A 55124-nucleotide genomic window follows, 5' to 3' on the forward strand; every position below is an offset into this window, starting at 1 on the left:
GCCACGGCGGGGTGAGCGCCGTGGCGCGGACCGGCCTCAGGCTGCGGCGCCGAACCACCTCGGCAGGTGGTCGAGCAGGTCCTGCTGGTCCTCTCCGGCCCAGGCCACGTGGCCGTCGGGCCGCAGGAGCACGGCCGGTGCGTTCAGCTCCTCGCTGACGTCGACGACGTGGTCGACGCGGTCCGCCCAGCCGGCCACCGAGAGCCGGCCGGTCTGGTCGAGCAGCAGCCCCCGACCACCGTGCATCAGCTCGTAGAGGCGGCCCCGCTTCAGTTCCACGTCCCGCAGCCGCCCGCCGAGCAGCTCGTGTCCCTCGCCGAAGTCGTAGCGAACGCCGATCGCGGTGATCTTCTCGATCAGGTGCCGGTTCACCTCCTCGAAGTCCATCAGCTCCGCCACCAGTCTGCGCACGGCCTGTGGGCCGGGCGCGGTGGACATCAGCTCCATCTGCGCGCGGGTGTTGTCGAGGACGTCCTCGGCCACCGGGTGCCGTTCGGCGTGGTAACTGTCGAGCAGCCCTTCCGGCGCCCAGCCTGCCACCGCTGCGGCCAGCTTCCAGCCGAGGTTGAACGCGTCCTGGAGGCCGAGGTTGAGGCCCTGCCCGCCGACCGGTGGATGGATGTGCGCGGCGTCGCCCGCCAGGAACGCCCGGCCGGTCCGGTAGCGCTCGGCCTGCCGCGTGGCGTCGCCGAAGCGGGACAGCCAGCGCGGCGAGTGCACGCCGAAGTCGGTGCCGGCGATCGCCCTCAGCTGGTGCCTCACCTCGTCGAGTGTCGGCGGGACCGAGCGGTCCTCGGCCACCCCCTCGGCGGGCACGACGACGCGGTACGCCCCGTTCCCGAGCGGTCCGACACCGAACCGCTTCTGGGTCCTGCGGACCTCGGCCACCACTTCCGCCACCGTCTCCGGCGGCACGCCCACCTCCAGCTCACCCAGCAGCGTCTCGACCCTGGCCGGCTCACCGGGAAAGCCGACCCCGAGCAGCTTCCGCACCGTGCTGCGGCCTCCGTCGCAGCCGACGAGGTAACGCGAGCGCAGCCGCGTGCCGTCCGCCAGCTCCGCGGTCACCCCTTCGTCGTCCTGGCTCAGCCCGGTCAGCTCGCAACCGCGCCGGATCTCGGCACCGACCTCGGTTGCGTACTCCTCCAGCAGGCGATCGGTGACCGTTTGCGGGAGGCCGAGCACGTAGCCGTGCGCGGTGTCCAGCCGTTCGGGCGAGGGCTTGTCGATGCCGGCGAAGAACCCTCCGACCGGGTACCGCGTGCCGCGGGCGAGGAACCGTTCCAGCAGCCCTCGCTGGGCCAGCACCTCGATGCTGCGCACGTGCAGGCCGAGTGCGCGGACCACGGGGGTCGGTTCCGTCTCCTTGTCGAGCACGAGCACGTGCACGCCCCGCAGCCGCAGCTCACCGGCCAGCATCAGGCCGGTCGGCCCGCCTCCGGCGATGATCACGTCGTACATGTGGCCCCCTGATTGTCCCTGCGATCGCCTGTCGGCCGGAGATTCTGCGCCACGGACCGGGTCTTGCCGCAAGACCCTGGGTGCGCTATATGTTGAGAGTGGCAGGGAGTCGACGAGACCCCTGCCTTTTTCGTCCGGTGTGGACGACGGGAACACTCCGGCGTCACGCGAACGCACGACTCGCGGGCGGTGCTACGCGCGTGTCGCGGCGGCGTGCTGGCGGGCGCCTCGCGTCCACGGCCACGTCATGAGCGCCCACACCCCGAGCACGAGTACGACGATCGAGAGCACGTACCACGGCCACGGGCCGAGCACGTCCACGAGCGACACCGACTCGGGTGCGCGGTTCAGGTAGCCGTAGTTGGTACCCGCGAACGCGTTGAACACCATGGCGACCGCGGCCCATCCCGCCGTGACGGTGACGGAGAACCAGTAGCCGCGCCAGTCCGGAACCCGGCCCACGCCCCAGGTGAGGTAGACCGCGGCCCAGATGACGAGCAGATGCACTCCCCAGAACGCCACGAACGTGCGTGACGGGAAGTCCGGCCCGGTCAGCACGGGGAAGAACAGGGCCTGCGTGCTCAAGGTCAGGCACCAGAAGTACGTCAGCGCGCACGGCCATGGCCTGCGGGTCCACAGCGCGTAGGCGGCGACCGGGCCCGCGAGGTCGGACAGGTGCAGCGGGATCCAGTTCACCACCTCGCGGACGGTGATCACCGAGTAGGTCTGCACCACCAGCACCGCGGCCACCACGGCGACGGCGAAGGCACGGCTCAGGCGGCGTTCCGCCGGGGTGCCGCGCTGCCTGCGGCCGGCGAGGACCAACGCCGCGGCCCCCGCCGCGAACACGGCGAGGACCAGCCAGTGCGACAGGCCGTACGCGGAGAACTCGCCGTCAGCCACCGGTTCCTCCAGCCGGGTCGTTCACTGTCGATGGTGCCACGGCGGCGATGTGACTGGAACTCTCGCGCGGACCGTCAGGCGTGGTCCCGATGGGTGAAGAGGCGGTCCACGTGGTAGCGCAGCACCGCCTCCGCTGAGGCCGCCGTTCGCTGGCCGACGAGCACGCTGGTGCCCAGCCCGTGGGTCAGCGCCAGCAGGCGCGCGGCCTCCGCCGCGGGATCCGTGTCCTCGGCCAGCTCTCCGGCCGCCTCGCGCAGTGTCGCCGTCAGCTGTTGTTCGAGCCGCCTCGGCCCGGCGACGAACGGCTGCGCGGCCAGGTCCGGCTCGGTCATCGCGAGCACCGCGTACGACGTCCAGACCAGGTGGAACGCGCGGCTGCGCTCGTCGGTCGGCAGCGCCTCGGCGAGCAGGGCCTCGACGAACCGCCGCGCGGGCACGGGGCCGGATAGGCCGGCGAGGCGTTCCCGCCACCGTGCGTGGCTCGCCTCCTCCAGGTGCAGCAGCGTCGCGTGCAGCAGGGCGGCCTTGGTCTCGAAGTAGTACTGCACGAGCCGCAGCGACACCCCTGCCTCGGCCGCCACCGCCCGCATCGTCACGGCGTGCAGGCCCTCGCGCGCCGCGAGCCGGACCAGCGCCTCGGCGATCGTGGCACGCCGCTGAGCGTGGTCGACGGTCCTCGGCATACTCGCCTCCTTTGTGATACCGATGTATCATAACGGGACCGGCGAGACCGAGGTGCGGACATGACGGAACGCAAGCCGCCCGGCGTCAGCTTCGAGTCGTGGGTAGAGAAGCAGATCCGGGAAGCGCAGGAACGGGGCGAGTTCGACGACCTGCCGGGAGCGGGCAAACCGCTGCCCGGACGCGACCGGCCCGTCGAGGAGCAGTGGTGGCTGCGGGACTACCTGCGGCGCGAGGGCCTGCCCTCGGACGCGTTGCTGCCCACCCCGCTGCAACTGCGCAAGGAGGCCGAGCGGCTGCCGGAGACGGTCGCGTCCCTGCGCTCGGAGGAGGCCGTGCGCGAGGCGGTCAGCGCGCTGAACCGGCGCATCGTGGACTGGCTGCGCGCGGGCACGGGTCCGCGCGTGCACGTCGCGCCCGTGGACGCCGACGAGATCGTCGCAGGCTGGCAGGCCGCGCGGACTCCGCCTCCGGCCGCGCCCTCGGCGCCGGAGGCGGAGGAGCGGTCACGGCGCGAACGGTGGTGGCGCCGACGGCGCTGAGCATTACGCCGTCGGCGAAAGTCCCAGGAAGCCGTTTCGCCGCAAGCGAATCCGGTGTCCATGCACTGTGGACGATCGGCTCACTGCTCTAGCGTCCGCGGCATGACACAGGCACACCAATCTCCGGCGACGCTCTCCGACGCGGTCTACGACCGGCTCCTGCGACAGCGGATCATCGTGCTCGGGCAGGAGGTGGACGACGACGTGGCCAACCGCGTCACGGCGCAGCTGCTGCTGCTCGCCGCCGACGACCCGGAGGCCGACATCTCCCTCTACATCAACTCGCCCGGCGGTTCGGTGCCGGCCGGGATGGCCATCTTCGACACCATGGAGCTCGTCCGCTGCGACGTGGCGACGTTCGGGCTCGGCCTCGCCGCCTCGATGGGTCAGTTCCTCCTCTCGGCGGGCACCCCCGGCAAACGGCACGCCCTTCCGCACTGCCAGATCCTCATGCACCAGCCCTCCGCCGGGGTCGGTGGGACCGAGTCCGACATCCGCATCCAGGCGGAGATGCTGCGCGCGAGCAAGCGCGAGCTGGCCGGGCTCATCGCCACCCACACCGGGCAGCCCGTCGAGCGGATCGTCGCCGACTCCGACCGCGACCGGTGGTTCACCGCGAGCGAGGCACGGGGATACGGCTTCATCGACCGGGTGGTCGCGACCCGCGCGGCCGTCGAATCGTAGGCAGAAGGCGCTCACGCCTCGAAGCGGTCTTGAGCTCGACCCGTCGGGTCACAGCGGGACAGCCGGAACTTCGCCGGCCAGGGGTATCACCATCCGGGCTCCGACGCGCGCACTATGGAGGCGACGGCAACGACGCTGATGGGCTGACGGCGATGACGACGACGCTCGACGACACCGGGGCCGGGACGCCGCGCCGGGACGCGGCCGACCCGTTCCCGGCCCCGACCGCGCAGGGCGGCGAGTACCCCGAGGCCGCCTTTCTCGCGGGCAACCCGCTGGGCCTGCGGCCCGCCGCGACCAGGGCCGAGCTGCTGGGGGACCTCGACAGCCACGCCGTGCGCAGACAGGCCCGCTCCCACGGCCTCGACCCGGACGCCATCGTCGCGCGCCTGGGCCATTGCGGGGAGGTGCTCGACCCGCTCGCCCGCGAGGGCCACCCGGTGGCCACCGCGGAGGCGTGGCGGGTTTCCGGCCCGCCGATCCTCGCGACGGGTCCGGTGCGGACGTCGCTCTCGACCTTCGAGCAGATCGGCATGCCAGCGCTCCGGGCGCGCGGCTTGCGGCCGACCGGGTACCTGGCCGGGCTGCTCGACGCCGTCACCGCGACCCGCCCGCTCGCCCCGCGGGAGCCGCTCCGGCTCGGCGCCCGGCCATCGCCGCGCGCCGAGCGGGTGGGCGCTGACGAGCCGTCCCGGCGGACGCGCCTGGAGTGCGGCGTGGTCACCGGCGCGCGCGCCCGGCTCGTCGCGGAGGAACCATGACGGCGAGCGGAGACGTCGCGATCGTCGGCGCGGGGCTGACGGGCTGCCTGCTCGCCGGGTACCTCGCGCGCCGGGGCGAGCGTGTGGTGCTCTACGAGCGTCGCCCCGACCCTCGGCTGACCGGGGCCGAACGCGGGCGATCCATCAACCTCGCGCTGTCCGAACGGGGCATCGACGCCCTGCGCCGGGTCGGGCTCGACGGGAAGGTGCTCGCCGACGCACTCCCCATGCGCGGCCGGATGGTCCACTCCGCTGACGGCGTACTGGACTTCCAGCCCTACAGCGCCGAGGGCCGGCGGGCGATCAACTCGATCAGCCGCGGCGCGCTCAACAACGTCCTGCTCGACGCCGCGCAGGCGCTGCCGGAGGTGGAGGTGCGATTCGAGCACTGGCTGACCGGGCTCGACCCCGCCACGGGCGCATTGACGTTCGATACGCCCGACGGGCCGCTACGCGCCGGTGCCGCCGTGGTGCTCGGCGCCGACGGGGCCGGCTCGGCCGTGCGTGGCGAGCTGCTGCGCCACGCCGCGACCGCCGAGACGCTCGACTTCCTCGACTACGGCTACAAGGAGCTCACCATCCCGGCCGTGGGCGGCGAGTTCGCGCTCGATCCGGGCGCCCTGCACATCTGGCCGAGGGGCCGCTCGATGATGATCGCGCTGCCCAACCCGGACCGCTCGTTCACGTGCACGCTGTTCTGGCCCACCAGCGGCACCGAGTCGTTCGCCTCGCTGAGCAGCCCTGCCGCCGTTGAGCGGTACTTCACCGCGCACTACCCCGATGTCGTGCCGCTGCTGCCGCACCTGGTCACCGAGTACCGCGAGAATCCCGTCGGACTGCTCGGCACCGTGCGCTGCGCGCCGTGGCACGCGAGTGGCCGGGTGTGCCTGATCGGCGACGCCGCGCACGCCATCGTGCCGTTCTACGGGCAGGGTGCCAACTGCGCGTTCGAGGATGTCGTGGTGCTCGAACGGTGCCTCGACGACACCGGCGGCGACTGGAGCGCGGCGCTGCCGCTCTTCGACCGGGAACGCCGCGCCGACACCGAGGCGATCGCGGAGATGGCATTGGCCAACTTCGTCGAGATGCGCGACAAGGTCGCCTCGCCGCTGTTCAAACTCGGCAAGCGCGTCGAGCACGCTCTGGAGCGGGCACTGCCGGGACGCTACGCTTCCCGCTACGAGCTCGTGTCGTTCTCGACCGTCCCGTACTCGGCGGTGTGCCGCCGGGTACGCACCCAACACCGTCTGCTCGGCGCAGCGGTGGCCGGCGCGCTCGGCCTCGCGGGCGCCGTGACCGCACTCCGGAGGCGATCGTGACTGACACGCTGCGGCACTTCATCGACGGGGAGTTCACCGGCTCCGCCAAGGACTTCCCCAAACTCAGCCCCGTCACCGGCGAGATGCTGTGCCGGGTCGCCGAGGCCGGTGAGTCCGATGTGGACGATGCGGTCGCGGCGGCGAGGCAGGCGCTGCGCGGGCCGTGGGCGCGCACCACGGAGCTGGAGCGTGCGGCGGTGCTGCGCCGCGTCGCCGACGAGGCCGAGCGCCGCTTCGACGACCTCGTGGCGGCGGAGGTGGCCGACACCGGCAAGCCCGTGGATCAGGCCCGCACGCTCGACGTCCCGCGCGCGGCGGCGAACTTCCGCGCGTTCGCCGACATCGTCAGCGCGGCGGCGGGGGAGTCGTTCCTCACCGGCACCGCGGGCGGCGGCCGGGCCCTCAACTACGCCGTGCGCAAACCGGTCGGTGTGGTCGCCGTGATCGTGCCGTGGAATCTGCCGCTGCTGCTGCTCACGTGGAAGGTCGCTCCCGCGCTCGCGTGTGGCGACACCGTGGTGGTGAAACCCTCCGAGGAGACGCCGTCCTCCGCGGCGGTGCTCGCGGAGATCGTGCGCGACGCCGGGTTGCCGCCGGGCGTGTTCAACCTCGTGCACGGATTCGGGCCGGATTCGGCGGGGGAGTACCTCGTGCGGCACCCCGGTGTCGACGCGATCACGTTCACCGGCGAGTCCGCCACGGGCTCCACGATCGGCCGCTCGGCCGCCGACGGCGTCAAGGCCGTGTCGTTCGAGCTGGGCGGCAAGAACGCGGGCATCGTGTTCGCCGACGCCGACCTCGACGCCGCCGTGGCCGGCACCGTCCGCTCGGCGTTCACCAACGGCGGCCAGGTGTGCCTGTGCACCGAGCGGCTCTACGTGCAGCGCCCCGTGTTCGAGGAGTTCACCGAGCGGCTCGCCGCCCGCGCGAGGGAAGCCGTGTTCGGCTGGCCCACGGACCCCGGGCTCACCACGATGCCGCTGATCTCCAGGGACCACCGGGAGAAGGTGCTCGGCTACTACCGGCTCGCCCGCGACGAGGGCGCCGAGGTGCACGCGGGCGGCGACCACCCGGTGTTCGGTGACGCCCGCGACGGCGGCGCGTACGTGCGCCCGACCGTGCTCACCGGGCTCGGCGAGCACACCAGGACCAACCGCGAGGAGATCTTCGGCCCGGTGTGCCACGTGGCGCCCTTCGACGACGAGGACGAGGCCTATGCGCTGGCCAACGACAGCGACTACGGCCTCGCCGCGGCGGTGTGGACCCGCGACGTCGGCAGGGCCCACCGCGCCGGGTCCGCGCTCGACGTCGGGCTGGTGTGGGTCAACACGTGGTTCCTGCGTGACCTGCGCAGCCCTTTCGGCGGCACCAAGGCCTCCGGCATCGGGCGCGAGGGCGGGCTGCGCTCGCTGGACTTCTACACCGAGACCACCAACGTCTGCGTCGACCTCGGCTGAAAGGGGACCCATGGACGGCAACGGCGGCACCCGCGCCGCGCGCACGGTCGCGGGCAAGGCAAGGCCCCGCGGCCGGTACCCGCACGTGAAGGTCGCGAACGGGTTCGCGTTCCTCTCCGGCACCAGCAGCCGCAGGGCCGACAACACCATCGCGGGCGCCGACGTGGACGAGCTGGGCACCACCGCGCTCGACATCCGCGAGCAGACCCGCGCCGTCATCGGCAACCTCCGCGATGTGCTCGCCGAGGTCGGCGCCGGGCTGGAGGACCTGGTGTCGGTCACGACCTATCTGGTCTCGATGAACGACTTCGGCGGCTACAACGCCGTCTACGGCGAGTTCTTCGACGAGAACGGGCCCGCCAGGACCACCGTCGCGGTGCACCAGCTGCCGCATCCGCACCTGCTGATCGAGATGTCCGCCGTGGCCGTGCTGCCGCGGTCCACAATGGAGTAGGAGGACGACATGACCGAGACGACCGGCATCACCGCTCCCGTCCACTTTCCCGGCTGGCTCGAGCAGAACCAGGCGCTGCTGAAACCGCCGGTCGGCAACAAGCAGCTGTTCCCGGGGTCGCAGGACTTCATCGTGATGGTGGTTGGCGGGCCCAACGCGCGCACCGACTTCCACGTCGACCCGTACGAGGAGTTCTTCTACCAGATCAAGGGGAACATCCACGTCGACATCGTCACCGAGAACGGCGTGGAGCCCGTGCACATCCGCGAGGGCGAGATGTGGGTGCTGCCCCCGAACGTGCCCCATTCGCCGCAGCGGCCCGAGGCCGGCTCCATCGGTATCGTCATCGAGCGCATCCGCAAGGAGGGCACGCTGGAGAAGTTCCAGTGGTACTGCCCGAACTGCTCTGCGCTCGTGTACGAGGTCGAGCTGCAGGTGCGCGACATCGTGGCCGACCTGCCGCCGGTGTTCGAGGCGTTCTACGCCGACGAGCAGGCGCGCGTGTGCCGTGCGTGCGGCACCAAGCACCCGGGCAAGGGCTGATGCCGTCGCGAGTCCCCGCTCCAGCCCGCGAGTCCCCCGCTCAGGACGGCGAGTTGCGCGCTCAGGACGGCGAGTCCTGCACTCAGGACGGCGAGTTGTGCGTTCCGGCCGGATCAGTCCGCAGCCGACGCATCGAGATCGGTGTGCTCCGCGACCGTGCGGAAGATCTCGCCGCAGTACTCGACGATCTCCTCCTGGCTCGCCGAGAGCGTGCCGTCCAGCCACGACGTAAGGGTCTGGGCGAGGCCGCCGACCAGCAGCTCGGCGGTGATCTCGATCTGCGTGCTGGTGTGCACGCCGTAGAACTCGCGCGCCTGCAGGCCGAGCAGCCGCACGAACAGGCGGGTCGACTCGACGCGGCGCTCGCCGAGGACGGTGCCGCTCAGCGCGGGGGAGAACAGCAGCCGCCCGCGCCGCGGGTCCTCGGCGACTGTCCGCACGAGCGTGCCCAGCCCGGCCCGGATCTTCGCGCGCGCGTCCCGCGGAGCCGCGTTGACCGCCTCCAGGGTGGTCGCCGCGATGTTCTCCACCACGTGGTCGTAGACCGCGACCGCGAACGCGTCGCGATCGGGGAAGCTCTCGTAGAAGTACCTCGCCGCGAGTCCGGCCTGCCTGCAGACCCCGCGCACGCTGAGGTTCTGCTCGCCGTCGCGCGCGCCGAGCAGCTCCAGACCCGCTTCGATGAGCTGGGCCCTGCGCTCGGCTTGCCGGTCACTGCCCGTGACACCGCCATAGGTCCGCAGAGGTGTGGAGTCCATGCCGACCATCTTGACACCTCCGGGGAGAACGCGGTTGCATATCTGCTAACGGCCGTGAGCAGATGAAGGGGTCGCCGATGGACACCACCGCGAACAAGCCGGAGACGATGCTGGAAGTCCGTGACGACATGGTCATCGGTGCGGGGCTGATGGCCGGTGCGGCGAACATCATCATGCAGCTGGCGCGACCCGGGGTCGGGTACGGCGTGGTGGAGAGCAGAGTCGACGACGGCAACGTCTTCAAGCACCCGGTCAAGCGGACGCGGACCACGCTGACCTACCTCGCCGTGGCCACGCTGGGCACCGAGGAGGAGCGGCTGGCCTACCGGCGTGCGGTCGACAAGCAGCACATGCAGGTGCGCTCGACCAAGGACAGCCCGGTGAAGTACAGCGCGATGGACCCTCGCCTGCAGCTCTGGGTGGCCGCCTGCCTTTACAAGGGTTTCGAGGACGTCTACCACGTCTTCGCGGGCAGGCTGGAGCCCGGCGAGCTGGAGGCGGTCTACCGCGCCGCCGCGCCGCTGGGCACCACGCTGCAGGTTCGCGAGGACATGTGGCCCGCCGACCGGGCCGCGTTCGAGGAGTACTGGAACTCCTCGCTCGAGCAGGTCCACATCGACGACACCGTGCGCGAGTACCTCTACGGCATCGCGACCCTGCGCTTCATGCCGCGCATCGTGAGCCTGCTGCTCGGGCCGTTCAACCGGTTCGTCACCACGGGCTTCCTGCCGCAGCGGTTCCGCGACGAGATGCGGCTGACCTGGACGCCGCGCCAGCAACGCCGCTGGGACCGGCTCATGCGGACCATCGCGCGGGTCATCAGGCCCCTGCCCAGGCCCCTGCGCGAGTTCCCCTACAACGCCTACCTCTGGGACCTGCGGCGCAGGCTGCGCACCGGCCGCCCCCTCGTCTGAGCCCGGCCTCCGCCGTCCGCCGCCGCTCGCGGGGAAGATCCCGGGTGGCTAGCGTGTTGCAGGGACAGGCGACGCGGGAAGGATGAGGCACATGACCGAGCAGGTGACCCAGCCGCGGGTGGTCCGCAACGACGAGCGCAGCCGCTACGAGGTGTGGTCGGGCGAGCGGCTCGCCGGCTTCTCCGAGTACCGCGAACAGCGCGAGCGCACGGTGTACCTGCACACCGAGGTGGACGACGCCTTCGCGGGGCAGGGGCTCGGGAAGGTGCTCGCCGCCGGTGCGCTCGACGACGCCGTGGCGCGGGGCCGGGTGATCGTGCCGGTGTGCCCGTTCATCGCGAGCTACGTGCGCAAGAACTCCGACCGGTACGAGGAGCACGTCCACTGGCGCGGCAACGGCAAGGCCGATGAGTAACCTCGAAGCCAGCCCGGAGGTGACGCCGTGCCGCACGGCGGAACACGGCGCGGTGACCGAGCTGCTGCGGGCGAGGACGGTGCCGCTCGGTGGTGTGCGGGGGATGCAGGTCGACCGGGTCCTGCCGCAGCGGGCACTGCCGACCGTCGGCACCTGGTGCTTCCTCGACCAGTTCGGTCCCGCACGTTCCGACATGCGCGTGCTGCCGCATCCGCACATCGGGCTGCAGACGGTCACCTGGCCGATCGCGGGCGAGATACGGCACCGCGACAGCATTGGCAGCGACGTGGTGGTGCGGCCAGGTCAGCTCAACCTCATGACCGGCGGGCGAGGGGTGGCGCACTCGGAGTTCTCGCTCGGCTCCGAGCCGATGCTGCACGGCCTGCAGCTGTGGGTCGCGCTGCCGAGGGAGAGCACCGGCGTCGCGCCCGCGTTCGAGCAGCACGTGTCGCTGCCGTCGTACGAGAACGGCGGGCTGCGGGCGACGGTGCTGGTCGGCTCGCTGGGGGAGGCGGTTTCGCCGGCGACGGTGTACACGCCGATCGTCGGCGCCGAGCTCACGGTGGAGCCGGGCGCCGGGGCGGAGGTGCCGCTGCGCCCGGACTTCGAATACGCGGTGCTCCTGGTGCAGGGGGAGGCGGTGGTCGCGGACACCCCGCTCGCGGTGGGTCCGTTGCTGTACCTCGGTACCGGGCGCACGTCGCTGCCGGTGTCCTCGGCGCGTGGCGCCCGGGCGGTGCTGCTCGGCGGCGAGCCCTTTCCCGACGAGCTCGTGATGTGGTGGAACTTCGTCGGCCGCGGCCACGACGAGATCGCCGAGGCCCGCGCCGGCTGGGAGGCCGGCGACACGTCCCGGTTCGGCCGTGTGGCCGGCCACGGTGACGCGCGCATTCCCGCGCCCGGGCTCCCGGGCGTCCGGCTGACGCCGCGCCGCCGCCGCTGACGCGCCGCGCGAGTCCTGCGCTCCGGCTCGCGAGTTCCGCGTTCCCGACCGCGAGTTCTGCATTCCCGACGGTGAGTTCCGCGTTCGCGACCGCGGGTTCCCTGTTCCCGTAGCCCCGCCGCTCCCGGCGCGCCGCCGCGAACGCGCAACTCGCGGTCCTGAGTGCGCAACTCGCGGTCCTGAGTGCGCAACTCGCGGTCCTGAGTGCGCGACTCGCGCATCGGTTACGAGCAGATCAACTGCGCGGGAACTCTTGTGCGGGGAACCGCGAGCACATAGTGTCATGTAAAAGCGAACGCTGTCAAGATATTCATGACACACATCGAAGCGAAGGTTGGGTGGATGCGTACTGCCGGCAGACCCGCCCCCGCGGCCACGGCGGAGGGGCTCGCGTTCCGCGATCCCGCCGAGCTGATGGATCCGCGGCGACTGGCGGCCATGCAGCCGACCCGGCTCAGTGCGAGCCGGTCACTGATCGAGAAGATGACCCGGGAACGCTGGAACATCGAACTGTCCACGATGGACGTGTCCGACGCCGGCGACGGCGTCGCGGTGTACCGGGTGGACACCGGAAGCGACGTGTTCTCCTTCGCCGCCTTCAGTTCCGAGCCGAGGATGGTCGACCGCACCCCGCGCATCATCGGCCAGAGCTGGGACATGGTCGGCGCCCTGTGGGAGGGCGAGGCCGACGAGGCGCGCATCGAGCAGACCCGCCGTGAGCTGCCGAAGCTCTACGCCGGCCGCGCCGCGCCGGGCACGCTCGTCTGGTGCCGCTCCAACCGGAGCCTGAGGGCGTTCGAGCACAGCGTCCGCGCGCTGGCCGACGGCCGGCAGCCCGACCCGGACGTGCTGCGGGGGATCGGTTACCTCATGCGCAACACCGGTCTCGACGCGAACGGCACGTTCGGCACCCGCACCTTCATCTCCTACGGCGACCGTCACCCGTTGCGCGTGCCCTACCACGCGCAGATGCTCACGGCCTACCTCATGCGAGAGTTCAGCGCCGACCTGTGCGAACGCCTCGCGCGGGGCGTGTCGTCGCGTGCGGTGCCCCTCGCGACCGAGTACCGTCGCTACCTGGGGCTCGGCAACGGCTCCGCGCTCGGGCTCGTGCTCTTCGTCGCCAACCACCCCCGGCTCGTCGACCGTTGGCTCACCCTGCGCGAACGCGCGCTGCTCGCGGCGCGCAGACTCGATCCGTCCGAAGCCGACGGACGCTGGGACACGCTGCTCGGGCTGCTGGACCGCGCGATCACCTACCGGCGCCAGGATCCCATGAGCTACAACGTCTTTCCGGCCAGCGAGCACGTCGCCGCGGAGCTGGAGAAGGTCCGAGGCCTCGTCACCCGGCTGAAGGCCGGGGAACGGTTCGCGGGTCCCGAGGTGCCCGCTTTCGAGCAGCTGCGCGGGGAGATCGCCGGGACGGTCACCGCGGAGACCGAGGAGACGCTCGACGCGCTGCTGATCGAGTTCGTGCCGCAGGAGTGCACGCGGCTCACCGAGGAGCTGCTCGTGGACGAGCAGCTGGTGCGCGAGCCCGGGATGACCATCGGCGAGCTGCGCCGCCTGCTCGAAGAGGAGTACCGCTGGGCGCTGGAGCTGCCCATCGCGGGCGAGCACGACCGCAGGCGCATCTGGTACAAGTCGCGGTCGTCGGAGGAGCCCAGGTCAGGCCCCCGCGAGGAGGTGCCCGGCGGGTTCGACCTCTCCGTGGACGTGCCGGGGCTCGCGCGGGCGCTGCGCGCGCAGCTGGACACGTATGATCCGCGGGTCCGGGTAGGACGGTTCCTCTTCGACAACCCCGAGCAGCTCGCCGCTATCGAGCGCTTCCAGGCGTTGCGCGGCAACCCCTACGCACAGCCCTATGTGGACGCACTGGACGTGGAGTTCGTGCCAGCGAGGCTGATCCGGCTCATGAACGGCGCACTGTACGGTTTGGACCGGACAAAGGACTATCTCAACCGGACACTGCGCGGCCTGATCTTCCAGGGCGCTCCCACGCGCGAGGACATCGCGCGCGGCGACGAGAGCGTGTGGTGGTGGCCGGCCGAGCCCGGTGCCGGGCGGAACGGAGGAGACCGCGCGTGAGCGAGGAGAGCAAGCCACGCACCCAGCCGTTGTCCACCACGCTGAAGAGCCTCGGCGTGCTCGAGACGGTCGCGCAGGCGGAGCGCTCGGTGCGCGTTTCCGAGCTGGCCAGGGAGCTGGGCTGGTCTCGGGCCGCCGTGCACCAGCAGCTGGTGACCCTGACCGCCGCGGGGTGGATGGAGCAGACCGACGAGGGTGCCTACCGGCTGACCCTGCGCGCCGCGTGGGTCGGGCAGTCGGCGCTGCGGCAGGCCGGACTCGCCGACCGCGTGCTGCCCGCGATGGAACGGCTCGTCGAGGAGATCCGCGAGGCCGTCTCGCTAGCGATTCTCGAACGCGACACCGCCACGATCATCCAGCGGCTCGAGCCCGGCCGCACGCTGCAGGTCGACCTGCGCGCCGAGGCGCAGATGCCGCTGGGCCGCAGCGCTTCCGGGAAGGTGCTCATGGCGTGGGCCACCGAGCGTCAGCTCGACGACCTGCGCAACCGCGGTGTCGAGGTGCCCGCCGCCGAGGACCTCGCGGCGATCCGCGAGGCGGGCTACGCGACCTCCAGTGGTCGCTGGCTCGACGGCGTCACCGGCATCGCCGCGCCCGTCTTCGACGTGCACGGCGGCTGCGTCGGCGCGCTCAGCCTGGCGGGCCCGGCGAGCAGGCTCGACGTCGAGAAGGCCACGACCGCACTGCTGCGGCGGGCCGAGGAGGTCAACGAGGTGCTCTCCGGAAAGGGCGGTGCTCGATGAGCGCGGAGACGCTGCGGGTGAGCCTGCGCGAGACCCGCCTGGTCACCGAACGGATCGTGATGCTGCTCGGCGTCCCCAAGGGCGCGTGGGCCGCGGTGAGGGAGGCCGTCGTCGCCGACGAGTCGCTCGGGCTGGAAGGTCTCGCCTTCCTCGACGGGCGCGCCCCCGGCGGCTGGGCGACCCCGGAGATCACCGGGGAGGACGGGCCCCGGATCAGCGTGGCAGCACGGGGAATCCCGGCGCCGTTCGCCGTGCCCGCCCTGCTCGACCTGGCCGTCGCGACGGTGAGCGAGCACGATGCCGCGACGGTGACCGTGACGGATCTGGCCGATGCCGAGCTCCTGCGAGCCGCCGAGCCACTCGGCGCGCGGCTCGGCGCCAGGGTGCGCGTGAGCGGTACGGGCGGCGTCCGGGTGCTGGCGGCTACGAAAGCCACCGCCGCGGTCCCGGCAGGCTCGCGTGCGGCCATGGCGGGCGGCGAGCACCTGCTCGATGCCGCACTGCACGGGCTCACCGTCCCGGCCGCGCTGTGGTGGCGCCTCTACCACCGGTCCAACGAGGCGCTGACCGTCGACACGCCGTTGTCCCGCAACCACGCCGGGGCCGCCCTCCTCACCGGCGGCGAGGGGCTCACCGAGACCGATCCCGACTACGTGGCCGAGGCCGCGTCCTGAAGCGACAGGAGAACCAAGTGCATTACGTTGACGGACTCGAATGCAGCGAGTTCGACCGCGAGGTGTTCACCGAACTGCGTGAGGGCGGGCTCGCCTGCGTGACGGTGACGTGCGGATACTGGGGCGACGCGCTGGAATCGATGGACTCCCTGGCCGCATGGCGTCAGCTGGAGCGGGAGAACGCCGACCTGATCGCCATCGCGCGCACCGCCGCCGACGTGGAGCGGATCGCGGCCGGGGGCAGGACGGCGATCCTGCTCGGGTTCCAGAACAGCGCGTTCCTCGCGGGCCGGATCCGGTTCGTGGAGCTGTTCGCCGACCTCGGCGTGCGCGTCGCGCAGCTGACCTACAACATCCAGAACGACATCGGCGCCAGCTGCTACGACGACCCCGACAGCGGCCTCACCCGCTTCGGCCGGGAGGTCGTGGCCGAGATGAACCGCGTGGGCATGGCCATCGACCTCTCGCACGTGGGGGACCGCACCAGCATCGAGGCCATCGAGCACTCGGCCAAGCCCGTGGCCGTCACCCACGCCAACGCGGCGTCGCTCGTGCCTCACCGCCGCAACAAGTCCGACGAAGTCCTCAAAGGACTGGCCGCGCGTGGTGGCGTGCTCGGAGTCTCCGGTTACCGCAACATCTCCGGCCCTTATGCCGAGAGCATCGACAAGTGGGCCGAGATGGTCGCCCGGACCGTGGACCTCATCGGCATCGAGCACGTCGGCATCGGCACCGACCTCGGCCGCAAGGTGACCTTCGAGCACCTGCAGTGGATGCGGCAGGGACGCTGGAGCATGCAGCCGCAGTACGGCGCCGGCTCCGCGAGCAACCCGGGCAAGCAGCCGCCGCTGCCGTGGTTCCCCGACACCCGCGCGTTCCCCGCCAAGGAGGAGGCACTGCGCCGCCACGGGTTCGACGAGTCGTCGGTCGCCGCCGTGATGGGCGGCAACTGGTTGCGCTTCTACGCCGAGGTGCTGCCCGGTGGCGGCACAGACCAGCCCAGCCGAGAGGAGTGATCCGATGGCCACCCGCACACTGGCGGACGGGCCCGCGCGCGCCACCGCCGCGCCGTCCGCCATCACGGCTCGCGCCGTGACCAAGACGTTCGAGGGCAAGGGCAAGCTCGTCCATGCGTTGTCCGATGTGGACCTGGAGATCGAGGCGGGCCAGTTCGTCTCGCTGATCGGCCCGAGCGGCTGTGGCAAGTCGACGCTGCTCAAGATGATCGCCGGGCTGCTGACACCGTCCACCGGCACGGTCTCCATCGACGGGGCCACGGTCACCGAGCCGTTGCCGCAGATCGGGGTCGCTTTCCAGAAGCCCACGCTGCTGCGCTGGCGCAATGTGCTCGACAACATCTGCCTGCCGCTGGACATCGACGGCACGCGGAACGCCGAGGGCGAGGCGAGGGCGGTGGACCTGCTGGGCCTGATGGGGCTCGCCGGGTTCGAGAAGCACCACCCCAAGGAGCTCTCCGGCGGCATGGAGCAGCGGGTCGCGATCGCGCGCTCGCTGATCACCCAGCCGTCGCTGCTGCTCATGGACGAGCCGTTCGGCGCGCTCGACGAGTTCACCCGCGAGGACCTCAACGACGAGCTGCTGCGGGTGTGGCAGCACGAGCCCAAGACGGTCGTGTTCGTCACCCACAGCATCTCGGAGGCGGTGTTCCTTTCCGACCGCGTCGTGGTGATGAGCGCGCGGCCCGGCCGCGTCCACGCCAACATCCCGGTGGAGCTGCCGCGCCCGCGCGAGCGCGCGTTGCGCAACACCCCCGAGTTCTACGAGGCGATCCGGCACGTGCGCGCGGTGCTCGACGACGCGCGCCTCGGGGAGCGGAAGGGAGAACACTGATGGCCACCCAGCTCGCCTCCAGCGTCGCGGACGAGACGGCCAAACCACCCCGCCCGCGCGGCGGCGCCGGTCCGAAGTCGGCGGCGCTCGCCGTGCTGATCTTCGTCGCCATCGTCACCACGTGGCACGTGCTCGCCACGTCCGGCGCGGTATCGCCGCTGCTGCTCGCCCCGCCCGGCGACGTGCTGGCGGCGCTCGGGCAGATGATCGCCGACGGCAGCCTGTGGCCTCATCTGTCGGCCACGGTGCAGGAGACCCTGTTCGGCTTCGTGCTCGCCGTGGTCGCCGCTCTCGTGGTGGGGTCCGCGTTCGCGTTCTCGCCGATCGTGCGCAACGCCGTCTACCCGTACATCCTCATCTCGCAGACCTTTCCGAAGGTCGCCATCGCCCCGCTGATCGTCGCGATCTTCGGTTACGACCTCGCGCCGAAGGTGGTGCTGGCCGCGCTGCTGGCGTTCTTCCCGGTGCTCACCAACACGATCGCGGGCCTCACCGAGGTCAGTGACGACGAGGTGAACCTCTTCCGGTCGCTGCGGGCGAGCAAGTGGCAGGAACTGCGCTACCTGCGCATTCCCAACGCGCTCGCGTTCATCTTCCCGGCGCTCAACAGCGCGGCCGTGCTCGCGCTGATCGGCGCCATCGTCGGTGAGTTCGTGGCGTCCCGCACCGGCATCGGCTACGCCATCCAGCAGTTCACCACCACCGGTGAGGTGGCCGCGACCTACGCCACGCTCATCGTGTTGTCCGTCTTCGGCCTGGCGCTCTACGGCGCCCTCACGATCCTCGAGCGCCTCGTGCGCCGCAACCGCTGACCCTCCCCGTCCCCATACCCCGAGGAGATCCGATGACCAGCAACATCCCGCGCAGGCGGTTACTCGGCCTCGCCACCGCCGCGCTGACCGCCGTCACGCTCGCCGGCTGCGGCACCACCGGCGCGCAGGGCGGCGACAGCCTGATCTTCGCCGTCGCCGACAAGTCCCTCACCGCCACCACCGCGTCGTACACGTCGGTGCCGCTGCGGGCGGGCTACTTCGAGGACGAGAAGCTCGACGTCACCATCCAGCCCGTCGACACGGCCCTGTCGGCCGTGCAGTCGGTCGCCACCGGGCAGTCGTTCATGACGTACGCGTCGATGAACGCGGTGGCGTCGGCCGCGGGCAAGGACGACGGGCTCGCGGTGGTGGGCTTCACCAACGGCAACATCTTCCGCGTGGCCGTGCCTGAGGACAGTCCGATCAGGACGGTGGGTGACCTGAAGGGCAAGACGATCGGGTCGAGCACGCTCACCTCGATCAGCAACCTCTACGCCAAGGGCGTGCTCGCGCAGGCAGGTATGGACCCCGAGGCAGATGTGGAGTACCTGCCCGTCGGCTATGGGGCGCAGGCCGCGGAGGCGTTGCGCGGCGGCGAGGTCCAGGCCTACGCGGGCTACGACGGGCCCAACGTCGTGATCGGCGACCTGCTGGGCACGCCGCTGCGCGAGCTGGAGACCCCGCTCAACGACCTCACCGGCACCTCGGCGCTCGTGGTGCGCAAGCAGAGCATCGAGAACGAGCCGGAGCGCGTGGTCGGCATGGTGCGCGCGTTCTTCAAGGCGATGGTGTTCGCACAGGAGAACCCCGAGGCGGCGATCGCGATGCACTGGGCGGAGTTCCCGCAGTCCAAACCGGCCGCGACCGACGAGAAGGTGGCGCGTGAGCAGGCGGTGCGCATCCTCGGCATGCGGCTCGACGTCACGGGCGGCCCCGGGCCGTCGGGCGAGTACGGCGTGCAGGACGCGGCCGCGATGCAGCACACGGTCGACGAGCTCGCCCGCTACGGCATGGTCGACAAGGCCGTGGACCTGGAGGCGAGCGGCCTCGTCGACTACAGCCTCGCCGACCGCTACAACGACTTCGACGTGGACGCCGTGAAGCAGGAAGCGCTGAGCTGGAAGGGCTGACGCGCGAGGACCGGGCCGGCCCGGCCGGCCCGGTCCTGCCCACCGCGGTCAGGCGAGCGCGGCCTTCAGGGTCGCGACCGCCTGGCCGATCGCTGCCCCGGCGGCGTGTGTCTCGCGCAGGGCGTTGAGCATCACGAAGTCGTGGATCACGCCCTGGTACCGCGTGGCCACGACCGGGACGCCCGCCCTGCGCAGCTTCGCGGCGTAGGCCTCGCCCTCGTCGCGGAGCACGTCGGCCTCGGCGGTGATCACGAGCGCGGGCGGCAGCCCGGCGAGCTCGTCGAGGCTCGCCCGCAGCGGCGAGGCGGTGATCTCGGCGCGCTGCGCGGCGTCGGTCGTGTACTGGTCCCAGAACCACCTCATGCCCTCGCGCGAGAGGAAGTAGCCCGTGGCGAACTGCTCGTAGGAGCCGGTGTCGAAGTTCGCGTCGGTCACCGGGTAGAAGAGCACCTGCTGCCGGAACTCGACGTCGCCGCGCCGCTTCGCGAGCAGGGTGACGGCGGCGGTCATGTTGCCGCCCACGGAGTCACCCGCGATCGCGATGCGTGCCGGGTCGAGGCCGCGCTCGGCGCCGTGCCGGGCGACCCACACCGCGGTGGCGTAGTTCTGCTCGACAGCCACGGGGTAGCGCGCCTCGGGGGAACGGTCGTACTCCGGAAAGACCACGGCGGCACCGGTTCCGGCGGCCAGCTCGCGGATGAGCCGGTCGTGGGTGTGCGCGTTGCCGAAGACCCAGCCCGCGCCATGCAGGTAGACGATCACGGGGAGCGGGCCGGAGACGCCCCGAGGGCGGACGATCCTGACGCGCACCTCGCCGGTCGGCCCGCCGGGGATGGTGAGGTCCTCCAGTTCGGTGCCGGGCTTGGCGATGTCTCCCGCCTGGACCTCGTCGACCGTCTTGCGGCCCTCCTCGGGGGCGAGCTCGTACAGGTACGGCGGGTTGTCGGTGGCCTCGGCGAAGGCCTGGGTGGCGGGTTCGAGAGCGAGGTCGTGCGGGTTGGCGGTCATCGCTGGCTCCTGTGCTGTCCGGCCGGGGAGGCTCCCCAGGCTCATCGGGCATAACTGAGTTGTGCGCAACTTAATTTCGCTAAATGGGATCTGTCACAGCCGGGTTGCGTGCCAGGTGCTGCCGGGGAAGGATCGGGGGGCTGCCCGGAGGGAGGGTGTGTCATGGCGGAACAGCCGGCCGGACCGGTGCTCGACGACCAGGTCTGCTTCGCGCTCTACGCGGCCTCGCGCGCCGTGACCGCGCTGTACCGGCCGCTGCTCGACGACCTCGGCCTCACCTACCCGCAGTACCTCGTGCTGCTCGCGCTCTGGGAGCGCGACGAGCTGACCGTGAAGGACCTCGGGCGTGCCCTGCAACTCGATTCGGGCACGCTGTCCCCACTGCTCAAGCGGCTGGAGAAGCTGGAGCTGGTGCGCAGGGAGCGGCGAAGCGACGACGAGCGCTCGGTGCTGGTCACGCTCACCGCGAAGGGCGACGACCTGCGCGCGAAGGCCGTGCCGCTGCCCGGCCTGGTCGGCGACGCGATGGGCCTGGACGGAGCCGGGCTGGACGAGCTGCGCACCACGCTGCGCGAACTCACCGACTCGGTGAACGCCTACCGCGCCGCGCTACCGCAGTAGGTCGCCGAGCCTGCGGGCGGCGTCGACCACCAGCCCGCCCAGCCGCTCCTCGTCGGGTGCCTCGAACAGGGACAGTCCGAGCCCGGCCTGCGTGGTGCCGTGGTGGGGCACCACCGCCGTGATGCCGATGACCGACGAGGCGATCTCGCCGTAGGACACGGCGTACCCGCGCTTGCGCGCGAGTGCGATCTCCTCCCGCTCGCCCGCCACCGGCGGCTCGGCCGCGAGCAGCGCGAGCCCGGCCGAGCCGCGGTCTATCGGATCGACCTGGCCCACGCGGAACGACACGTGCATCCGCGCCTGCCTCGGCTCCACGATCATCAGCATCCGCACGCGATCCCGGCCCTCGCGGACGACGAGGTGCGACGTCGCCTGTGTGGCGTCGGTCAGCTCCTCGAGCAGCGGCCTCGCCAGCGTGCGCAGGTCCTGCTCCACCGGCTCGGCCAGCCGGACCAGCCCCGCGGCGAGCGAGATCCGCTTGAACCGGTCACGCCGGCACAGCTGGTGGGCCTCCAGCGTGCGGACGAGCCGGTGGGCCACCGTGCGGTGCACGCCGATGCCCTCGGCGATGTCGGTGAGCGAGAGACCCTGCGGGTGCTGGACGAGCAGCTCCAGGATCTGCAGCCCGTTGTGCAGCGTCTTCGACATTCCCGAGTCGAGCGGCACGGACTCAGCGGACACGAGGCTTCCCCCTGGGCAGACGTGGGCGGGCATGAACAGGCGTTGACAGGGCGCGTGCGGCCAACCTACTGTTTCCGTACATCGCACGCTGCATGCGATAATAGCACGCCAATCGGCGCGGCACCACCCGCCCGGCAGTGCCCAGCACCGGAGGTTCCCCGTGTCACCCAGCGTCGTGGCTCCCGAGACGCTCGCCGCCGTCCAGCAGCTCTACGGCGAGCAGAGCCACCTCATCGACGAGGGCCACGCGCGCGACTGGGCGCTGACCTTCACTACGGACGGCGAGTTCGTCTCGCCCAGTTACCCCGCACCGGTCACCGGCACGGACGCGCTCACGGCCTTCGCGGAGCGCTTCGCGGCCGACGCCCGTGCCCGCGGCGAGGTGACCCGGCACGTGCTCACCAACCTGTTCGTCCGCTCGGCGGGGGAGCGGCACGCGACCGTGCAGGCCTACCTGCAGATCGTCACCACCCCGCGCGGCGAACCGTCCCGGCTCGTGCGCCAGACGACGATCACCGACGACCTCGTGCAGTGTGGCGACGGCTGGCGCATCCGGCGCCGCGTCGTCCGCCGCGACGACCAGCCGCAGTGAAGGTGGCCTTCACTGCGCCCACCGAGAACCCCACGACACTCAAGGAGCACCCACGCATGACCAGCGCTGCCGAGCCCACCGGAGAAGGGCGCGTGCTGCACACGCCGATGACCGCCGTCTACCCGGAGTTCCCGGGCAAGGTCGCGGTGGTCACCGGCGCGGCACGGGGGATGGGCTCCCGCTTCACCGCGGCACTGGCGGCCCGTGGCGTCCACGTCGTCGGCGGTGACCTCAACGCCGAGCAGATGACCGCCACGGCGGATGAGCTGAACGCGTCGCTCGCCACGCTGGCGTCGCACGAGCAGCCGGGCACGGTCGTGGGCGCGGGCGTGGACGTCACCAGGGCCGCCGAGCACGAGGCGCTCGCCCGGCTCGCGCTGGAACGCTTCGGGCGGCTGGACTTCTGGGTCAACAACGCCGGCATCTTCCCGTTCGCGCTCGTCGAGGAGATCACGCCGGAACAGATCAACGCCACGCTGTCGGTCAACGTCGAGGGTGTCCTCTTCGGAGCGCAGGCGGCGGCCCGGCACCTGGGCCCCGGCGGTGCGATCGTGAACATGTCTTCGGTGTCGGCGATCCGCGTGCGCCGGGGCCGCGGCGCCTACTGCACGTCCAAGGCCGCCGTCGCGCACCTCACCGAGTCGCTCGCGGTGGAGCTGGGCGACAAGGGCATCCGCGTGAACGCCATCGCGCCCGGCTACATCGACACCGAGATGACCCGCTGGGTGCGGGAGGACCCGGCCGCGCTGCGGCACGCGCTAGACACGGTTCCCCTGCACCGCCTCGGTTCTCCCGAGGAGGTCGTGGGCCCGCTGCTGTTCCTGCTCTCCGACAGCGCCCGCTACGTGACCGGGCACAGCATCGCCGTCGACGGCGGTTCGCGGCATGTCTGAGGAGATCGGCTACCCCTCGGTGGTGCTCGTGACCGGCGCGGCATCGGGCATGGGCGCCAGCCACGCACTGGCGCTGGGGGAGCGCGGCGTGCACGTGTGCCTCGCCGACGTCGCCGACGCGGCACCCGTGGCGGAGCGCATCCGTGACGCGGGCGGCTCGGCGTCGGTGCACGCGCTCGACGTCACCGACGCGCCGGCGTGGGCGCGCGTGGTCTCCGAGATCGAGTCAGAGCGGGGCACGCTCGGCGGGCTCGTCAACAACGCCGGCATCTCCCGGCGGCTGGAGTTCCTCGACACCGGCGACGAGATCTGGACCTCGTGCTGCGCGTCAACCTCTACGGCCCGTTCTACGGAATGAAGGCCGTCGCGGGGCTCATGCGTGACTCCGGCGGCGGCTCGATCGTCAACATCTCCTCGATCTCCGGCCAGATCGGCTACTTCTCGCCCGCGTACTCCTCCAGCAAGTGGGGCCTCACCGGACTGTCCAAATCGGCCGCGGGCAACTTCGCCACGTGGGGCATCCGGGTCAACTCCGTCCACCCCGGGCTGGTCGGTACCGCGCTGCTGGAAGGCTCCGGCGGCTTCGTGGAGTCCGCCGTGCGCAGCATCCCGACAGGCCGCGTGGGCACGCCGGAGGAGATCACCGACGCCGTGCTGTTCCTCCTCTCCGACCGCTCCACCTATCTCACCGGCAGCGAGCTGACCGTGGACGGCGGCCTGGTGTCGAACGGCCTCTACCACCGGATCACCAGCGAGGCGGGAGGACGGCTGTGACCGGCGACGGGTTCGACGTGATCGTGATCGGCGGCGGCGGAGCGGGGCTCGCCGCCGCGGTCACGGCCGCCGAGGAGGGTGCCTCGGTGCTGCTCTTCGAGTCTGAGCGCGAGCTGGGCGGCTCGACCCAGCTCTCGGCGGGGCTGTTCACCGCCGCGGGTACGAGCGTGCAGGCCGCCCTCGGCATTGAGGACACCCCGGAGCGGTTCTTCCAGCACTACATGGACCTCAACCAGTGGCTGCTCGCCCCGGGGCTCATCTCGGCGTTCTGCGAGCACGCGGGCCCGACCCTGGAGTGGCTCATCGGTCTCGGGGTCGAGGTCCCGGCCAAGGTATCGGCCAACGCGCACATGCCGGGCCTGTGCCAGGCGGGCGTGGAGGACGTCTGGCGCGGGCACGTGCCCAAGGACCAGGGCTACGGGCTCGTGCAGGTGCTCGCCAAGGCCGCCCGCGACCGCGGGGTCGAGGTGGTGCTGAACACCCGTGTGCAGCGCCTGCTCACCGAGGACGGCCGCGTGTGCGGCGTCGTCGCCGACGACCTCGGGGTGCGCGCGGGCGCCGTGGTGGTGGCCAGCGGCGGGTTCGCCCATGACCGCGAGCTGCTGGCCCGCTACTATCCGGCCGCGCTGCGCGCGGGCGAGGACCTGTTCGTCGTGGCCGCCGAGGGAAGCAGGGGCGACCACCTGCGCTTCGCTGAGGCCGTGGGCGCGTCGGTGGCCGGCGACGGCTGGGGCCTCATGCTGCCGACTGCGTACTTCCAGCGGCTGCACCACTGGCAGTCGGGTTTCCCGCCGAAGTCGCGCGTGTACGTCGACGCGAGCGGGCGCCGGTTCATGGACGAGGACGCCTCGTACGCCGTGTCCACCGGCATCATCGAGGCACACGGCGGGTCGGTGTGGGCCGTCTTCGACGAGCGGGCGCGGCGCTCGCTGCCGCCCGGCTACGTGCACTGGGACGCCGACCACGTGGCCGCCGAGGCCGACGCGGGACGTACCGTGCGGGCGGCAACGCTCGCCGGTCTCGCAGCCGAGATCGGCGTGCCGGGCGAGACGCTCGAGGCCACCGTGCGGCGGTGGAACGACCAGCTGCCGCACGGGCGTGACGACGACTTCCAGCGGCACCGCACGCTGGCCAACAAGGGCTCGCGGCAGAACCCGGAGCCCATCGACGAAGCCCCGTTCTACGCCGCGCGCGTGCTCCCGGCCGAGCTGGTCTGCACGCACGCGGGACTGGAGATCAACGCCGGCGCCGCGGTGCTGGACGAGCGGGGCGAGGTCATCCCAGGGCTGTTCGCCGCCGGTGAGGCCGGCGCGGGCGTGCTCGGGCAGCGCTACGTCGGCGGCGGCAACGCCGTCGCGGGCGCGCTCACCATGGGCCGGATCGCCGGCCGCAACGCAGCCACGACTCAACGCTGAGAAAGAAGAGAACGCATGCCCAACCCCATCACGGCCGCCGGGGGCGGCGAGCTGGGAGCCCGCACCGTCCGGAAGGTGTCGGTGCGGATCCTGCCGCTCGTCGGACTGTTGTACGTGTTCAACTACATGGACCGGGCGAACATCAGCTACGCCCAGCTCGGCATGGAACACGAGCTCGGCCTCACCGCGGCCACGTTCGGTGTCGCGTCGGCGATCTTCTTCCTCGCCTACGTGGTGTTCGAGGTCCCCAGCAACATGATCATGAAGCGGGTCGGCGCGCGGCTGTGGCTCGCGCGGATCGCGATCTCGTGGGGCATCGTCACCGTGGTGACGGGCTTCGTGCACGACGTCACGCAGCTCTACATCGCCCGCATCGTCCTTGGTGTCGCCGAGGCCGGCCTGTTCCCTGGCCTGCTGTTGTACCTGACCCTGTGGTTCCGGTCGAAGGAGCGCGGCCGCGCGATCGCGGCGCTCGCGCTGGCGCAGCCGGTGGCGATGATCCTCGGCAGCCTCACCGGCGGGTTCATCCTGGACCACGTGCACTGGCTCGACCTGTCGAGCTGGCGCTGGGTGTTCGTGCTGCAGGGCGCGCCCGCGGTCCTCATCGGCGTGCTCGTGCTGTTCTACCTCCCGAACGTGCCGAGCACGGCGCGCTTCCTCAGCAAGGAGGAGAGCGACTGGCTGGAGGGCGAGATCGCCAGGGAGTACCGGCCCGAGGAGAAGGAGACCTTCCTGGGGCAGCTGCGCGTGATGAAGGACCGCAAGGTGCTCTACCTGGCCGTGGCCAACCTGTTCGCCGCGTGCGGCCTGTACGGGTTCACGTTCTTTTTGCCGCAGATCGTCAAGCAGATGGACCCGTCGTACTCGGCGACCAACATCGGCCTGCTCGGCGCGATTCCGTTCCTCGTCGGCGCGCTGGGCATGCTGCTGGTGGCCCGCAACTCCGACCGGACCGGCGAGCGGAAGGGCCACGTCATCGCGCTGATGGTGCTCGCGGCGCTCGGCCTGTTCGGCACCATCCAGTTCCGGCACTCGCCGGCGATCGCGCTGAGCTGCCTGTCGATGGTCGGCATCGGTGTGCTCGGCTACATGGCCCCGTACTGGGCGATGGCGTCGCGGGTGCTGTCGAAGGAGCACACGGCGGTGGGGCTGGCCGCGATCAACTCCATCGCCGCGCTGGGCGGATTCTTCGGCCCGTACGTGATCGGCAAGAGCGCGACCGTCGACAACGTCTCGGCGGGCCTGTACTTCCCGATCGGCTGCCTGCTGGTGTGCGCGGCGATGCTCGCGTTCGTCAAGGTGCCGCGGGACCGCCGCGTCGCGGATGTCGCGGATGCTCCCACTGCTGCCGTAAAGTAGTTTCAATGTGTACTACTCGATGGGCGACGTTAAGGTGAGGCCATGACGGCGGACGGCGAGCACGGCGAACTGGACTTCTGGTCGTTCGTCGAGCTCGCCAACCGCAGGCTCGCCACCGAGTACGGATTCCGGCATCAGCTCGCCACCGAGCTGCTGCTGACCCTCAACCGGGCCTCCAACATCGTCACCTACGACCTCGAGGCGTCGGTCCACCGGCCGCGCGGCCGGTCGTGGTCCGGGTTCCGGCTGCTGTTCGTCACGTGGCTGGCCGGGCCGCTGGAGGCCAAGAAGGCCGCCGAGCTCACGGGCATGAGCAGGGCGGCCGTGTCGAACCTCGCCAAGACGCTCGTCGCCGACGGCCTGCTCGCCCGGACCCCTGGCGAGCACGACGGACGCTCGGTGCTGCTGTCGCTCACCGAGCGTGGCACCGAGGAGATGGTGGAGCTCTTCCGCGAGCAGAACGAGCGCGAGTACGAGTGGGCCAGCGTGCTCACCGAGGCCGAGCAGCGGATCCTCGTCATGCTGCTGGACAAGCTCGTCAGCAACCGGGACCAGTTCGACGTCCGCGGCCGCAACTGACGGCCACCTCTTGACGCGAGGTAGTAAATGCGTGAACTATATGGGCAGGACGGTTTCTGATTCCTGCCCACGACCGACAGCGAGGAGGCAGTCATGGCGTACTACCGCCAGGTCGGCACCGTGCCCCCGAAACGCCACACCCAGCACCGCACCGACGAGGGCGGCCTCTACTACGAGGAGCTGATGGGCGAGGAGGGCTTCTCGTCGGACTCGTCGCTGCTCTACCACCGCGGCCTGCCCTCGGCGATCGTCGACTCGCAGGTCTGGGAGCTGCCCGACCAGACGACCACGCCGAACCACCCGCTCAAGCCGAGGCACCTCAAGCTGCACGAGCTGTTCCCCAAGGAGGTATGGGCCGAGACCGACGTGGTCACCGGCCGCAGGCTCATCCTCGGTAACGGTGACGTGCGCATCTCCTACGTGGTGTCCACACAGGACTCCCCGCTCTACCGCAACGCGGTGGGCGACGAGATCGTCTACATCGAATCCGGCCAGGCCACGGTGGAGACCGTGTTCGGCACGCTGGAGGCGAAGCCAGGCGACTACGTGATCATCCCGACGTCCACCACGCACCGCTGGCTGCCGCACGGCGAGGGCCCGCTGCGCGCCTACGCGATCGAGGCCAACAGCCACGTCGCGCCGCCGAAGCGCTACCTCTCGCGCTACGGCCAGCTGCTGGAGCACTCCCCCTACTGCGAGCGTGACCTGCACGGCCCCACCGAGCTGGTGCACGGCGAGGGCGCCGACGTCGAGGTGCTCGTCAAACACCGCGCCGGCGGCGCGATCGTGGGCACGCGCATGGTCTACCCGACGCACCCGTTCGACGTGGTGGGCTGGGACGGCTGCCTGTACCCGTACACGTTCAGCATCCACGACTACGAGCCCATCACCGGGCGCGTGCACCAGCCGCCGCCCGCGCACCAGGTGTTCGAGGGCAACAACTTCGTGGTGTGCAACTTCGTGCCGCGCAAGGTGGACTACCACCCGCTGTCCATCCCGGTTCCGTACTACCACTCCAATGTGGACTCCGACGAGATCATGTTCTACTGCGGCGGCGACTACGAGGCCCGCAAGGGCTCCGGCATCGGCCAGGGCTCGATCTCCGTGCACCCGGGCGGCTACGCGCACGGCCCGCAGCCCGGCGCCTACGAGCGCAGCATCGGCGCCGAGTTCTTCGACGAGCTCGCCGTCATGGTCGACACGTTCCGCCCGCTCGAACTCGGCGAGGGCGCACTCGCCTGCGAGGACACCGGCTACGCCTGGACGTGGGCGGGGCGGGGGCCGAAGCCGTGACCTCGTCGAGCGGGCTGCCCGCCTTTGCCCGCGGCCTGTGCGACGACGCGGCGGTGTTCCCGCCCGGGCTCGCCCCGCTGGTGGACGCGGTGCCCGCCCACGTGCGGCACCGGGCCTCCGCCTACGGCGAGCTGGTGGGTCCGCTGGTGCTCGCCGAGCCCGCGCTCGCGAAGCTCGGCCCGCTGCTGCCGCCGGGCGAGCGGGTCGAGCTGTCGGTGACCGCGCCGGAGGGCCCCGCGCAGATCGCGTCCGCACTCGCGACCGTGAGCACGCTGCAGGCCGATCTCGCCGCCTTCGAGGTCGCCGTGCCGCCGGGGATGGGCGTGGCGGACTTCTTCGCCGCGCTGGACCGCGCCCGCGCGGGGGCCGAGCACGTGACCGTGTACGTCGAGGTGCCCCGCGACGAGCGCCGCGCCGAGGTGATCGCGGCGCTCGCGCGGCGCGGCGATCGCGCCAAGTTCCGCACCGGGGGAGTGCGCGCCGAGCTCTACCCGGACGAGGCCGAGCTGGCCTCGGCGATCGCGGCCGTCGTCGCGGCTGGCGTGCCGTTCAAGGCCACGGCCGGGCTGCACCACGCGCTGCGCAACACCGATCCGGAGACCGGCTTCGAGCAGCACGGGTTCCTCAACCTGCTGCTGGCCACCGACGCGGCCGTTCGCGGCGCCGACGAGGCCGCGCTGCGCGGCCTGCTCGCCGAGCGGGACGGCGGCGCGGTCGCAGCCGGGGTCCGCGGCCTCGGCGAGGCCGGGGCGGCCTCCGCGCGGCGGGCCTTCGTGTCCTTCGGCACCTGCAGTATCACCGAGCCGCTCGCGGAGCTCGTGGAGCTGGACCTGGTTCCCTCCGCGCTGGCGAGCGGAGAAGGAGTCAACGCGTGACCAGGATCGACATCCCGGAGGGCTCACCCTTCGGGCTCGCCAACCTGCCCTACGGCGTGTTCTCGACGCCGGGCACCGAACCCCGCGTGGGCGTACGGGTGGCCGACTCGGTGGTGGACCTCTCCACCACGCTCGGCGACGACGTGTTCGCCCGGCCCTCGCTCAACGCGTTCATGGCGCAGGGCCGCGCGCGGTGGGAGGAGGTGCGGCGGCGGATCACCGAGCTGGTGTCCGGTGACGTGCCGGACGCCGCCGTGCACCCGGTGAGCGAGGTGACCCTGCACCTGCCCGTCGAGGTCGCGGACTACGTCGACTTCTACGCCTCGGAGCACCACGCGTCGAACCTGGGCAGGCTGTTCCGCCCCAACGCGGAGCCGCTCATGCCGAACTGGAAGCACCTGCCGGTCGGCTACCACGGCCGCGCGGGCACCGTCGTGGTCTCGGGCACCGACATCGTGCGGCCGAGTGGGCAGCGCAAGGCGCCGGACGAGGACGCGCCGACCTTCGGTGAGTGCCGCAGGCTCGACATCGAGGCCGAGCTGGGCTTCATCGTGGGCACCGGCTCCGAGCTGGGCTCGGCCGTGCCGTGCGACGAGTTCGCCGACCGCGTGTTCGGCGCCGTGCTCGTCAACGACTGGTCCGCGCGCGACATCCAGGCGTGGGAGTACGTGCCACTGGGTCCGTTCCTCGGCAAGAGCTTCGCGACGTCGATCTCGCCGTGGGTGGTGCCGATCCTGGCGCTGGAGGCCGCGCGCGTGCCCACGCCCGCGCAGGACCCCGAGCCGTTGCCGTACCTGCGGGAGAGCGAGCCGTGGGGCCTGGACATCGACCTCTCCGTCGTCTGGAACGGCCAGGAGGTCACGCGCCCGCCGTACCGGGAGATGTACTGGTCTCCCGCGCAGATGCTCGCGCACATGACCGTCAACGGCGCCACCAGCCGCACCGGTGACCTCTACGCGTCCGGCACGATCTCGGGCCCCGCCAAGGAGCAGCGCGGCGCGTTCATCGAGCTGACCTGGGGCGGCAAGGAGCCCGTCGAGGTGGCAGGCGAGCAGCGCACCTTCCTCCAGGACGGCGACGAGGTGGTGATCTCGGCCACGGCGCCCGGCGCCGACGGTGGCCGGATCGGCTTCGGCGAGGTCGCCGGCCGGATCGTGCCCGCGAAGGGCTGAGGCGCGCGAACGGAACCTTCCCGGACTCGCGAGTTGCGCGCTCCGGACGGTGAGTTGCGCGCTCCGGACGGTGAGTTGCGCGTTCGGCGTGGGCTGTCCGGGACGAACGACGACGACATCGAGCACATGCGCGAGGCGGTCGGCGACATCCACCCGCACGTCATGCAACTACCGCCTGCGGTGTCGCGCGCGCGGCACCGCAGGCGGTAGTCGCTCAGGAACCCGGGCCACGACTCGTTCACGCGAAGGGAGCCCGCCGGGGCGGAGTCCGGTCGCGCAGCTGTGCATCACCCCGGCAAGCCGCGCCGGAAACGCACGATTCGGCGTCGGGAGCGCACGACTCGCGGCTGTGGTGGGGTTTGTGCGGTCCTGAAAGGAACGGGCTCCCTGTCGGCTCGCTGATCGGCGCCTGTACCGTGCACGGAGTGCTGAGCGGAAGGGAAAAGGGCTTCGAGCGGGTGACCGGGCAGACACGTTTTCGCCCGGAGCTACAGGGTCTGCGGGCCTTGGCCGCGGTACTCGTCGTCATCTACCACGTCTGGCTCGGCCGGATCTCCGGCGGCGTAGACGTTTTCTTCCTCGTCTCGGGCTTCCTGATCACGGGCCAGCTCTACCGCGCGAGCGTGCGCGGCCGCATCGCCTTCCAGCCGATGTGGGGTCGCATGATCAAGCGGCTCTTCCCCGCGGCGATGACGGTGCTGCTCGCCACCGTCGTGCTGGGCTACCTGCTGCTACCCGAGGGCCGGTGGTTCCAGACCATCCGCGAGGTGGTTGCCGCCGCGCTGTTCGTCGAGAACTGGCAGCTGGCCGCCGACTCCGCCGACTACTTCGCCCAGCACGACCAGGCCAGCGTGGTGCAGCACTTCTGGTCGCTGTCGATCCAGGGGCAGTTCTACCTGGTCTGGCCGGTGCTGGTGGCGCTCGTCGTGTTGGTGGCCCGGCGCGCGGGCTGGAGCCTGCGCCGCTCGCTGGCCGGAGCGCTGGGCATCGTCTTCGCGGTGTCGCTGGCCTACTCGGTGTGGCTCACCGCGGTGGACCAGCCGTTCGCGTACTTCATGTCGCTCACCCGCGTCTGGGAGTTCGCGCTGGGCGGCCTGCTCGCGCTGGTGATCGACGTCATAGTCCTGCCGGTCGCGGTCCGGTGGGTGCTGGGCTGGCTCGGCGTCGCGGCCCTGGTCGCCTGTGGTCTGGTCCTCCAGGTCGGCACCGTCTTCCCCGGCTACGCCGCGTTGTGGCCGACGCTCGCCGCCGCGCTCGTACTCGTCGCGGGCACCACCGGCAGCCCCGTGGGCGCCGACCGCTTCCTGTCGGTCCGGCCGCTCGCCTACCTCGGCAACCTCAGCTACGCGCTGTACCTGTGGCACTGGCCCATCCTGCTGTTCTATCTGGCCGCCCGCGACCAGGAGGAGGTCGGCCTGCGCGGCGGCGCGCTCGTGATCGGCGTCTCACTCGTGCTGGCCGCGCTCACGTACCACCTCGTGGAGAACCCGGTGCGGGACGCGAAGTTCGGGACGTACACGCGGTGGGGCGCCTACCGGTTCGGGGCCGCCGCGCTCGTGCCCGTGCTCGTGGCCGCCGGTGGCTGGCAGTTCGTGAGCCAGCAGCGGTCCGCGTTCACGTTCGTGCCCGACGATCCCGCCTACCCGGGGGCCAAGGCGCTGGCGGGTGGGTCCGCGGCTCCGGCGGGGCAGCAGGTCCCGCTGATGCCGCCGTTCGCGGCGCTGCCCGACCAGTTCGCGTTCTTCGAGGAACACGAGTGCGACGAGTCCGACCGTCATCCCGAGCTCGTCGTGTGCGCCACCTCGACGATGGGCGAGCCGTCGCGCCGGATCGTGGTCGCAGGCGACTCGCACTCGCAGCAGTACAACGCCGCGCTGCGGCCCATCGCGCGCGAACGGAACTGGCAGATCATCTCGATGGGCAAGGGCGGCTGCCCGTTCTCGACCGACTCCGAGGGCGCGCCGGGCGACCTGACGTGCATGGAGTGGAACGCGGCGGTGGCCGACGAGATCATCGCGCTGCGCCCCGACGCCGTCTTCACCATGGGCACGCGCGACGTCCGCGTGGGGCTCACCGAGTGGACCCCGCCCGGCTACGTCGCGCAGTGGCGGCGGGTCGCCGACGCCGGGATCCCCGTGGTGGCGGTGCGCGACAACCCGCGCTACGACTCCTCCCCGTCGGACTGCGTCGAGCAGCGTGGCGCGGCCGCACCCGAGTGCAGCACGCCGCGTTCCGAGGTGCTCGCGCCGGACCCGCCCTACACCGCGCTCACCGACCTGCCGCCGAACGTCCACTTCCTCGACTTCAGCGACTACTTCTGCACGCCGGACGTGTGCCCGCCCGTGATCGGCAACGTGCTCGTCTACCTCGACGACAACCACGTCACCGCCGCCTACATGGAGACCATGTCGTCCATTCTGGACGAACAGCTCGTCGCCACGCTCGGCTGGCAGTAGCAGAACACCCCTTCCCGGCAACGGTGTCCACACTCCGGACACCGTTGCCCAGATTCGCTATTCGCGTGCATTGTCGCCGTCGGTGACCGGTGAACCGTAAACGGCGCCGCAGAATACGTTCACGGCGAAATCAATTCGCCCGGCGCGGAAAGCGAATGATGACGACGACAACGATCGAAAGTGCTTTCGTCGGTGAATGGACCGGCTGGCACGAGTCCAGGGAACGGGAACTGCGCGACGACTACGGCTGGCTCAGCCTCGCCGCCCTGCACTGGCTCGACGAGCGAGCGCGGACATTCGAGGGCATCCCCGGGGTGTGGAGCGCGACCCCGAGGGCGGCGCGGGTGACCGCGACCGGGGGCGAGGGGCTTGTCGTGGAAGGCCGGCTGCTCGACGGCACCACGCGGCTCAGCGTCCGCGAGGCGGGCTCGGCGCTGTTCGCCACCGCCGGGGACCTGCGGCTGGAGCTGCTGCGCATGGACGGCCGCTACGGCCTCCGTGTGCGTGACCCCCGTTCGCCCGCACTGCGCGCGTTCACCGGAGTCCCGGTGTTCAGCCCCGACCCGGCGTGGGCCGTGCGCGCCCGGTTCGTGCTGTACTCGCCGACGCACGTGGTGGCCGCCGGTACCGCGCAGCCCGGCCTGCGGCGCAGGCAGGAGATCGTCGGTGAGCTGCGCTTCGACCACGGGGGCACCGAGTACTCGCTGGCGGCCACCGCGGGCAGGGGCAGCGCTCTCACCGTCTCGTTCAGCGACGCCACGAGCGGATCGCTCACCGCGCCGTGGCGGACCCTGTCGGTGCCGAGGCCGCGCGCGGGCCGCGCCGTGCTGGACTTCAACCGCGCCCAGAACCCGCCCTCGGCGTTCACTCCCCACGCTACCTGCACCCGGCCGCCGGGCGGCAACGTCCTGCCCTTCGCCGTCGACGCGGGGGAACAGGCACCTCGCTGATCAGTTCTTTTTTGTTCGGAAAGAAACAACCACGTTTGGGTGAGAACATTTCCCGTGCCCTGGGAACGGCTGCGCGCGACAATCCGGCCGTGCCATCATCGCGGCGTATTCGGGGACCCAGGTAAACCGATCGAAATGGAGAGCGGAATTCGTATGACCGCGACGACGGCGGAGGTCGACGTCCACCCCGAGCTCGCCGGGTGGCTACCCGCGGAGCGGCTGCACCCAGATCGTCCACTGTGGACCCCGGACGAGTTGAGGGACCTGACCGCCACCACGGCCCGGGAGCTGGCCGGGCCGCTGACCGGGCTGCTGCGCTACGTGCCCGAGCGGCGCTGGTGGGCGCGGCTGGCGCTGACCCGCGGGGTGGAGCTGTGGCTGCTGTCCTGGCTGCCGGGGCAGTGCACCGAGCCGCACGACCACGGCGGCGCGGCCGGCTCGTTCACCGTGCTGACGGGAACGCTGGACGAGACCTACCGCTACCCGGGCGGGCCGCTGCGCCGCGCGAGCCGGGCCACCGGCGCGGCGGTCGGGTTCGGCGCCGGCCACGCGCACCGGGTCCGCAACGACGGTGCCGTCCCGGCGGCGAGCGTCCACGCCTACTCGCCTCCGCTGGTGCCCACTCGCCAGTACGCGAGCCTGCACGACATCCCGGCGGAGATCCCGCCATTGCCCGCGTCGACCATGCCGTTCGGGGAGTTGCTGGCCCGCACCGGGGAAGAGGGACCATGAGCATCGAGACGTTCCTGGCCGAGGCGCGGGCGGAGCTGGCCCGGGTCGAGCCGCACGAGGCGGCGCGGCTGCAGGCCGAGGGCGCGTTGCTGGCCGACATCCGCCCGCGCCACAACCGGGAGGCCGAGGGCGAGATCCCGGGCTCCGTGCCCATCGAGCGGATCGTGCTGGAATGGCGGCTCGACCCGCGGAGCGAACACCGCATCCCCGGGATCACCGAGGAGACGACCGTGGTCGTGCTGTGCAACGAGGGCTACGCCTCGAGCCTCGCCGCGCGCGACCTGCGGCGGCTTGGCCTGCCCGGCGCCACGGACCTCGTCGGCGGCTTCCGCGCCTGGGCCGCGGCCGGGCTTCCGGTGCGCGAGGGCGCGACACCGGCCATCACCTGACGCGGATCACCGCAGCACACAAGGAAGGTCCGCAGGTGCACGACCCCGTCCACCGCGTCCACCGCCTCCACTGTCCAACCGCCGCGGTCGGCCTGCCGGGCGCCGAAGCGGTGCCGCCTCAGCCACCCTTCGGCCTGGCCCTGACGTGCATCTGCTCGCCCTGCTTGCCGAACAGGCTCAGCAGCTCCACCGGCTCGGGCCGGGCGCTGCCGAACCAGTGCGGCACGCGGGTGTCGAACTCGGCGGCCTCGCCGGGTTTGAGGGTCACGTCGTGCTCGCCGAGCACGAGCCGCAGCCGCCCCGACAGCACGTAGAGCCACTCGTAGCCCTCGTGCGTCCTCGGGTCCGGCTCCTCGCCGCGGTGCGGGACGATCAGCTTGAACGCCTGCAACGGCCCGGGGTAGTTGGTCAGCGGCAGGGCCGTCATCCCGTTCCGCCGGATCGGCACCGGCCGCACGCGCGGGTCGCCCACGGCCGGGGCGCCGACCAGCTCGTCGAGCGGGACCCGGTACGCCTGGGTGATCGGCAGCAGCAGCTCCAGGCTCGGCCTGCGCTGCCCGCTCTCCAGGCGGGACAGGGTGCTCGTCGAGATGCCGGTGACCCCGGCCAGTTCGGTGAGGGTGACACCGCGCTCGGTGCGCAGCCGCCGCAGCCGGGGGCCGACCTCGTCGAGGAGCCCGCTGTTGTCCATGCCTTGCATCCCAGGTTCGGCAACCCGGTTTGTCAAGTCGGCATGGATCCCGTCACACCTGGGCCGTGGGCCTCACGACGATCTCGTTGACGTCCACGGTGGCGGGCCGGCCGATCGCGAACCCGATGGCCTCCGCGACCGCCGACGCCGGGATCGCGTGGGCCCGGTAAACCTTCATCTCCTCGCGGCCCACCGGGTCGGCGATGCTCTCCGCGAGCTCCGACTCGGTGACGCCCGGCGAGATCACGCTCACCCGGATGTCCGCTCCGGCCTCCTGTCGCAGGCCCTCGGAGATGGCCCACACCGCGTACTTCGTGGCGCAGTACACCGCCGCGGTGGGGGAGACCTCGTGGGCGCCGATCGAGGCGACGTTGACGAACTGCCCATGCCCTTGCCGCCGCATCACCGGCAGCGCGGCGGCGATGCCGTGCAGCACGCCGCGCACGTTCACGTCGATCATCCGGTCCCACTCGTGGACCCGGCCCGCCTCCAGCTTCGACAGCGGCATCACGCCCGCGTTGTTGACCAGCACGTCGATCCTGCCGTGCTCGGCGACGGCGGTGTCGACGAACGAGCGCACGGCCGCGGCGTCCGTGACGTCGAGCGGATGCTCCTGGGCGGTGCCGCCCGCGTCGCGGATCTCCTTGACGAGGGTGCGCAGCCGGTCGGTGCGGCGGGCGCCGAGCACGACGTGGTGTCCCGAGGCCGCGAGCAGCCGGGCGGTCGCCTCGCCGATACCGCTGCTCGCCCCGGTGACGAGCACGATCTTGCGGTCGTTGGTCATGGTCTGGTCCCTTCAGCGCTCGCGGTAGAGCACGAGGTGCTCGTGGTAGAGGACTCCGTCGCGGACGTCGCCGGTGGCGGTGAACCCGCTGTCGTCGACGTAGTCGATGTGGTCGCCGGTGACCGTGTAGCTGCCGGTGTAGGCGCTGACGCGGCTTCCCCTGGCCTCGTCGTAGCGCCCGTCGGGGCGCAGCTCCTGGCGGATGTGGCCGTCGGCGGTCACCCACATCCCGGTCACGTGGTCGTTGTCGTTCATGCCTTCACCCTCGGCCGCGCGCCGGGACCGGGCCAGTGCGCCGTGTTCCCGGGTGCGTCACACCCAGGCGCGGGCCGAGTGACCTTCGTAGAGTGGCCGTATGGCTGGTAACGAGCTCGGAGAGTTCCTCCGCGCCCGGCGCGCGCGGCTGCGCCCGGAGGACGTCGGCCTGCGCGAGTCCGGGCAGCGGCGGGTGGCCGGGCTGCGGCGCGAGGAGATCGCCGTGCTCGCCGGGGTCAGCGCCGACTACTACACGCGGCTGGAACAGGGCCGGGAGCGCAACCCCTCCGCGCAGGTGCTCGACGCGCTGAGCCGCGCGCTGGACCTCGCCGACGACGCCCGCGAGCACCTCTACCGGCTGGCCGGAGCCGGCCCCGGCACCGGCCGCACTCGCGGGCGGGAGCGCGTCGGTCCGGCGCTGCTCCAGCTCATGGACACCTTCACGACCTGCCCGGCGTTCGTGGTCAACCGGACACTGGACGTGCTCGCACTCAACGCGCTCGCACAGGCCCTGTTCTCGCCGTTCGACCGGGCGGACAACCTGCTGCGCATGATCTTCGTGGACCCCGCGGGCCGGTCGTTCTACGCGGCCTGGCACCAGGCGGCGGAGGCCGCGGTCGCCAACCTGCGCGTCGCCGGGGGCCACGATCCGCACGACCCACGCCTGGCCGAGCTGGTGGCGCGGCTGCGCGAGCACAGCGACGAGTTCTCGGCGCTGTGGGCCGCCCACGACGTACGCGGCAAGACGCGTGAGGCCAAGGAGCTGCTGCACCCCGAGGTCGGCCCGCTCTCGCTGACCTACCAGGCCTTCGACGTGCGGGACGCGCCCGGCCAGGAGCTGATCGTCTACCAGGCCGAGCCGGGAAGCCCCAGTGAGCAGGCGCTGGCCCTGCTGGGCACCCTCGCCGCCACCCGGCGGGCTACCGCCGTCGCTGCACCGCGTAACCCACCCAGAACGCCGCCGCGCTGAGGAGCATCAGCCCGCTGAACGCCCACAGCACCGGCGTCGGCTCGAACGCCACGAGCATCATGACGAACAGGGCGATCGCGAGCACGGTCAGTGCGGCCATGGCGAGCAGCTGCCGCCTCGAGATGTCGGCACCGGGCATGTCGGCCATCCTGCCAGCGAGGAGCGCGGCCACCGCGGAGGCCTCGAGCTAGTGCCCCCGCAACAGACTTCCGGCGGAGGGCACTAGGCCGTTCGGATCCCGTCGAGCAGGGCGTCGAGGAACGCGTCCGCCAGCTCGTCGGTACCGACCTCGCCATCCGGCTCGAACCACAGGTACGTGTAGTTCAGCATCCCGAGAATGCCCTTCACCAGCAGCCGGGGCACCGGGCGCAGCACGCCGTCGGCGACCCCGCGGTCGAGCGCCTGCCGCCAGTACCCCTCGTAGCGCTCGCGGGCCGCGACCACGCGGTCGCGGTTCTCCCCGGTGAGCGCCGTGTACTCGCGGAAGAACACGGCCCATTCGGACCGGTGCTCGGCGATGTTGCACAGCAGCCCCTTGGCCATGCCGCGCAACAGGTCCTCGGTCTCCAGCCCGGAGCCCAGCAGCGCCTCCGCGTGCGCGTTCATGCGGTCGACCTGGGTCTTGCTGATCTCGTAGAGCAGCGTCTCCTTGCTCCCGATGTAGTGGTAGAGCGCGCCGCGGCCCAGCCCGGCCGCCTTGGAGAGCTCAGCGATACCGGTGCCGTGGTAGCTGTTGCGGGCGAACAACTCGGCTGCGATGCCCACGATCCGTTCGCGGTTGCCGGCGTAGGTCGTGGTGCTCACGCGCAGAGCCTAACGGGTGGGGCCGCCGGTGAAGGAGTAGCCGCTCAGCAACTCGCGTGCCGCGACCAGGTACTGCACGGTGGGCGGGCCCTCCTCCAGCCAGTTCAGGCGCGCGTCACGGTAAAGGCGCTCGACGGGATGCCTGCGGGTGTAGCCGATCCCGCCGTGCACCAGCAGCGCGCGGTCGGTGACCCGGCCCACAGCCTCCAGCCCGAACTGCTTGACCATCGCCGACTCGGCCGGGATGCGCCTGCCCTCGTCCCATTTGCGGGCGGCGTCGGCGAGCATGCCCCGCAGGGCGTAGATGTCGGTGCCCATCTCGGCGAGGTAGCGCTGCACGGCCTGTCGCTGCCCGATCGGCTTGCCGAACGTGACGCGTGAGCGGGCGTGTGCGAGGGACAGCTCCAGCGCGCGCTCCGATGTGCCGAGCGAACTGGCCGCGATGAACACGCGGCTGATCTCCAGCGCGCGTTCGAGGTGCTCCTGGCCCTCGCCCTCCGAGCCGACGAGCGCCGACGCGGGCACGCGGACGCCCTCGAACGTGAGCACCCCGTGCTCGCCACCCTTGCAGCCCATCGTCTCGGGCAGCGGCTCGATGGTGAAGCCGGGGGAGTCGCGCTCCACCAGCAGTGCCGACACCTCGGCCGGACCGGTCTTGGCGAAGACGAGGAAGTGGCTCGCGAGGTCGGAGTTGGTGATCAGCCACTTGCGTCCATTGAGGACGTAGCCGTCGTCCGTGCGGGCCGCGGTGGTGCCGAGGTCGGCCCCGGTGCCGTGGTCGGGCTCGGTGAGCGCGAACGCCACCGACTTCTCGCCGGTGACCGCGCCGGGCAGGATCGCGGCCTTCTGCGCGTCGTTCCCGATCTCCGACAGCGCGTGGGCGAACGAGTTGTGCACGTGGACGATCACCCGGATTCCGCCCTGGATCTTGGCGAACTCCGCCAGCAGCGGCAGGTACTGGCGGATGGACAGCCCCTTGCCGCCGTACTCCCTTGGCACCAGCAGGCCGAACGCGCCCGCGTCGCGCAGCACCGGGAGCACGAGGTCGTACGGGATGCGTTCCTCGTCCTCGATGCGCTGTTCGAGTGGGTCGAGGTGGTCCCAGATCGCGCGGTGGATCTGCTTGGCGAGCCGCTGGTACTCGGGCTCGGGAAGGCCGTCGTGCATGGTGGGCTCCTTTCCGGGGAGACTCAGATGGACCAGCCGCCGTCGGCGGTGAGCACCGATCCCGTGCAGTAGGTGGCGTCCTCGCTGAGGAACACGGCGGCGCGGGCGATCTCGGGCACGGTGCCGAACCGGCCGAGCACGGTGGCGCGCTCGATGCCGTCGCGGGCCTTGGCGGAGACCTCCGCCGTCATGTCGGTGTCGACGAATCCGGGCGCGAGGACGTTGACCCGCAGGCCGTCGCGCCCGGTCTCCTTCGCCAGCGACCTGGCGAAGCCGATGAGCGCCGCCTTCGCGCTGGCGTAGGCGGTGTCGCCGGCGTGGCCGATCACGCCGATCACCGACGAGACGATCACGATGCTCGGATCGTCGCTCGCCCGCAGGGCGGGCAGCGCGGCGCGGGCGAGCGCGGCTACGCCGCCGATGTTCAGCTCGACGACCCGCCACCACTCGAGCGGGTCCATCGTGGACAGTTTCCCACCGTTCCAGGTACCGGCGTTGAGGATCAGCGCGTCGAGCGCGCCCCAGTGTTCGAGGACGGTGTCGACGACGGTGGTCGCCGTGCCGGCGTCGGCGAGATCGTAGTGGACGGGCAGGACGCGTTCTGGGGCGTCGGCGCGCAGCTTCTCGGCGGCCTCGCGGTTGGCGCGGTAGCCGCACGCGACCCGCCGTCCCCGCGCGACCAGCTCACTGGTGATTCCGGCGCCGATGCCCCGGGACCCTCCGGTGACGAGCACCGTGCGGTCAGCGGTTTCGTTCATAAAGGCACTGTACCGATCGTTCCAAGGATATGCATCTGTGCTCTGTATCTCCCGATCAATCGGCTTGGACCGATCGGTACACGAAAGGTTGATTGGCTGCGTTTCACGTGTTAAAACGGGGGCCAGCGCACCTCGCCACCGCTGTCGTTGGGAGAGCCTCGTGGACACACAACGCACTACCGCGCCACCGCGCGTACACCCCGCCAAGGTCGCGTTCGCCAGCTTCATCGGCACGGCCATCGAGTGGTACGACTTCTTCCTCTTCGGCACGGCGGCGACGCTCGTGTTCAACGAGCAGTTCTTCCCCACACTGAGCCCGGCGGCGGGCACGCTCGCCGCGTTCGCGACCTTCGGCGTCGCGTTCCTCGCGCGTCCGCTCGGTGGAGTCGTGTTCGGCCACTTCGGTGACCGCCTGGGCCGCAAGAGAATGCTCGTCCTGTCGCTGATGCTGATGGGCGCCGCCACCGTCGCGATCGGACTGTTACCCACCTACGCCCAGATCGGGCTCGCGGCGCCCGCGCTGCTCGTGGTCTGCCGCTTCGTCCAGGGCATCGCGGTCGGCGGTGAATGGGGCGGCGCGGTGCTCATGGCCGTCGAGCACGCGCCACCCCGGCGCCGGGCGTTCTACGGCAGCTGGCCACAGGCCGGGGTGCCCGCCGGACTCGTGCTGTCGGCCTCGGCGTTCTTCGCGATCGAGCAACTGCCCGACGAGCAGGTGACGGCGTGGGCGTGGCGGCTGCCGTTCCTCGCGAGCATCCTGCTGGTGCTGCTCGGCCTGTACGTGCGCCTGCAGGTGATCGAGTCGCCGGACTTCGAGCGGGTGCGCCAGTCGCGCTCGGCGTTTCCGCTCGGGGAGGTGCTGCGCACGAGCCGCAAGTCGCTGCTGATCGGGCTTTGCACCCAGGCGGCCGCGAACATCCCCTTCTACATCGTGACCGTGTTCGTGCTGTCCTACGGCCCCTCGGAGCTCGGCGTCTCCCGCGACACCATTCTCCTGTGCCTCATGGCGGCGTGCGTGCTCGACATCGGGTCGGTGCCGTTGGTCGCGACGTTCGCCGACCGCGTGGGCAGGCGCACGGTGCTGCTGGCCGGCGCGGTCTACATGGCGGCGATCGCGTTCCCGTTCTTCTGGCTGTTCGACACGGCGTCGCCGTGGCTCATCCTCGTCGGGATGATTCTCGTGGTCACGGTCGGCCACGCCGTCACCTACGCGGCGATCGCCGGGTTCCTGGCCGAGCTGTTCCCCGCGCGGGTGCGCTACACGGGAGCGTCGGTGGCCTACCAGGCCGGCGGGATGGTCACCAGCGGGCCGGCGCCGTTCGTCGCGGGAGCCCTGTTCGGTGTCGCCGGCGGCTCCTGGGTGCTGGCCGTCTACATCGTCGTCGCGTGCGCCGTCACCTTCGGCGCGCTGCTCGCCGCCGACCGAGACTCCGGGAGTGACCGGTGACCGGGAGCGTCTGGGACGAGATCGAGGCCGGCCTGTCCACCGCGCCGGACCGGCTCAACACCGCGCAGGAGGCGTGCGGGCGGTACACCGGACAGCGGGGCAGACTGGCGCTGGTGGTCCGGCACGCCGACGGGTCGGGAGAGCGCTGGACGTACCGGGAGCTGTACCGGGCCGCGTCGAGGGCCGCGCGGGCGTTCGCGCGGGCGGGGCTGCGGCAGGGCGACCGCGTCGCGGGCCTGTTGTCGCGGCAGGTGGAGAGCCTCGTCGTCGCGCTGGCGGCGTGGCGCAGTGGGCTCGTGTACGTGCCGCTGTTCTGCGGCTTCGGCACCGACGCGCTGGCATTCCGCCTGCGGTCCTCGCGGGCCGGGCTGATCGTGTGCGACCACCGATGGCGGGACGTGCTCGACGCGGCACTGTCCACGATGGACGGTGATCCCGGGGTGATGGTGGTGACCGGGCCGAGGGGCACGGGCGTGCGGCGCGGCGACTACAGCTTCTGGGCCGAGGTCGAGCGCAGCGCGCCCGACGGCCCCGAGTCGCCCACCTCGGCGACCGACCCGGCCACGCTGCTGTTCACGAGCGGCACCACCGGCGATCCGAAGTCGTGCGTCATGCCGCACGGGGCGCTGCTGTCGGTGTTGCCGTTCGCGCGGCACTCGCTCGGTGCGGGACCCGGTGACCTCCTCTTCACCACGGCCGATCCGGGTTGGGCCTACGGGCTCTACTCGACCGGGGTGGCGCCGATGGCTCTCGGGGCGCCGAGGGTGGTCTACAGCGGTGACTACGACGCGGCGGCCTGGCTGCGGGTGATGAGAGAGGAGGGCGTCACATGCGTGGCGGCGGCGCCGAGCGCGTACCGCAAGCTGCTGCCCGCGCTGCGGCGGTACGGCGTGCCGGGTGAGCTGTCCGCCGCCGCGGCGGCGGGCGAGCCGCTCGACGCCGACACGGCGTCGCGGTGGACCGGGGGTGGCGCGCCGCCGATCCGCGACGGCTACGGGCTCAGCGAGGTCGGCATGGTGCTCGCCGACCTCGCGGACGGTGCCAAACCCGAGCCCGGCACGCTCGGTGGCCCGATCCCCGGCTTCGCCGTGCGCCTGGTGGACCGCGACGGCGAGCCGGTGGCGGAGGGGGAGAGCGGGCTGATCGCCGTGGAGCGGCCGAGGTACCAGCTCAGCACGGGGTACGAGAACCGGCCAGAGGCGTGGGAGGCGCGCTGGCACGGGGACCTGTTCGTGACGGAGGACCGCGCCCGGACGCGACCCGATGGCAGGTGGGTCTTCCTGGGGCGGGAGGACGACATGATCGTCACGTCCGGGTACAACGTGAGCCCGGTGGACGTGGAACGCGTGCTCAACGAGCTTCCTGGCGTTGCCGAGGCGGCGGCCGTGGCCGCGCCCGGTCCGGGCGGCGGGACGGTGGTGCGCGCGGTCGTCGTGAGGGCTCCGTCGGCGCCGCCCTCGGCGGAGCTGGAGCAGCGGCTCCGCGCGGAGGTCACCTCCCGCATCGGTGCCCACGCCTCACCCCGCGTGATCGATTACGCGGACGCCCTACCGCGCAACGAGGTCGGCAAGCTCCAGCGCGCCCGGCTCCGCTGACGTCCGCCGCCGCGCCGGTCCGCGAGTCCCCCGTTCCTGCCCGCGAGTCCCCCGTTCGGGCCTGCGAGTTGCCCGTTCGGGCCTGCGAGTTGCTCGTTCGGGCCCGCGAGTTGCTCGTTCGGGCCTGCGAGTCCCCCGTTCGGGCCTGCGAGTTGCCCGTTCGGGCCCGCGAGTTGCTCGTTCGGGCCTGCGAGTTGCCCGCTTGGGACCCGCGAGTTGTGCCGTCTGGAGCGGGCTACTCGCCATCCCGTGGGGGACTCGCGGACCGGAGCGGGGGACTCGCGCGCCGGAGTGGGGGACTCGCGGACCGGAGTGGGGGACTCGCGCGCCGGAGTGGGGGACTCGCGGACCGGAACGCGGAACTCGGCGTCGCGAGTGCAGAACTCGGCGTCGGGAGTGGGGGACTCGCGGACCGGGGTGCACGACTCGCGGGGTTACGTGCCGGAGAACTTCGGCTTGCGCTTGGCGCGGAAAGCGGCGACGCCCTCGGCGAAGTCGTTGGTGTGGAACAGCAATCCCTGGCCCTCGCGTTCGGCTTCCAGGGCCTGGGGGAGCCGGTCGAGCACGGTGGCGTTGAAGGCGTGCTTCGTGTGCGCGTAGGCCGCCGTCGGCCCCTGGGCCAGCTGCGTGGTGAGGCGTTGCACCTCGGCGTCGAACTCCTCATCCGGCACCGCGAACGCGATCAGGCCCCATTCCACGGCCTGCGCGGCGGGGATCCGCTCCGCGAGCATCGCCATCCGGGTCGCGCGCGCCCGCCCGATCGCCGCGGGCAGCAGCGCCGTGGCGCCGCCGTCCGGCATCAGGCCTGCGTTCGCGAACGCCAGCAGGAAGTACGCCGACTCTCGCGCCACCACGAGGTCCGCGGCCAGCGCGAAGGAGCAGCCGACCCCGGCCGCGGGCCCGTTCACCGCCGCCAGCACCGGCTTCGGGGCGCGGCGTAGCGCCGTGGTGAGGCGGTTGGCGGCGTCGATCGTCTCCGGCCCCGGCAGGGCGCCGGGGCCCACGTCGTCGGTGCCCCGTCCGGCGAGGTCGGCGCCCGCGCTGAACGCCCGCCCCGCGCCGGTCAGCACGATCACCCGCACGCCGGAGTCCCTCGCCGCGCCCTCCACGGCCTCGGCGGCGCGGGTCAGCATGTCCGCCGTGAACGCGTTGAGGTTCTCCGGCCGGTTGAAGGTGATCCGCAGGACAGCGTCGGTCTGCTCGACGAGAACGTCGGTCATGGCTCCCTTTCCACAGTGTCACGCCTGCCAGTCGCGCAGCACGGCGTCGTTGTCCGTGCCGGGTTTCGGTGGCGGGGCAGGCTGGTCCGGCACCGTGCGCGAGAACCGCGGCGCGGGTTTCGGCTGCACGATGCCGTCGATCTCGGTGAGCGTCCCGCGCGCGGCGAGGTGCGGGTGGCCGGCGACCTCGTCGAAGGTGAGCACGGGGGTGACGCACGCGTCGGTGTCGGCGAACACCTCCGCCCATTCGTCCCGTGTCCGGCTGGAGAAGAGCTGCGTGAACCGCGCGCGCAGCACCGGCCAGCCGGACCGGTCCATCTGCTCGGGCAGCTCGGCGGGGTCGAGGCCGAGCCCCTCCAGCAGCGCCGCGTAGAACTGCTTCTCGAGTGCGCCGACCGCGATGTACCGGCCGTCGGCGCACACGTACGTGTCGTAGAACGGCGCCGTGCCGTCGAGCAGGTTGCTCGCCCGCTCGTCGCTCCAGACGCCGATGCCGCGCATCGCCCACACCATCTGCGACAGCACGCTCGCGCCGTCGACCATCGCGGCGTCCACCACCTGGCCCTCGCCCGAGCGTTCCCGTTCCCACAGCGCCGAGAGCACGCCGGTGAGCAGGAACATCGACCCGCCGCCGAAGTCGCCGACCAGATTCAGCGGCGGCACCGGCGGCTCGTCGTGCCGTCCGATCGTGTGGAGGATGCCGGTGAGGCTGATGTAGTTGATGTCGTGCCCGGCCCGCTGCGCCAGCGGCCCGTCCTGACCCCAGCCCGTCATGCGGCCGTAGACGAGGCGCGGGTTCACGGCGTGGCAGTCGGCGGGGCCGATGCCGAGCCGCTCGGCCACCCCCGGACGAAAGCCCTCGATGAGCACGTCGGCCTTCGCGGCCAGCCGCAGCACGAGCCCGCGCCCCTCGTCGGTCTTGAGGTCCGCGGCCACCGAGCGGCGGCCCCGCATCAGGTGGTCCGGCTTGCCGCCCGCGAGGTCGAGCGAGCCCGACGGCCGCTCGACGCGCACCACGTCCGCGCCGAGATCCGCGAGGACCATCGCCGCGTGCGGGGCGGGCCCGATGCCCGCCATCTCGACGACCTTCAGCCCGCTCAGCGGTCCAGCCACGATGTCCTCCACCTCGCTCGGTTCCTGCGCGTCGTGCCACCGTAGAGGGTTCGCACCCGGGAGGTCGACGAAGGCGCATGCCGCCGCCGGGGGGAACCGGGCGGGCGCTACAGGCGTTCGATGATCGTGGCGTTGGCCATGCCGCCGCCCTCGCACATGGTCTGCAGCCCGTACCGGCCGCCGCTCGCCTCGAGCTGGCCGACGAGGGTGCCGAGCAGCCGCGTGCCCGACGCGCCGAGCGGGTGGCCGAGCGCGATCGCGCCGCCGCGCGGGTTGAGCTTCTCCGGGTCGGCGTTGAGCTCGTGCTGCCACACGAGCGGCACCGGGGCGAACGCCTCGTTCACCTCGTAGGCGTCGATGTCGTCGAGGGACAGCCCCGACCGGGCGAGGATCTTCTGCGTGGCCGGCACGACTCCGGTGAGCATCAGCAACGGGTCGCTGCCGGTGACGGCGAAGCTGTGGAACCGCGCCCTGGGCGTCAGGCCGAGCGCGTTCGCCTTCTCCTCGCTCATGATCAGCGCCGCGGACGCGCCGTCGGTGAGCGGCGACGAGTTGCCCGGCGTGATGCGCCACTGGATCTCCGGGAAGCGCTCGGCGAGCCGCTCGTCGTAGAACGACGGCTTGAGGCCGGACAGTCCCTCGACGGTGGTGTTCGCCCGCACGGTCTCGTCGGTGCCGACCGTGTGCTCGGTGCCGTTCTCGCCGGGGACCGTGATGGGCAGGATCTCCCGGTCGAACCCGCCCGCCGCCGCGGTGGCGGCCGCGCGGGCGTGTGAGCGCGCGGAGAACTCGTCCAGCGTGGCGCGGTCGAGTTTCCAGCGGCCCGCGATGATCTCGGCGGAGATGCCCTGGCCCACGAGCCCGTCGGGGTAGCGCGCGGCGACGGCCGGGCCGAACGGGTCCTTGCCCGCGACCGGGGAGCCCATCGGCACCCGGCTCATCGACTCGACACCGCAGGCGATGACGACGTCGTAGGCGCCCGCGATCACGCCCTGCGCGGCGAAGTGGGCGGACTGCTGGCTCGACCCGCACTGCCGGTCGACGGTCGTGGCGGGCACCGACTCCGGGAAGCCCGCGCCCAGCACGGCGTTGCGGGTGATGTTGACGGCCTGCTCGCCGGCCTGTCCGACGCAGCCGCCGATGACGTCGTCCACGAGCGCCGGGTCGAGGTCGTTGCGGTCGAGCAGTCCGCGCAGCACGCGTGAGAGCAGATCGGCAGGGTGCACACCGGACAGTTGACCGCCGGGTTTGCCCTTGCCGGAGGGAGTGCGAACGACATCGACGATTACCGCGGTGGTCATGGCATCCTTTCCCGGCGTCTCCTCTGGCGCCTGCGACGCATTAACGATCGATAGCTAAAACCCCTGTTGTCAAGGCTGAGATCGCCCCCTGGCACCCGGGCGAGACGTACATCACGCGGACAATATCTATCGTTCGTTAAGTGGCTAGTCTGCTGCTCGGACCCGAGTCGGCGGGAGGGAGCCGCGAGCGATGCTGCGAACCAGGTTCTGCGAGGTGTTCGGGGTCGAGCACCCGATCGTGCAAGGCGGCATGCAATGGGTCGGCAGGGCGGAACTGGTGTCGGCGGTCGCGAACGCGGGCGCGCTGGGCTTTCTCACCGCGCTGACCCAGCCGACGCCCGAGGATCTCGCCAAGGAGATCGCGCGCTGCCGGGAGCTGACCGACAGGCCGTTCGGCGTGAACCTGACGATCCTGCCGTCTATCAACCCGCCGCCGTACGCCGAGTACCGCGACGTGATCGTGGAGTCCGGCGTGCCCGTGGTGGAGACGGCGGGGTTCAACCCGGCCGAGCACCTGCCCGCGTTCCAGGGCGCCGGGGTCAAGGTGCTGCACAAGTGCACGAGCGTCCGGCACGCCGTCAAGGCGCAGGAACTGGGCGTGGACGGCATCTCCATCGACGGTTTCGAGTGCGCGGGTCACCCCGGTGAGGACGACATCCCCGGGCTGGTCCTCATCCCCGCGGCGGCCGACAAGATCACCATCCCGATGATCGCCTCCGGCGGCTTCGGTGACGCCCGCGGGCTCGTCGCGGCGCTGGCGCTTGGCGCCGACGGCATCAACATGGGCACACGGTTCGTCGCCACGCAGGAGGCGCAGGTCCACGACAACGTCAAGCGGCGCATGGTCGAGGCGACCGAGCGCGACACCGAGCTGATCTTCCGGCCGCTGCGCAACACCGCCCGCGTGGCGCGCAACGCCGTCAGCCAGGAGGTGGTGAAGATCCTCGACGCCGGCGGGAAGTTCGAGGACGTCCGCGACCTCGTGGCTGGCGTGCGCGGGCGCCAGGTGCTGGAGACCGGGGACCTCGACCTGGGAATCTGGACGGCGGGACTGGTGCAGGGCATCATCCGCGACATCCCGGCCGTCGCCGAGCTGGTGACGCGGATCGTCACCGAGGCACGGGAACTCATCTCCGGCCGCCTGGCCGGCGTGCTGAACTGAAAGGGGTCACATGGACATCAACGGTGCCGTCGCTGTGGTGACGGGAGGCGCCTCGGGTCTCGGCCTGGCGACGGTGAAGGAGCTGCACGGCAAGGGCGCCAAGGTGCTCATCCTCGACCTGCCGTCCTCGGACGGCGAGTCGGTGGCCAAGGAACTGGGCGACGGAGCCGTGTTCGCGGCCGGGGACGTCACCAGCGAGTCCGACGTCGCCGCGGCGCTGGACACGGCGCAGGGGCTCGGCGCGCTGCGGATCGCGGTCAACTGCGCGGGCATCGGCAGCGCGATCAAGACCGTGGGCAAGAAGGGCGCGTTCCCGCTCGCGGACTTCACCAAGGTCATCAACGTCAACCTCGTCGGCACGTTCAACGTGATCCGGCTGGCCGCGGAGCGGATGTCCCAGGTGGACCCGGTCGGCGAGGAGCGGGGCGTCATCGTCAACACCGCGTCGGTCGCCGCGTTCGAGGGACAGGTCGGCCAGGCCGCCTACTCCGCGTCGAAGGGCGGCATCGTGGGCATGACACTGCCCATCGCGCGCGACCTCGCGAGCCTGCGGGTCCGGGTGGTCACCATCGCGCCCGGCCTGTTCCACACGCCGCTGTTCGACTCGCTGCCCGAGGACGCCATCGCCTCGCTCGGCGCGCAGGTGCCGCACCCGTCGCGGCTCGGCGACCCCGGGGAGTACGCCGCGCTGGCGCGGCACATCGTGGAGAACCCCATGCTCAACGGCGAGACCATCCGCCTGGATGGCGCCATCCGCATGGCCCCGCGCTGAGGAAGGGGCGAGGCTGGTGCGCGCGCAGCAGGTGACCGAACTGACCGGGCCGTCCGGCCTGCGTCTCGCCGAGACCGCCGAACCCGGCGGGCGTGACGGAGCGGTCGTCGTGGACATCGCCGCCGCGGGGGTCGCGTTCCCGGATCTGTTGCAGGCCAAGGGTTTGTACCAGGTCCGGCGGGAGCCGCCGTTCGTGCCCGGCATGGAGGGTGCCGGGACGGTCCGCAGTGCGCCCGAGGGCAGCGGCTTCGAGCCCGGCCAGCGGGTCGTGGTCGTCGAGATGGGCGGCACCTGGCAGGAGGTGGTGGCCGCCGACCCCGGCAACGTGCTGCCGCTGCCGGACGGCGTGCCCTTCGAGCTGGCCGCGGGAATGCCCCTGAACTACCTCACGGTGTGGTTCGCGCTGCGCCGCAGGGCCCGCGCCCAGGCGGGGGAGACCGTGCTCGTGCACGGCGCCGCGGGCGGGGTCGGCGTGGCGGCGCTCGACATCTGCCGGGCGCTGGGCATGCCGACCATCGCCGTGGTCAGCGACGACCGCAAGGCCGCCGTCGCCGAGCAGGCAGGGGCGGAGCGCGTGGTGCTCGTCGACGGCTGGCGCGAGTCGGTGCGAGAGCACACCGCGGGCCGGGGCGTGGACGTGGTCGTCGACCCGGTGGGCGGCGACCGGTTCACCGACAGCCTGCGCAGCCTCGCACCCGAGGGCAGGGTGGTGGTGCTCGGCTTCACCGGCGGCGAGATCCCGACCGTCAAGGTCAACCGGCTGCTGCTCGGCAACACGGCCGTGGTGGGCGCCGCGTGGGGGGAGTTCCTCAGGCAGAACCCGGGTTGTCTGCGCGAGCAGTGGGACGAGCTGGCCCCGCTGCTGGCCGGGGGCGGGCTCACGCCGCTGTGGCCCGCGGTGCGCCCGCTCGAGGAGGCCGCGGACGCGCTGCGCGAGCTGGAGTACCGTTCCGCGACGGGCAAGCTGGTGCTGCGGCTGCGCTGAGCACCTGCCGCGGCGGGGCGCGTGTGTATCGTTCACGATGTCGCTGAGAGACGCTCGATGGGTGGGAGATGGCACGACGGAATGGCGCCGCGGCCGTGAAGCGGACCGAGCCCGCGAACGCCGCAGGCGCCGACTGGCGGCACTTCGAGCCGCTGGAGCTGACGCCCATCCTCGCCGCGGCGCTGGAAGCCTTCTACGAGCACGGCTTCCACGGCACCACCGTGCGCGACATCGCCCGCAGGGTGGGCCAGACCGTGCCGTCGCTGTACTACCACCACGAGAACAAGGAAGGCGTCTTCGCGACCCTGCTCGAGATGGGCACCGGCGACGTGGCGTGGCGTGCCGAGGCGGCGGCGGCCGAGGCGGGGGAGCGCGCCGACCTGCGGTTCGCCTACGTGGTCGAGGCCGTGGTGCTCTACATGACCCATCGGGTGCGGCTCGCGGCGCTCGACCCGGAGCTGCGCCACCTCTCCCCGCCGAAGCGCAAGCGCTACGCGGCGCGGCGCAAGGAGGTGGAGAACCTCATGGCCGGCATCGTCGAGGACGGCGTGCGGCAGGGCGTGTTCACGGCCGAGCTGCCCGCCGAGACCGCCCGAGCCGTGCTCGGGATGTGCCAGTCGATCGGCCGCTGGTACCAGCCCAGCGGCCCGCTCGCCCCCGAGGAGCTGGCGGGCCGCTACGTCGACATCGCCCTGATGGCCGTCGGCGTGCGCAAACGCCCGCAGCCCAAGGGGTCGCAGGGCCGCCGGGCCAGGGTGCGCGCGTAACGGCTCAGCGCCGGGGCGCGGATTCGCCGGGACCGGGCTGGTGAACCCACGAAGTGGCGTGACCAGCTGTTGTGGGCGGGCCAGGCCCGCGAGCCAGCCCGCGAGTCCCCCGCTCCAGCCCGAGAGTCCCCCGCTCCGGACCGCGAGTTGCCCGCTCCGGACCGCGAGTTGCCCATTCGGGACGGCGCAAGGCACCCCAGGGCAGGTGTAGGCGGCCCTGTTCGCGCCGCGGCCCGCGCGCCGGGTGGTCACTCGGGACCGGGGTCCTCCCGGGTGCTGTCGACCTGGTCGGAGTCCTCGGCCTCCACCCCGAACCCGGGCGCGGGCTCCGGCCCGCCGCGGCCGGGATCGGCGGCGGCGATGTCGTCGTCCGGGTCGGGATGCGCTTCGAAAGGCGTGGTCGTCATACCGGGCGGGTACCCGGAGACGAGGAGCGCACCCCTAATCAGGAAGGCAACGCATGACCGAGTCGACAGCCAGGCCGCTCGCCGTGGTCACCGGAGCCTCGACCGGCATCGGCCGCGAGTTCGCCCGGTGCCTGGCCGAGGACGGCCACGACCTGCTGCTGGCCGCCGAGAACACCGAACTCGCGGACGCCGCGCGGGAGGTCGGCTCGCAGTCGTCGGCCGTCGAAACCGTGCGCGCGGACCTCGCCACCGCTGACGGCGTGGAGGAGCTGGCCCGGCGCGTACGCGCGAAGGGGCGCCCGGTCGACGTGCTTGCGATCAACGCGGGCGTCGGCGTGAGCGGGGCGTTCGCGGAGGCGGAGACGTCGCTCGAGGACCAGCTGCGCGTGGTGGACCTCAACGTCCGTTCCGCCGTGCACTTCGCGAAGCTGCTGGTGCCGGACATGGCCGCGCGCGGCAGGGGCCGGATCCTGTTCACGTCGTCGGTCGCGGCGACCACGCCCGGCCCGTTCCAGGCCGTCTACGGCGCGTCGAAGGCGTTCCTGCAGTCCTTCTCGCAGGCCCTTCGCGAGGAGCTGAAGGAGACCGGGGTGACCGTCACGGCCGTGCTGCCGGGGCCCACCGCGACCGAGTTCTTCGCCCGCGCCCGCATGCTCGACACCAAGATCGGCGCCGGGCCGAAGGACGACGCGGGCGAGGTGGCCCGCCAGGCCTACGCGGCGCTGAAGGCCGGCCGCGACTCCGTGGTCGCCGGGTCCCTCCGGAACCGCGTGCAGGCCGCGGTCGCGCGCTTCACCCCCGAGCGGTTCCTCGCCGCCGCCCACCGCCGCATGGCCGAGCCGGGCACCGCCCGCCGCTGACGCTCACGCGCCGGGACCGGACGCCCCGGGGCCGAACTCCGGCACCGGGCGCACCTCGATCGGCGTCCGGATCGGCCTGCCACCGGGTCCGGGCGCCGCCGAGGCCTTCGCCGCGATCTCGATCGCGCGCTCATCGGAGGGCACGTCGACGAGCCAGTACCCGGCGAGGAACTCCTTGGACTCGGCGAACGGGCCGTCGGTCACCACGGGCTCCCCTCCGTCGGAGGTGACGATCCTGGCGGCCTCCGGGCCGGAGAGGCCCTGCCCGTCCAGCAGCTCTCCGGAGGCGGTCAGCTCCCGGAAGAGGGCCTGCTGGAAGGCGATGTGGGCCTTGATCTCCTCCGGCCGCCACGTCTCCATCGGTGGCACGCCCTCGACCCTGTAGTGCATCAGCAGCAGGTACTTCATCGCGGGCTCCTCACCGTCGTGGTCCCCGCCATGCTCTCGGGTCAGAGGCCGCCGCGGGCCACGAGCTGGGACACGATCACGTTGCGCTGGATCTCGTTGGTGCCCTCGCCGACGATCATCAGCGGCGCGTCGCGGAAGTAGCGCTCGACGTCGAACTCCGTGGAGTAGCCGTAGCCGCCGTGCACGCGGACCGCGTTGAGCGCCACCTCCATCGCGACCTCGGAACAGAACAGCTTCGCCATGCCCGCCTCGAGGTCAGAGCGCTCGCCCGAGTCGTACCGCGTGGCGGCATGCAGCAGCAGCCTGCGGGCCGCGGTGAGCTTGGTGCCCATGTCGGCGAGGTAGTTGCCCACCGACTCGTGCTTCCAGATCGGCTTGCCGAAGGCCTCCCGCTCCTGGGCGTAGCGCAGCGCGTCGTCGAAGGCGGCCCTGGCGACGCCGGTCGCGCGCGCCGCCACCTGGATCCGGCCGATCTCCAGCCCGCGCATCATCTGCCCGAACCCGGCGCCCTCGACGCCGCCGAGCAGCGCGTCGGCGGGCACCCGGCAGTCGGTGAAGGACAGCTCGCAGCTCTCAACGCCCTTGTAGCCCAGCTTGGGCAGGTCCCGCGACACCTCGAAGCCGGGCCCCTTCTCCACCAGCAGGACGCTCATGCCCTTGTGCGCGGGTGTGGCGGACGGGTCCGTCTTGCACAGCAGCGCGACCAGGCCCGAGTGGCGGGCGTTGGAGATCCACGTCTTGGACCCGTTGATCACATAGCCTCCCCCGCCGGGGGTGCCCCCACGGTCGTCGCGGACGGCCACCGTGCGCATGGCCTGCAGGTCCGAGCCGCCGCCCGGCTCGGTGAGCGCCATCGTGGCCCGCAGCTCGCCGGTCGCCATGCGCGGCAGGTACTTCCGCTTCTGCTCCTCGGTGCCGTAGTCGAGCAGCAGCTTCGACACCACGGTGTGCCCGCCCATGGCCCCGGCGAGGCTCATCCAGCCGCGGGCGAGCTCCTCGGTGACCAGCGCGTAGCACGGCGTGGACACGCGCACGTCGCCGTAGGGCTCCGGGATCGCCAGCCCGTAGATGCCCAGCCGCTTCATCTGCTCGATGAGCTTCTCCGGGTAGGTGTTCTCGTGCTCCAGCTCCCTGACGACGGGGCGGACCTCGCGGTCGACGAAGTCGCGCACCGTCTCGACGATCGCCCGCTCGTCGGCGTCCAGCTCATCCATGTTCAGTCCTCCGATCCGGCGAAACGTACCTGTGCTGTGGCATGCCGCGGCTCCGCGGCACTGGCGACGGCCAGCTCCGCGCCGTCGTCCTCCGGCCGTCCCGTGACCACGATCCGGTCGCCGGCGAACACGGGCCGCCGCAGCCGGAAGCTCACCGACCCGACCCGGCGATCGGTGTTGCGCCGCACCAACTCCAGCATCAGCAGCACCAGCAGCGGGCCGTGCACCACGAGCCCGGGGTAGCCTTCCACCCCGGTGGCGTAGGGGACGTCGTAGTGGATGCGGTGCGCGTTGGCGGTCAGCGCGCTGAACCGGAACAGCGCCGCCGGGTCGGTCACGGGCACGATCCGCCACGGCGCCCCGTCCTCCGGCGGTGGTTCTGTGGTCGTGGTGAACGAGCGCCGTGCGTCGTCGCCGCTGCGGTAGACGTAGTCCAGCTCCTCGGTGACCCGCGCCTCGCCGTCCTGCCGGTACTCGGAGCGCACCGTCACGAACGCCATCTCTCCGGTGCGGCCCTCCTTCACGCCGCAGTTGTCCAGTGTGGACACTCGCTCGACGTGGGCTCCCGTCTCCAGCGGGCGCGCGATGGTGAGCCTGCCGCCCGCGAACATGCGCCGCCGGTCCGGGATGGGCGGCAGGAAGTGGCCGGAAAGGGGGTGCCCGTCCTCGCCGAGGTCGCTCTGCGGCGGCCACTCCAGCAGGTGCAGCCAGTGCCACAGCGGGGGCAGGTCGTCACCCGCCCTCGCGGCGACGGGCTGGTCGAGCACGGCCGACAGCGCGGCGACCGGCCCCGCGTCGACGACGCCGGTCTCCGTGCGCGGCTCCGGCCGCCAGTCCCGCAGGTGAGTCTCCAGGGAGTCAGTCATGGGGTTCTCCGATAGTGGGTGGATCTTCAGTGTCCCGTCGTCGTAGCCGGCCACGTCGGCGAAGCTCCGGTCCCCGGCGAACGCGCCGACGCTCATGCGCGCGTGCGCCTCGGTGCCGTCGGCCCACCGTCCACTGGGGACACTCGTGACGCCCTTCACCGCCCTGCAGGCGGTACCAGCGCGCGCGGCACGCGGCCGCCCAGTCGCCGGTCTCGGCGATCGCGCCGGACGCCTCGTGGCCCAGCACGAGCGGGAACTTCGGCGTGAGCGTTCCGTTGATCATGGAAAGGCCGGAGTGGCACACGCCCGCCGCGGCGATGCGCTCCCGCACGTCGCCGTGGCCGGGCGCGGGTGGTTCGAGGTCGGCCACCCTGGCGGTTCCCCGGGTACGTCGACGATGACGGCTCTGACCACGAGGGGCCTCCCTAGAGCTGGATGGACTTGACTTCGAGGTACTCGTCGAGGCCCTGCCGTCCCATCTCCCTGCCGACGCCGGACTGCTTGTACCCGCCGAACGGGGCGAGCGGGTTGTACGCGCCGCCGTTGACGTCGATCTGGCCCGTGCGCACCTGGCGCGCGAAGGCGAGCGCGCGGTCGCTGTCGGCCGACCACACCGCGCCGTGGAGGCCGTAGCGGGAGTTGTTGGCGATGCGCAG

At 71.8% G+C, this 55124-nt stretch carries 61 protein-coding genes and 1 pseudogene (1 of these 62 running past the window's edge); 40 read left to right on the forward strand and 22 right to left on the reverse strand.

Annotated elements, in window-relative coordinates:
• Positions 1 to 36: 36 nt before the first annotated feature.
• The 3 genes from rox to DI005_RS32315 form a co-directional block, all read right to left on the reverse strand.
• A complete protein-coding gene (gene rox / locus DI005_RS32305; RefSeq protein ID WP_113644614.1) occupies positions 37 to 1461 on the reverse strand; it encodes a rifampin monooxygenase in 1425 nt (474 codons plus the stop codon).
• 192 nt (positions 1462 to 1653) lie between these two features.
• Positions 1654 to 2364 (reverse strand): TIGR02206 family membrane protein, encoded by a 711-nt coding sequence (locus DI005_RS32310; RefSeq protein ID WP_233520395.1) that lies wholly within the window; start codon positions 2362 to 2364, stop codon positions 1654 to 1656.
• A 74-nt stretch (positions 2365 to 2438) separates the two neighbouring features.
• Positions 2439 to 3047 (reverse strand): TetR/AcrR family transcriptional regulator, encoded by a 609-nt coding sequence (locus DI005_RS32315; protein ID WP_112268658.1) that lies wholly within the window; start codon positions 3045 to 3047, stop codon positions 2439 to 2441.
• A gap of 60 nt (positions 3048 to 3107) precedes the next feature.
• On the opposite strand from DI005_RS32315, the gene DI005_RS32320 reads away from it, so the two are divergent.
• The 7 genes from DI005_RS32320 to DI005_RS32350 all read left to right on the forward strand — a co-directional run bounded on the left by DI005_RS32320 (position 3108) and on the right by DI005_RS32350 (position 8805).
• Positions 3108 to 3587: a DUF1992 domain-containing protein gene (locus DI005_RS32320; RefSeq protein ID WP_113644615.1), complete on the forward strand. Its 480-nt coding sequence runs from the start codon at positions 3108 to 3110 to the stop codon at positions 3585 to 3587.
• Between the two features lie 102 nt (positions 3588 to 3689).
• The gene (locus DI005_RS32325) at positions 3690 to 4271 is read left to right on the forward strand and encodes a ClpP family protease (protein ID WP_113644616.1); all 582 of its coding nucleotides are present in this window, start codon (positions 3690 to 3692) and stop codon (positions 4269 to 4271) included.
• Positions 4272 to 4423: 152 nt separating this feature from the next.
• A complete protein-coding gene (locus DI005_RS32330; RefSeq protein WP_113644617.1) occupies positions 4424 to 5032 on the forward strand; it encodes a hypothetical protein in 609 nt (202 codons plus the stop codon).
• Entirely contained in the window at positions 5029 to 6351 is a 1323-nt protein-coding gene (locus DI005_RS32335; RefSeq protein WP_113644694.1) for an NAD(P)/FAD-dependent oxidoreductase, read from the forward strand. The genes DI005_RS32330 and DI005_RS32335 overlap by 4 nt, the downstream gene beginning before the upstream one ends.
• Positions 6348 to 7808 carry a 2-hydroxymuconic semialdehyde dehydrogenase gene (locus DI005_RS32340; protein WP_199543410.1) on the forward strand — a complete coding sequence of 487 codons (1461 nt, stop codon included), beginning with the start codon at positions 6348 to 6350 and terminating at the stop codon, positions 7806 to 7808. Before DI005_RS32335 ends, DI005_RS32340 begins: the two co-directional genes overlap by 4 nt.
• Positions 7809 to 7818: 10 nt before the next feature.
• Positions 7819 to 8262: a RidA family protein gene (locus tag DI005_RS32345; protein WP_113644618.1), complete on the forward strand. Its 444-nt coding sequence runs from the start codon at positions 7819 to 7821 to the stop codon at positions 8260 to 8262.
• Positions 8263 to 8271: 9 nt separating this feature from the next.
• Complete coding sequence (locus DI005_RS32350) at positions 8272 to 8805, forward strand: 3-hydroxyanthranilate 3,4-dioxygenase (protein WP_113644619.1); 534 nt, start codon at positions 8272 to 8274, stop codon at positions 8803 to 8805.
• A gap of 113 nt (positions 8806 to 8918) precedes the next feature.
• On the opposite strand, the gene DI005_RS32355 is transcribed toward DI005_RS32350, so the two are convergent.
• Positions 8919 to 9563 (reverse strand): TetR/AcrR family transcriptional regulator, encoded by a 645-nt coding sequence (locus tag DI005_RS32355; RefSeq protein ID WP_113644696.1) that lies wholly within the window; start codon positions 9561 to 9563, stop codon positions 8919 to 8921.
• A 77-nt stretch (positions 9564 to 9640) separates the two neighbouring features.
• Between DI005_RS32355 and DI005_RS32360 the strand changes: the two genes are divergently transcribed.
• The 10 genes from DI005_RS32360 (at position 9641) to DI005_RS32405 (ending at position 19133) form a co-directional block, all read left to right on the forward strand.
• Entirely contained in the window at positions 9641 to 10477 is an 837-nt protein-coding gene (locus DI005_RS32360) for an oxygenase MpaB family protein (RefSeq protein ID WP_113644620.1), read from the forward strand.
• 91 nt (positions 10478 to 10568) lie between these two features.
• A complete protein-coding gene (locus DI005_RS32365) occupies positions 10569 to 10892 on the forward strand; it encodes a GNAT family N-acetyltransferase (RefSeq protein WP_113644621.1) in 324 nt (107 codons plus the stop codon).
• A complete protein-coding gene (locus DI005_RS32370) occupies positions 10885 to 11835 on the forward strand; it encodes a pirin family protein (RefSeq protein ID WP_113644622.1) in 951 nt (316 codons plus the stop codon). The genes DI005_RS32365 and DI005_RS32370 overlap by 8 nt, the downstream gene beginning before the upstream one ends.
• Positions 11836 to 12177: 342 nt before the next feature.
• Entirely contained in the window at positions 12178 to 13923 is a 1746-nt protein-coding gene (locus tag DI005_RS32375) for a hypothetical protein (RefSeq protein WP_113644623.1), read from the forward strand.
• A complete protein-coding gene (locus DI005_RS32380) occupies positions 13920 to 14666 on the forward strand; it encodes an IclR family transcriptional regulator (RefSeq protein WP_158303098.1) in 747 nt (248 codons plus the stop codon). The genes DI005_RS32375 and DI005_RS32380 overlap by 4 nt, the downstream gene beginning before the upstream one ends.
• Entirely contained in the window at positions 14663 to 15340 is a 678-nt protein-coding gene (locus DI005_RS32385; RefSeq protein WP_113644624.1) for a hypothetical protein, read from the forward strand. Before DI005_RS32380 ends, DI005_RS32385 begins: the two co-directional genes overlap by 4 nt.
• Before the next feature lie 17 nt (positions 15341 to 15357).
• Positions 15358 to 16356: a dipeptidase gene (locus DI005_RS32390; protein ID WP_113644625.1), complete on the forward strand. Its 999-nt coding sequence runs from the start codon at positions 15358 to 15360 to the stop codon at positions 16354 to 16356.
• Positions 16357 to 16360: 4 nt separating this feature from the next.
• Complete coding sequence (locus DI005_RS32395; RefSeq protein WP_112268685.1) at positions 16361 to 17191, forward strand: ABC transporter ATP-binding protein; 831 nt, start codon at positions 16361 to 16363, stop codon at positions 17189 to 17191.
• Positions 17191 to 18003 carry an ABC transporter permease gene (locus DI005_RS32400; protein WP_112268687.1) on the forward strand — a complete coding sequence of 271 codons (813 nt, stop codon included), beginning with the start codon at positions 17191 to 17193 and terminating at the stop codon, positions 18001 to 18003. Before DI005_RS32395 ends, DI005_RS32400 begins: the two co-directional genes overlap by 1 nt.
• A gap of 32 nt (positions 18004 to 18035) precedes the next feature.
• Positions 18036 to 19133, forward strand: coding sequence for an ABC transporter substrate-binding protein (locus tag DI005_RS32405; protein ID WP_113644626.1), 1098 nt, complete (start codon positions 18036 to 18038; stop codon positions 19131 to 19133).
• Between the two features lie 48 nt (positions 19134 to 19181).
• On the opposite strand, the gene DI005_RS32410 is transcribed toward DI005_RS32405, so the two are convergent.
• Complete coding sequence (locus DI005_RS32410; protein WP_113644627.1) at positions 19182 to 20141, reverse strand: alpha/beta hydrolase; 960 nt, start codon at positions 20139 to 20141, stop codon at positions 19182 to 19184.
• Positions 20142 to 20303: 162 nt separating this feature from the next.
• On the opposite strand from DI005_RS32410, the gene DI005_RS32415 reads away from it, so the two are divergent.
• Positions 20304 to 20762 carry a MarR family winged helix-turn-helix transcriptional regulator gene (locus tag DI005_RS32415; protein WP_113644628.1) on the forward strand — a complete coding sequence of 153 codons (459 nt, stop codon included), beginning with the start codon at positions 20304 to 20306 and terminating at the stop codon, positions 20760 to 20762.
• Here DI005_RS32415 and DI005_RS32420 read toward each other — a convergent pair.
• The gene (locus DI005_RS32420; RefSeq protein WP_228713919.1) at positions 20751 to 21443 is read right to left on the reverse strand and encodes an IclR family transcriptional regulator; all 693 of its coding nucleotides are present in this window, start codon (positions 21441 to 21443) and stop codon (positions 20751 to 20753) included. The two genes, DI005_RS32415 and DI005_RS32420, sit on opposite strands and share 12 nt — an antisense overlap.
• Before the next feature lie 160 nt (positions 21444 to 21603).
• On the opposite strand from DI005_RS32420, the gene DI005_RS32425 reads away from it, so the two are divergent.
• The 14 genes and pseudogenes from DI005_RS32425 (at position 21604) to DI005_RS32485 (ending at position 34922) form a co-directional block, all read left to right on the forward strand.
• A complete protein-coding gene (locus DI005_RS32425; protein WP_112268694.1) occupies positions 21604 to 22035 on the forward strand; it encodes a nuclear transport factor 2 family protein in 432 nt (143 codons plus the stop codon).
• A gap of 56 nt (positions 22036 to 22091) precedes the next feature.
• Positions 22092 to 22928 carry an SDR family NAD(P)-dependent oxidoreductase gene (locus DI005_RS32430; protein WP_112269568.1) on the forward strand — a complete coding sequence of 279 codons (837 nt, stop codon included), beginning with the start codon at positions 22092 to 22094 and terminating at the stop codon, positions 22926 to 22928.
• 49 nt (positions 22929 to 22977) lie between these two features.
• A pseudogene (locus DI005_RS32435) lies at positions 22978 to 23702 on the forward strand (SDR family NAD(P)-dependent oxidoreductase).
• Positions 23699 to 25117 carry an FAD-dependent oxidoreductase gene (locus DI005_RS32440; RefSeq protein ID WP_113644629.1) on the forward strand — a complete coding sequence of 473 codons (1419 nt, stop codon included), beginning with the start codon at positions 23699 to 23701 and terminating at the stop codon, positions 25115 to 25117. Before DI005_RS32435 ends, DI005_RS32440 begins: the two are co-directional and overlap by 4 nt.
• Before the next feature lie 15 nt (positions 25118 to 25132).
• Entirely contained in the window at positions 25133 to 26476 is a 1344-nt protein-coding gene (locus DI005_RS32445) for an MFS transporter (RefSeq protein ID WP_112268700.1), read from the forward strand.
• 42 nt (positions 26477 to 26518) lie between these two features.
• Complete coding sequence (locus tag DI005_RS32450) at positions 26519 to 27055, forward strand: MarR family winged helix-turn-helix transcriptional regulator (protein ID WP_112268702.1); 537 nt, start codon at positions 26519 to 26521, stop codon at positions 27053 to 27055.
• A gap of 93 nt (positions 27056 to 27148) precedes the next feature.
• Complete coding sequence (locus DI005_RS32455) at positions 27149 to 28348, forward strand: homogentisate 1,2-dioxygenase (RefSeq protein WP_112268704.1); 1200 nt, start codon at positions 27149 to 27151, stop codon at positions 28346 to 28348.
• Positions 28345 to 29223, forward strand: a complete 879-nt coding sequence (locus DI005_RS32460) for a hypothetical protein (RefSeq protein WP_113644697.1) — start codon at positions 28345 to 28347, stop codon at positions 29221 to 29223. The genes DI005_RS32455 and DI005_RS32460 overlap by 4 nt, the downstream gene beginning before the upstream one ends.
• Entirely contained in the window at positions 29220 to 30395 is a 1176-nt protein-coding gene (gene fahA / locus DI005_RS32465; RefSeq protein ID WP_113644630.1) for a fumarylacetoacetase, read from the forward strand. The genes DI005_RS32460 and fahA overlap by 4 nt, the downstream gene beginning before the upstream one ends.
• A 75-nt stretch (positions 30396 to 30470) precedes the next feature.
• Positions 30471 to 30605, forward strand: coding sequence for a DUF3140 domain-containing protein (locus DI005_RS39285; RefSeq protein ID WP_233520396.1), 135 nt, complete (start codon positions 30471 to 30473; stop codon positions 30603 to 30605).
• Between the two features lie 215 nt (positions 30606 to 30820).
• Positions 30821 to 32851 (forward strand): acyltransferase family protein, encoded by a 2031-nt coding sequence (locus DI005_RS32470; RefSeq protein ID WP_233520397.1) that lies wholly within the window; start codon positions 30821 to 30823, stop codon positions 32849 to 32851.
• Between the two features lie 155 nt (positions 32852 to 33006).
• Positions 33007 to 33801 carry a DUF1684 domain-containing protein gene (locus DI005_RS32475; RefSeq protein ID WP_112268708.1) on the forward strand — a complete coding sequence of 265 codons (795 nt, stop codon included), beginning with the start codon at positions 33007 to 33009 and terminating at the stop codon, positions 33799 to 33801.
• A 153-nt stretch (positions 33802 to 33954) separates the two neighbouring features.
• The gene (locus tag DI005_RS32480; RefSeq protein WP_112268710.1) at positions 33955 to 34533 is read left to right on the forward strand and encodes a cysteine dioxygenase family protein; all 579 of its coding nucleotides are present in this window, start codon (positions 33955 to 33957) and stop codon (positions 34531 to 34533) included.
• Positions 34530 to 34922, forward strand: coding sequence for a rhodanese-like domain-containing protein (locus DI005_RS32485; RefSeq protein WP_112268712.1), 393 nt, complete (start codon positions 34530 to 34532; stop codon positions 34920 to 34922). Before DI005_RS32480 ends, DI005_RS32485 begins: the two co-directional genes overlap by 4 nt.
• Positions 34923 to 35040: 118 nt before the next feature.
• Here the strand turns inward: DI005_RS32485 and DI005_RS32490 are convergent, their stop codons facing one another.
• Genes DI005_RS32490 through DI005_RS32500 form a run of 3 tightly spaced genes read right to left on the reverse strand, consistent with a single transcriptional unit; the run spans position 35041 to position 36652 of the window.
• A complete protein-coding gene (locus DI005_RS32490; RefSeq protein WP_112268714.1) occupies positions 35041 to 35613 on the reverse strand; it encodes a helix-turn-helix domain-containing protein in 573 nt (190 codons plus the stop codon).
• Positions 35614 to 35665: 52 nt separating this feature from the next.
• The gene (locus tag DI005_RS32495; protein WP_112268716.1) at positions 35666 to 36397 is read right to left on the reverse strand and encodes an SDR family oxidoreductase; all 732 of its coding nucleotides are present in this window, start codon (positions 36395 to 36397) and stop codon (positions 35666 to 35668) included.
• Between the two features lie 12 nt (positions 36398 to 36409).
• Entirely contained in the window at positions 36410 to 36652 is a 243-nt protein-coding gene (locus tag DI005_RS32500) for an Atu4866 domain-containing protein (protein WP_113644631.1), read from the reverse strand.
• A 100-nt stretch (positions 36653 to 36752) separates the two neighbouring features.
• On the opposite strand from DI005_RS32500, the gene DI005_RS32505 reads away from it, so the two are divergent.
• A complete protein-coding gene (locus tag DI005_RS32505; RefSeq protein ID WP_112268720.1) occupies positions 36753 to 37622 on the forward strand; it encodes a helix-turn-helix transcriptional regulator in 870 nt (289 codons plus the stop codon).
• Here DI005_RS32505 and DI005_RS32510 read toward each other — a convergent pair.
• From DI005_RS32510 to DI005_RS32525, 4 genes are all read right to left on the reverse strand, one after another.
• The gene (locus tag DI005_RS32510; protein WP_228713923.1) at positions 37573 to 37761 is read right to left on the reverse strand and encodes a twin-arginine translocation signal domain-containing protein; all 189 of its coding nucleotides are present in this window, start codon (positions 37759 to 37761) and stop codon (positions 37573 to 37575) included. The genes DI005_RS32505 and DI005_RS32510 overlap by 50 nt on opposite strands.
• 83 nt (positions 37762 to 37844) lie before the next feature.
• Entirely contained in the window at positions 37845 to 38426 is a 582-nt protein-coding gene (locus tag DI005_RS32515) for a TetR/AcrR family transcriptional regulator (RefSeq protein WP_112268722.1), read from the reverse strand.
• 9 nt (positions 38427 to 38435) lie between these two features.
• Complete coding sequence (locus DI005_RS32520; protein WP_113644632.1) at positions 38436 to 39593, reverse strand: acyl-CoA dehydrogenase family protein; 1158 nt, start codon at positions 39591 to 39593, stop codon at positions 38436 to 38438.
• Positions 39594 to 39616: 23 nt separating this feature from the next.
• Positions 39617 to 40351: an SDR family NAD(P)-dependent oxidoreductase gene (locus DI005_RS32525; RefSeq protein ID WP_113644699.1), complete on the reverse strand. Its 735-nt coding sequence runs from the start codon at positions 40349 to 40351 to the stop codon at positions 39617 to 39619.
• 160 nt (positions 40352 to 40511) lie between these two features.
• Between DI005_RS32525 and DI005_RS32530 the strand changes: the two genes are divergently transcribed.
• Both DI005_RS32530 and DI005_RS32535 read left to right on the forward strand, forming a co-directional pair.
• Complete coding sequence (locus DI005_RS32530) at positions 40512 to 41798, forward strand: MFS transporter (protein WP_112268728.1); 1287 nt, start codon at positions 40512 to 40514, stop codon at positions 41796 to 41798.
• The gene (locus tag DI005_RS32535) at positions 41795 to 43393 is read left to right on the forward strand and encodes an AMP-binding protein (protein WP_113644634.1); all 1599 of its coding nucleotides are present in this window, start codon (positions 41795 to 41797) and stop codon (positions 43391 to 43393) included. Before DI005_RS32530 ends, DI005_RS32535 begins: the two co-directional genes overlap by 4 nt.
• A 434-nt stretch (positions 43394 to 43827) precedes the next feature.
• Here DI005_RS32535 and DI005_RS32540 read toward each other — a convergent pair whose 3' ends face one another.
• The 3 genes from DI005_RS32540 to DI005_RS32550 all read right to left on the reverse strand — a co-directional run bounded on the left by DI005_RS32540 (position 43828) and on the right by DI005_RS32550 (position 47027).
• Complete coding sequence (locus DI005_RS32540; protein ID WP_113644635.1) at positions 43828 to 44613, reverse strand: enoyl-CoA hydratase; 786 nt, start codon at positions 44611 to 44613, stop codon at positions 43828 to 43830.
• A gap of 18 nt (positions 44614 to 44631) precedes the next feature.
• Positions 44632 to 45726 (reverse strand): CaiB/BaiF CoA-transferase family protein, encoded by a 1095-nt coding sequence (locus tag DI005_RS32545; RefSeq protein WP_113644700.1) that lies wholly within the window; start codon positions 45724 to 45726, stop codon positions 44632 to 44634.
• 107 nt (positions 45727 to 45833) lie between these two features.
• A complete protein-coding gene (locus tag DI005_RS32550) occupies positions 45834 to 47027 on the reverse strand; it encodes a thiolase family protein (RefSeq protein WP_113644636.1) in 1194 nt (397 codons plus the stop codon).
• Between the two features lie 190 nt (positions 47028 to 47217).
• Between DI005_RS32550 and DI005_RS32555 the strand changes: the two genes are divergently transcribed.
• The 4 genes from DI005_RS32555 (at position 47218) to DI005_RS32570 (ending at position 50713) form a co-directional block, all read left to right on the forward strand.
• Positions 47218 to 48189 carry a nitronate monooxygenase family protein gene (locus DI005_RS32555; protein ID WP_112268736.1) on the forward strand — a complete coding sequence of 324 codons (972 nt, stop codon included), beginning with the start codon at positions 47218 to 47220 and terminating at the stop codon, positions 48187 to 48189.
• Positions 48190 to 48199: 10 nt separating this feature from the next.
• Positions 48200 to 48961: a 3-hydroxyacyl-CoA dehydrogenase gene (locus DI005_RS32560; protein WP_112268738.1), complete on the forward strand. Its 762-nt coding sequence runs from the start codon at positions 48200 to 48202 to the stop codon at positions 48959 to 48961.
• Between the two features lie 16 nt (positions 48962 to 48977).
• On the forward strand, positions 48978 to 49946 hold the full coding sequence (locus tag DI005_RS32565) for an NADPH:quinone oxidoreductase family protein (RefSeq protein WP_113644637.1): 969 nt from the start codon (positions 48978 to 48980) through the stop codon (positions 49944 to 49946).
• 68 nt (positions 49947 to 50014) lie between these two features.
• Entirely contained in the window at positions 50015 to 50713 is a 699-nt protein-coding gene (locus tag DI005_RS32570; protein WP_112268742.1) for a TetR/AcrR family transcriptional regulator, read from the forward strand.
• Positions 50714 to 50961: 248 nt separating this feature from the next.
• Here DI005_RS32570 and DI005_RS38760 read toward each other — a convergent pair whose 3' ends face one another.
• Positions 50962 to 51120, reverse strand: a complete 159-nt coding sequence (locus DI005_RS38760; protein ID WP_170200549.1) for a hypothetical protein — start codon at positions 51118 to 51120, stop codon at positions 50962 to 50964.
• Positions 51121 to 51173: 53 nt separating this feature from the next.
• Between DI005_RS38760 and DI005_RS32575 the strand changes: the two genes are divergently transcribed.
• Positions 51174 to 51980 (forward strand): SDR family oxidoreductase, encoded by an 807-nt coding sequence (locus DI005_RS32575; RefSeq protein WP_113644638.1) that lies wholly within the window; start codon positions 51174 to 51176, stop codon positions 51978 to 51980.
• 3 nt (positions 51981 to 51983) lie between these two features.
• Here DI005_RS32575 and DI005_RS32580 read toward each other — a convergent pair whose 3' ends face one another.
• The 5 genes from DI005_RS32580 to DI005_RS32600 form a co-directional block, all read right to left on the reverse strand.
• Complete coding sequence (locus DI005_RS32580) at positions 51984 to 52388, reverse strand: YciI family protein (protein WP_112268746.1); 405 nt, start codon at positions 52386 to 52388, stop codon at positions 51984 to 51986.
• Positions 52389 to 52429: 41 nt separating this feature from the next.
• A complete protein-coding gene (locus DI005_RS32585; RefSeq protein WP_113644639.1) occupies positions 52430 to 53602 on the reverse strand; it encodes an acyl-CoA dehydrogenase family protein in 1173 nt (390 codons plus the stop codon).
• Positions 53603 to 53604: 2 nt separating this feature from the next.
• Complete coding sequence (locus DI005_RS32590) at positions 53605 to 54564, reverse strand: MaoC family dehydratase N-terminal domain-containing protein (RefSeq protein ID WP_233520398.1); 960 nt, start codon at positions 54562 to 54564, stop codon at positions 53605 to 53607.
• Positions 54461 to 54751, reverse strand: coding sequence for a hypothetical protein (locus DI005_RS32595; RefSeq protein ID WP_233520404.1), 291 nt, complete (start codon positions 54749 to 54751; stop codon positions 54461 to 54463). The genes DI005_RS32590 and DI005_RS32595 overlap by 104 nt, the downstream gene beginning before the upstream one ends.
• Before the next feature lie 142 nt (positions 54752 to 54893).
• Positions 54894 to 55124, reverse strand: partial view of an aldehyde dehydrogenase family protein gene (locus DI005_RS32600; protein ID WP_170200550.1) — the final stretch only. The gene runs 1227 nt beyond the window's last position; the window shows 231 of its 1458 coding nt (coding positions 1228–1458); the start codon falls outside the window, past its right edge — the gene reads right to left on this strand; its stop codon occupies positions 54894 to 54896.

Origin of the sequence: Prauserella sp. PE36 (assembly GCF_003311655.1) — a bacterium.
GTDB lineage: Bacteria > Actinomycetota > Actinomycetes > Mycobacteriales > Pseudonocardiaceae > Prauserella_A > Prauserella_A endophytica.

Coding starts and splice junctions, on each gene's coding strand:
- DI005_RS32500 (WP_113644631.1), bottom strand. CDS start 36,652: ATGAACGACAACGACCACGTGACCGGGATGTGGGTGACCGCCGACGGC.
- DI005_RS32365 (WP_113644621.1), top strand. CDS start 10,569: ATGACCGAGCAGGTGACCCAGCCGCGGGTGGTCCGCAACGACGAGCGC.
- DI005_RS32555 (WP_112268736.1), top strand. CDS start 47,218: ATGCTGCGAACCAGGTTCTGCGAGGTGTTCGGGGTCGAGCACCCGATC.
- DI005_RS32445 (WP_112268700.1), top strand. CDS start 25,133: ATGCCCAACCCCATCACGGCCGCCGGGGGCGGCGAGCTGGGAGCCCGC.
- DI005_RS32580 (WP_112268746.1), bottom strand. CDS start 52,388: ATGAAGTACCTGCTGCTGATGCACTACAGGGTCGAGGGCGTGCCACCG.
- DI005_RS32320 (WP_113644615.1), top strand. CDS start 3,108: ATGACGGAACGCAAGCCGCCCGGCGTCAGCTTCGAGTCGTGGGTAGAG.
- DI005_RS32405 (WP_113644626.1), top strand. CDS start 18,036: ATGACCAGCAACATCCCGCGCAGGCGGTTACTCGGCCTCGCCACCGCC.
- DI005_RS32400 (WP_112268687.1), top strand. CDS start 17,191: ATGGCCACCCAGCTCGCCTCCAGCGTCGCGGACGAGACGGCCAAACCA.
- DI005_RS32570 (WP_112268742.1), top strand. CDS start 50,015: ATGGCACGACGGAATGGCGCCGCGGCCGTGAAGCGGACCGAGCCCGCG.
- DI005_RS32510 (WP_228713923.1), bottom strand. CDS start 37,761: ATGCCCGGTGCCGACATCTCGAGGCGGCAGCTGCTCGCCATGGCCGCA.
- DI005_RS32455 (WP_112268704.1), top strand. CDS start 27,149: ATGGCGTACTACCGCCAGGTCGGCACCGTGCCCCCGAAACGCCACACC.
- DI005_RS32595 (WP_233520404.1), bottom strand. CDS start 54,751: ATGATCAACGGAACGCTCACGCCGAAGTTCCCGCTCGTGCTGGGCCAC.
- DI005_RS32410 (WP_113644627.1), bottom strand. CDS start 20,141: ATGACCGCCAACCCGCACGACCTCGCTCTCGAACCCGCCACCCAGGCC.
- DI005_RS32325 (WP_113644616.1), top strand. CDS start 3,690: ATGACACAGGCACACCAATCTCCGGCGACGCTCTCCGACGCGGTCTAC.
- DI005_RS32350 (WP_113644619.1), top strand. CDS start 8,272: ATGACCGAGACGACCGGCATCACCGCTCCCGTCCACTTTCCCGGCTGG.
- DI005_RS32475 (WP_112268708.1), top strand. CDS start 33,007: ATGATGACGACGACAACGATCGAAAGTGCTTTCGTCGGTGAATGGACC.
- DI005_RS32495 (WP_112268716.1), bottom strand. CDS start 36,397: ATGACCAACGACCGCAAGATCGTGCTCGTCACCGGGGCGAGCAGCGGT.
- DI005_RS32355 (WP_113644696.1), bottom strand. CDS start 9,563: ATGGACTCCACACCTCTGCGGACCTATGGCGGTGTCACGGGCAGTGAC.
- rox (WP_113644614.1), bottom strand. CDS start 1,461: ATGTACGACGTGATCATCGCCGGAGGCGGGCCGACCGGCCTGATGCTG.
- DI005_RS32385 (WP_113644624.1), top strand. CDS start 14,663: ATGAGCGCGGAGACGCTGCGGGTGAGCCTGCGCGAGACCCGCCTGGTC.
- DI005_RS32575 (WP_113644638.1), top strand. CDS start 51,174: ATGACCGAGTCGACAGCCAGGCCGCTCGCCGTGGTCACCGGAGCCTCG.
- DI005_RS32505 (WP_112268720.1), top strand. CDS start 36,753: ATGGCTGGTAACGAGCTCGGAGAGTTCCTCCGCGCCCGGCGCGCGCGG.
- DI005_RS32490 (WP_112268714.1), bottom strand. CDS start 35,613: ATGGACAACAGCGGGCTCCTCGACGAGGTCGGCCCCCGGCTGCGGCGG.
- DI005_RS32395 (WP_112268685.1), top strand. CDS start 16,361: ATGGCCACCCGCACACTGGCGGACGGGCCCGCGCGCGCCACCGCCGCG.
- DI005_RS32540 (WP_113644635.1), bottom strand. CDS start 44,613: ATGACCGACGTTCTCGTCGAGCAGACCGACGCTGTCCTGCGGATCACC.
- DI005_RS32335 (WP_113644694.1), top strand. CDS start 5,029: ATGACGGCGAGCGGAGACGTCGCGATCGTCGGCGCGGGGCTGACGGGC.
- DI005_RS32520 (WP_113644632.1), bottom strand. CDS start 39,593: ATGCACGACGGCCTTCCCGAGCCCGAGTACCAGCGGCTCGCCAAGCAG.
- DI005_RS32315 (WP_112268658.1), bottom strand. CDS start 3,047: ATGCCGAGGACCGTCGACCACGCTCAGCGGCGTGCCACGATCGCCGAG.
- DI005_RS32330 (WP_113644617.1), top strand. CDS start 4,424: ATGACGACGACGCTCGACGACACCGGGGCCGGGACGCCGCGCCGGGAC.
- DI005_RS32415 (WP_113644628.1), top strand. CDS start 20,304: ATGGCGGAACAGCCGGCCGGACCGGTGCTCGACGACCAGGTCTGCTTC.
- DI005_RS32370 (WP_113644622.1), top strand. CDS start 10,885: ATGAGTAACCTCGAAGCCAGCCCGGAGGTGACGCCGTGCCGCACGGCG.
- DI005_RS32590 (WP_233520398.1), bottom strand. CDS start 54,564: ATGAGCGTCGGCGCGTTCGCCGGGGACCGGAGCTTCGCCGACGTGGCC.
- DI005_RS32345 (WP_113644618.1), top strand. CDS start 7,819: ATGGACGGCAACGGCGGCACCCGCGCCGCGCGCACGGTCGCGGGCAAG.
- DI005_RS32525 (WP_113644699.1), bottom strand. CDS start 40,351: ATGAACGAAACCGCTGACCGCACGGTGCTCGTCACCGGAGGGTCCCGG.
- DI005_RS32360 (WP_113644620.1), top strand. CDS start 9,641: ATGGACACCACCGCGAACAAGCCGGAGACGATGCTGGAAGTCCGTGAC.
- DI005_RS38760 (WP_170200549.1), bottom strand. CDS start 51,120: ATGACGACCACGCCTTTCGAAGCGCATCCCGACCCGGACGACGACATC.
- DI005_RS32480 (WP_112268710.1), top strand. CDS start 33,955: ATGACCGCGACGACGGCGGAGGTCGACGTCCACCCCGAGCTCGCCGGG.
- DI005_RS32560 (WP_112268738.1), top strand. CDS start 48,200: ATGGACATCAACGGTGCCGTCGCTGTGGTGACGGGAGGCGCCTCGGGT.
- DI005_RS32375 (WP_113644623.1), top strand. CDS start 12,178: ATGCGTACTGCCGGCAGACCCGCCCCCGCGGCCACGGCGGAGGGGCTC.
- DI005_RS32450 (WP_112268702.1), top strand. CDS start 26,519: ATGACGGCGGACGGCGAGCACGGCGAACTGGACTTCTGGTCGTTCGTC.
- DI005_RS32585 (WP_113644639.1), bottom strand. CDS start 53,602: ATGGATGAGCTGGACGCCGACGAGCGGGCGATCGTCGAGACGGTGCGC.
- DI005_RS32485 (WP_112268712.1), top strand. CDS start 34,530: ATGAGCATCGAGACGTTCCTGGCCGAGGCGCGGGCGGAGCTGGCCCGG.
- DI005_RS32430 (WP_112269568.1), top strand. CDS start 22,092: ATGACCAGCGCTGCCGAGCCCACCGGAGAAGGGCGCGTGCTGCACACG.
- DI005_RS32550 (WP_113644636.1), bottom strand. CDS start 47,027: ATGACCACCGCGGTAATCGTCGATGTCGTTCGCACTCCCTCCGGCAAG.